49 protein-coding genes and 3 pseudogenes (1 of these 52 only partly in view) are annotated in these 56,635 nt (G+C 70.4%); 20 read left to right on the forward strand and 32 right to left on the reverse strand.

Features of this window, described 5'->3' with window-relative positions:
* Positions 1-174 precede the first annotated feature (174 nt).
* From ACIPFH_RS25955 to ACIPFH_RS25995, 9 genes are all read right to left on the reverse strand, one after another.
* Positions 175-1,083 carry a nucleotide disphospho-sugar-binding domain-containing protein gene (locus ACIPFH_RS25955; RefSeq protein ID WP_356264464.1) on the reverse strand — a complete coding sequence of 303 codons (909 nt, stop codon included), beginning with the start codon at positions 1,081-1,083 and terminating at the stop codon, positions 175-177.
* 17 nt (positions 1,084-1,100) lie between these two features.
* On the reverse strand, positions 1,101-1,913 hold the full coding sequence (locus ACIPFH_RS25960; RefSeq protein ID WP_356264467.1) for an AfsR/SARP family transcriptional regulator: 813 nt from the start codon (positions 1,911-1,913) through the stop codon (positions 1,101-1,103).
* A 275-nt stretch (positions 1,914-2,188) separates the two neighbouring features.
* Positions 2,189-2,824, reverse strand: a complete 636-nt coding sequence (locus ACIPFH_RS25965; protein ID WP_401829892.1) for a dTDP-4-dehydrorhamnose 3,5-epimerase family protein — start codon at positions 2,822-2,824, stop codon at positions 2,189-2,191.
* Positions 2,825-3,132: 308 nt separating this feature from the next.
* Positions 3,133-4,119 (reverse strand): aldo/keto reductase, encoded by a 987-nt coding sequence (locus ACIPFH_RS25970; protein ID WP_401829893.1) that lies wholly within the window; start codon positions 4,117-4,119, stop codon positions 3,133-3,135.
* Between the two features lie 46 nt (positions 4,120-4,165).
* Positions 4,166-5,170 carry an NAD-dependent epimerase/dehydratase family protein gene (locus ACIPFH_RS25975; protein WP_401829895.1) on the reverse strand — a complete coding sequence of 335 codons (1,005 nt, stop codon included), beginning with the start codon at positions 5,168-5,170 and terminating at the stop codon, positions 4,166-4,168.
* A 590-nt stretch (positions 5,171-5,760) separates the two neighbouring features.
* On the reverse strand, positions 5,761-7,149 hold the full coding sequence (locus ACIPFH_RS25980) for an NDP-hexose 2,3-dehydratase family protein (protein ID WP_401829897.1): 1,389 nt from the start codon (positions 7,147-7,149) through the stop codon (positions 5,761-5,763).
* A gap of 56 nt (positions 7,150-7,205) precedes the next feature.
* Positions 7,206-7,676 carry a hypothetical protein gene (locus ACIPFH_RS25985; RefSeq protein WP_401829868.1) on the reverse strand — a complete coding sequence of 157 codons (471 nt, stop codon included), beginning with the start codon at positions 7,674-7,676 and terminating at the stop codon, positions 7,206-7,208.
* A 271-nt stretch (positions 7,677-7,947) separates the two neighbouring features.
* Positions 7,948-9,117, reverse strand: coding sequence for a glycosyltransferase (locus ACIPFH_RS25990; protein WP_401829899.1), 1,170 nt, complete (start codon positions 9,115-9,117; stop codon positions 7,948-7,950).
* A 106-nt stretch (positions 9,118-9,223) separates the two neighbouring features.
* Positions 9,224-10,642, reverse strand: coding sequence for a DHA2 family efflux MFS transporter permease subunit (locus ACIPFH_RS25995; RefSeq protein ID WP_401830234.1), 1,419 nt, complete (start codon positions 10,640-10,642; stop codon positions 9,224-9,226).
* Between the two features lie 381 nt (positions 10,643-11,023).
* Between ACIPFH_RS25995 and rfbA the strand changes: the two genes are divergently transcribed.
* Both rfbA and ACIPFH_RS26005 read left to right on the forward strand, forming a co-directional pair.
* Positions 11,024-11,920 (forward strand): glucose-1-phosphate thymidylyltransferase RfbA, encoded by an 897-nt coding sequence (gene rfbA, locus ACIPFH_RS26000; protein WP_401829902.1) that lies wholly within the window; start codon positions 11,024-11,026, stop codon positions 11,918-11,920.
* 422 nt (positions 11,921-12,342) lie between these two features.
* On the forward strand, positions 12,343-12,627 hold the full coding sequence (locus ACIPFH_RS26005) for a hypothetical protein (protein WP_401829904.1): 285 nt from the start codon (positions 12,343-12,345) through the stop codon (positions 12,625-12,627).
* A gap of 359 nt (positions 12,628-12,986) precedes the next feature.
* Here the strand turns inward: ACIPFH_RS26005 and ACIPFH_RS26010 are convergent, their stop codons facing one another.
* From ACIPFH_RS26010 to ACIPFH_RS26040, 7 genes are all read right to left on the reverse strand, one after another.
* Positions 12,987-14,069 carry an isochorismate synthase MenF gene (locus ACIPFH_RS26010; protein ID WP_401829905.1) on the reverse strand — a complete coding sequence of 361 codons (1,083 nt, stop codon included), beginning with the start codon at positions 14,067-14,069 and terminating at the stop codon, positions 12,987-12,989.
* A 139-nt stretch (positions 14,070-14,208) separates the two neighbouring features.
* A complete protein-coding gene (locus ACIPFH_RS26015; protein WP_401829907.1) occupies positions 14,209-15,309 on the reverse strand; it encodes an alkene reductase in 1,101 nt (366 codons plus the stop codon).
* Position 15,310: 1 nt separating this feature from the next.
* The gene (locus ACIPFH_RS26020) at positions 15,311-16,489 is read right to left on the reverse strand and encodes an AMP-binding protein (protein ID WP_401829909.1); all 1,179 of its coding nucleotides are present in this window, start codon (positions 16,487-16,489) and stop codon (positions 15,311-15,313) included.
* Positions 16,490-16,499: 10 nt separating this feature from the next.
* On the reverse strand, positions 16,500-17,471 hold the full coding sequence (locus tag ACIPFH_RS26025; RefSeq protein ID WP_401829912.1) for a 1,4-dihydroxy-2-naphthoyl-CoA synthase: 972 nt from the start codon (positions 17,469-17,471) through the stop codon (positions 16,500-16,502).
* A 17-nt stretch (positions 17,472-17,488) separates the two neighbouring features.
* Complete coding sequence (gene menD / locus ACIPFH_RS26030) at positions 17,489-19,246, reverse strand: 2-succinyl-5-enolpyruvyl-6-hydroxy-3-cyclohexene-1-carboxylic-acid synthase (RefSeq protein ID WP_401829914.1); 1,758 nt, start codon at positions 19,244-19,246, stop codon at positions 17,489-17,491.
* Positions 19,236-20,798 carry an AMP-binding protein gene (locus tag ACIPFH_RS26035; protein ID WP_401829916.1) on the reverse strand — a complete coding sequence of 521 codons (1,563 nt, stop codon included), beginning with the start codon at positions 20,796-20,798 and terminating at the stop codon, positions 19,236-19,238. The genes menD and ACIPFH_RS26035 overlap by 11 nt, the downstream gene beginning before the upstream one ends.
* Positions 20,798-21,355 carry an NAD(P)H-dependent oxidoreductase gene (locus ACIPFH_RS26040; protein WP_356259597.1) on the reverse strand — a complete coding sequence of 186 codons (558 nt, stop codon included), beginning with the start codon at positions 21,353-21,355 and terminating at the stop codon, positions 20,798-20,800. Before ACIPFH_RS26040 ends, ACIPFH_RS26035 begins: the two co-directional genes overlap by 1 nt.
* A 427-nt stretch (positions 21,356-21,782) precedes the next feature.
* Between ACIPFH_RS26040 and ACIPFH_RS26045 the strand changes: the two genes are divergently transcribed.
* Both ACIPFH_RS26045 and ACIPFH_RS26050 read left to right on the forward strand, forming a co-directional pair.
* Positions 21,783-23,978: an FAD/NAD(P)-binding protein gene (locus ACIPFH_RS26045; protein ID WP_401829919.1), complete on the forward strand. Its 2,196-nt coding sequence runs from the start codon at positions 21,783-21,785 to the stop codon at positions 23,976-23,978.
* Complete coding sequence (locus tag ACIPFH_RS26050; RefSeq protein ID WP_401829921.1) at positions 23,975-25,378, forward strand: adenylosuccinate lyase family protein; 1,404 nt, start codon at positions 23,975-23,977, stop codon at positions 25,376-25,378. The genes ACIPFH_RS26045 and ACIPFH_RS26050 overlap by 4 nt, the downstream gene beginning before the upstream one ends.
* A gap of 33 nt (positions 25,379-25,411) precedes the next feature.
* Here ACIPFH_RS26050 and ACIPFH_RS26055 read toward each other — a convergent pair whose 3' ends face one another.
* The 3 genes from ACIPFH_RS26055 to ACIPFH_RS26065 form a co-directional block, all read right to left on the reverse strand.
* Positions 25,412-26,473: an o-succinylbenzoate synthase gene (locus ACIPFH_RS26055; protein ID WP_401829923.1), complete on the reverse strand. Its 1,062-nt coding sequence runs from the start codon at positions 26,471-26,473 to the stop codon at positions 25,412-25,414.
* A 16-nt stretch (positions 26,474-26,489) separates the two neighbouring features.
* Complete coding sequence (locus tag ACIPFH_RS26060; RefSeq protein WP_401829926.1) at positions 26,490-26,966, reverse strand: winged helix-turn-helix transcriptional regulator; 477 nt, start codon at positions 26,964-26,966, stop codon at positions 26,490-26,492.
* A 95-nt stretch (positions 26,967-27,061) separates the two neighbouring features.
* Positions 27,062-28,453 (reverse strand): class II 3-deoxy-7-phosphoheptulonate synthase, encoded by a 1,392-nt coding sequence (locus ACIPFH_RS26065; RefSeq protein WP_401829927.1) that lies wholly within the window; start codon positions 28,451-28,453, stop codon positions 27,062-27,064.
* Positions 28,454-28,949: 496 nt separating this feature from the next.
* On the opposite strand from ACIPFH_RS26065, the gene ACIPFH_RS26070 reads away from it, so the two are divergent.
* Complete coding sequence (locus tag ACIPFH_RS26070; protein WP_401829930.1) at positions 28,950-29,603, forward strand: TetR/AcrR family transcriptional regulator; 654 nt, start codon at positions 28,950-28,952, stop codon at positions 29,601-29,603.
* A gap of 36 nt (positions 29,604-29,639) precedes the next feature.
* On the opposite strand, the gene ACIPFH_RS26075 is transcribed toward ACIPFH_RS26070, so the two are convergent.
* Together ACIPFH_RS26075 and ACIPFH_RS26080 are read right to left on the reverse strand one after the other, a co-directional pair.
* The gene (locus tag ACIPFH_RS26075; protein ID WP_401829932.1) at positions 29,640-29,864 is read right to left on the reverse strand and encodes a hypothetical protein; all 225 of its coding nucleotides are present in this window, start codon (positions 29,862-29,864) and stop codon (positions 29,640-29,642) included.
* Positions 29,865-30,116: 252 nt separating this feature from the next.
* Entirely contained in the window at positions 30,117-30,536 is a 420-nt protein-coding gene (locus tag ACIPFH_RS26080) for an ester cyclase (protein WP_356257908.1), read from the reverse strand.
* Positions 30,537-30,786: 250 nt separating this feature from the next.
* Here ACIPFH_RS26080 and ACIPFH_RS26085 point away from each other — a divergent pair.
* The 7 genes and pseudogenes from ACIPFH_RS26085 to ACIPFH_RS26115 form a co-directional block, all read left to right on the forward strand.
* Positions 30,787-31,170 (forward strand): annotated as a pseudogene (locus ACIPFH_RS26085) (hemerythrin domain-containing protein); the annotation flags it as partial.
* A gap of 139 nt (positions 31,171-31,309) precedes the next feature.
* Positions 31,310-31,447: pseudogene (locus ACIPFH_RS26090) on the forward strand (hypothetical protein); the annotation flags it as partial.
* A gap of 312 nt (positions 31,448-31,759) precedes the next feature.
* Positions 31,760-32,770 (forward strand): dTDP-glucose 4,6-dehydratase, encoded by a 1,011-nt coding sequence (gene rfbB, locus ACIPFH_RS26095; protein ID WP_401829934.1) that lies wholly within the window; start codon positions 31,760-31,762, stop codon positions 32,768-32,770.
* A gap of 107 nt (positions 32,771-32,877) precedes the next feature.
* Complete coding sequence (locus tag ACIPFH_RS26100) at positions 32,878-33,309, forward strand: hypothetical protein (RefSeq protein WP_401829937.1); 432 nt, start codon at positions 32,878-32,880, stop codon at positions 33,307-33,309.
* Positions 33,306-35,615 carry a TOMM precursor leader peptide-binding protein gene (locus tag ACIPFH_RS26105; RefSeq protein WP_401829939.1) on the forward strand — a complete coding sequence of 770 codons (2,310 nt, stop codon included), beginning with the start codon at positions 33,306-33,308 and terminating at the stop codon, positions 35,613-35,615. Before ACIPFH_RS26100 ends, ACIPFH_RS26105 begins: the two co-directional genes overlap by 4 nt.
* A 202-nt stretch (positions 35,616-35,817) precedes the next feature.
* The gene (locus ACIPFH_RS26110; protein ID WP_401829941.1) at positions 35,818-37,008 is read left to right on the forward strand and encodes a sensor histidine kinase; all 1,191 of its coding nucleotides are present in this window, start codon (positions 35,818-35,820) and stop codon (positions 37,006-37,008) included.
* Between the two features lie 102 nt (positions 37,009-37,110).
* Positions 37,111-37,719, forward strand: a complete 609-nt coding sequence (locus ACIPFH_RS26115; RefSeq protein WP_401829943.1) for a response regulator transcription factor — start codon at positions 37,111-37,113, stop codon at positions 37,717-37,719.
* Positions 37,720-37,762: 43 nt separating this feature from the next.
* On the opposite strand, the gene ACIPFH_RS26120 is transcribed toward ACIPFH_RS26115, so the two are convergent.
* Positions 37,763-38,398 (reverse strand): NADH oxidase, encoded by a 636-nt coding sequence (locus tag ACIPFH_RS26120; RefSeq protein WP_356262574.1) that lies wholly within the window; start codon positions 38,396-38,398, stop codon positions 37,763-37,765.
* Between the two features lie 214 nt (positions 38,399-38,612).
* Positions 38,613-39,866 (reverse strand): MFS transporter, encoded by a 1,254-nt coding sequence (locus tag ACIPFH_RS26125; RefSeq protein ID WP_401829945.1) that lies wholly within the window; start codon positions 39,864-39,866, stop codon positions 38,613-38,615.
* 107 nt (positions 39,867-39,973) lie between these two features.
* On the opposite strand from ACIPFH_RS26125, the gene ACIPFH_RS26130 reads away from it, so the two are divergent.
* A complete protein-coding gene (locus ACIPFH_RS26130) occupies positions 39,974-40,426 on the forward strand; it encodes an SAM-dependent methyltransferase (protein WP_356262579.1) in 453 nt (150 codons plus the stop codon).
* 20 nt (positions 40,427-40,446) lie between these two features.
* Here ACIPFH_RS26130 and ACIPFH_RS26135 read toward each other — a convergent pair whose 3' ends face one another.
* The 5 genes from ACIPFH_RS26135 to ACIPFH_RS26155 form a co-directional block, all read right to left on the reverse strand.
* The gene (locus ACIPFH_RS26135) at positions 40,447-41,931 is read right to left on the reverse strand and encodes an FAD-dependent monooxygenase (protein ID WP_401829947.1); all 1,485 of its coding nucleotides are present in this window, start codon (positions 41,929-41,931) and stop codon (positions 40,447-40,449) included.
* The gene (locus tag ACIPFH_RS26140; protein ID WP_401829948.1) at positions 41,928-42,461 is read right to left on the reverse strand and encodes a truncated hemoglobin; all 534 of its coding nucleotides are present in this window, start codon (positions 42,459-42,461) and stop codon (positions 41,928-41,930) included. The genes ACIPFH_RS26135 and ACIPFH_RS26140 overlap by 4 nt, the downstream gene beginning before the upstream one ends.
* Before the next feature lie 12 nt (positions 42,462-42,473).
* On the reverse strand, positions 42,474-43,574 hold the full coding sequence (locus tag ACIPFH_RS26145) for a hypothetical protein (RefSeq protein WP_401829950.1): 1,101 nt from the start codon (positions 43,572-43,574) through the stop codon (positions 42,474-42,476).
* A gap of 84 nt (positions 43,575-43,658) precedes the next feature.
* Positions 43,659-43,958 carry a hypothetical protein gene (locus ACIPFH_RS26150; RefSeq protein ID WP_401829953.1) on the reverse strand — a complete coding sequence of 100 codons (300 nt, stop codon included), beginning with the start codon at positions 43,956-43,958 and terminating at the stop codon, positions 43,659-43,661.
* 178 nt (positions 43,959-44,136) lie between these two features.
* Positions 44,137-44,913, reverse strand: a complete 777-nt coding sequence (locus ACIPFH_RS26155) for a helix-turn-helix domain-containing protein (protein ID WP_401829955.1) — start codon at positions 44,911-44,913, stop codon at positions 44,137-44,139.
* Between the two features lie 251 nt (positions 44,914-45,164).
* Between ACIPFH_RS26155 and cimA the strand changes: the two genes are divergently transcribed.
* Positions 45,165-46,802, forward strand: coding sequence for a citramalate synthase (gene cimA, locus ACIPFH_RS26160; protein WP_401829957.1), 1,638 nt, complete (start codon positions 45,165-45,167; stop codon positions 46,800-46,802).
* Between the two features lie 110 nt (positions 46,803-46,912).
* Here cimA and ACIPFH_RS26165 read toward each other — a convergent pair whose 3' ends face one another.
* Together ACIPFH_RS26165 and ACIPFH_RS26170 are read right to left on the reverse strand one after the other, a co-directional pair.
* Positions 46,913-47,578, reverse strand: a complete 666-nt coding sequence (locus ACIPFH_RS26165) for an SDR family oxidoreductase (RefSeq protein ID WP_401829960.1) — start codon at positions 47,576-47,578, stop codon at positions 46,913-46,915.
* A gap of 227 nt (positions 47,579-47,805) precedes the next feature.
* Positions 47,806-48,087 (reverse strand): annotated as a pseudogene (locus ACIPFH_RS26170) (alcohol dehydrogenase catalytic domain-containing protein); the annotation flags it as partial.
* Between the two features lie 170 nt (positions 48,088-48,257).
* Between ACIPFH_RS26170 and ACIPFH_RS26175 the strand changes: the two are divergent.
* On the forward strand, positions 48,258-49,139 hold the full coding sequence (locus ACIPFH_RS26175) for a helix-turn-helix domain-containing protein (protein WP_401829961.1): 882 nt from the start codon (positions 48,258-48,260) through the stop codon (positions 49,137-49,139).
* A gap of 250 nt (positions 49,140-49,389) precedes the next feature.
* On the forward strand, positions 49,390-50,391 hold the full coding sequence (locus ACIPFH_RS26180) for an NAD-dependent epimerase/dehydratase family protein (protein WP_401829964.1): 1,002 nt from the start codon (positions 49,390-49,392) through the stop codon (positions 50,389-50,391).
* Between the two features lie 31 nt (positions 50,392-50,422).
* Here ACIPFH_RS26180 and ACIPFH_RS26185 read toward each other — a convergent pair whose 3' ends face one another.
* Both ACIPFH_RS26185 and ACIPFH_RS26190 read right to left on the reverse strand, forming a co-directional pair.
* Positions 50,423-51,535, reverse strand: coding sequence for a sensor histidine kinase (locus ACIPFH_RS26185; protein ID WP_401829966.1), 1,113 nt, complete (start codon positions 51,533-51,535; stop codon positions 50,423-50,425).
* Positions 51,536-51,538: 3 nt separating this feature from the next.
* Positions 51,539-52,300, reverse strand: a complete 762-nt coding sequence (locus ACIPFH_RS26190; protein WP_401829968.1) for a response regulator transcription factor — start codon at positions 52,298-52,300, stop codon at positions 51,539-51,541.
* Between the two features lie 126 nt (positions 52,301-52,426).
* On the opposite strand from ACIPFH_RS26190, the gene ACIPFH_RS26195 reads away from it, so the two are divergent.
* The 4 genes from ACIPFH_RS26195 to ACIPFH_RS26210 form a co-directional block, all read left to right on the forward strand.
* Positions 52,427-53,149 (forward strand): glycosyltransferase family 2 protein, encoded by a 723-nt coding sequence (locus tag ACIPFH_RS26195; protein ID WP_401830237.1) that lies wholly within the window; start codon positions 52,427-52,429, stop codon positions 53,147-53,149.
* Positions 53,150-53,380: 231 nt separating this feature from the next.
* On the forward strand, positions 53,381-54,829 hold the full coding sequence (locus ACIPFH_RS26200) for a hypothetical protein (protein ID WP_401829971.1): 1,449 nt from the start codon (positions 53,381-53,383) through the stop codon (positions 54,827-54,829).
* A gap of 894 nt (positions 54,830-55,723) precedes the next feature.
* Entirely contained in the window at positions 55,724-56,488 is a 765-nt protein-coding gene (locus tag ACIPFH_RS26205; RefSeq protein ID WP_401829974.1) for a GAF and ANTAR domain-containing protein, read from the forward strand.
* A gap of 51 nt (positions 56,489-56,539) precedes the next feature.
* Positions 56,540-56,635, forward strand: the 5' end (the start) of a protein-coding gene (locus tag ACIPFH_RS26210) for a GAF domain-containing protein (protein WP_401829975.1). It continues 642 nt past the right edge of the window; 96 of the gene's 738 nt are visible here — the first part of the coding sequence; its start codon is at positions 56,540-56,542; its stop codon lies off the right edge, out of view.

Below are 56,635 nucleotides of genomic sequence, written 5' to 3' on the forward strand. Positions count from 1 at the left end.
TCCCGCCCCCCCCCGCCCCCCCCCCCCCCCCCCCCCCCCCCCCCCCCCCCCCCCCCCGCGCCCCCGCCCCGCGCCGGCGCCCCCCCCCCCCCCCGCCGATCGCCATCGCCACGACCCTCGTGTGTCACCGCGGACCGACCGGACGCAACGGCGCCCTGCTCCTTCTCCCTGACGTCAGCGCATCAGCGCCTCGATGTCCGGGACGAGGTCCGCCGGCGGCGGCATGCGGGCGACGGTCCGGCCGAGCCGGGCGGCCGTGGGCAGCACACGACCGCCGTTGACGAGCTCGGCGATGTGGAAGCGCAGCCGCAGCATGCTGGGGTCGCCCGCCAGTTCGTCGTCGGAGAGGCAACGGCCGATGCCGGCCTGCTCCAGGCGCGCCCCGGCCCGCCGCTCCTGCTCCCCCGCCGGCAGCACCAGCTGGGAGACGCCGAACCGGGCGGCCGCGTACACGACCCCCTCGTCCCCGCCGTGCACGACGACGACGCAGCCGGGCAGCAGCAGGCTCCAGGGATGGTCGTCGCCGGTCAGCACGAGGAGTTGCAGGCCGAGGCTCTCGACGCCCTCGGCGACCCGCCGGAAGAGCCGCGCACGGCGGCGGTCCTCGGGCCGGGTCCCGGCCGGGACCCCGGCGATGCAGACGCGCGGAAGCAGCGGCAGCCCGGCGAGCCGGGGCACCGGCTTGCCGGGCAACTCGTAGGCATCGCAGCGCACACGCCAGGCACCGGGCTCCGGTCGTTCCCGCAGCGGCGGGGGGCAGGGGTCGATCCAGACGGTCGGCCGCGGCGACAACGGCGGGTGGGCGTACGGAAGATAGCCGATGGTGGGCACCCCGGACATGGCCGCCATGGCAGTCGAGTCGGGGCACAGCGGATCGTGGACCACCAGGTCGGGCCGCCAGGCCCGGCTGAACTGCTGCGGATCGGCCAGCACCGGGACGAGGCCGGCCCGGGCCACGCGGTAGCGGGCCCGGGCCGGACAGCAGAAGCGGACCTCGTTGCCGGCCGCCTGCAGCGCCCTGGCGAGCAGGACCAGTCGCAGCACGGCCGGCATGCCGAGGCCCGCCGAGAACAGCACTCGCACGGATCCTCCCTGAGCAGTCACCCGGTGAAGCGGTCGAGCACCCGCCCGGTCCCGGCGTCGACGTCCAGTGCCGGGTCGCTGCCGAGCACGGCCCGCTGCAGACGCTGCAGACGCTGTGAAGGCTCGATGCCCAGCTCCTCCACGAGGTGGCCACGCAGGTTCTGGAAAACGTCGAGCGCCGCGGAGGGTCGTCCGGCCCGGTAGAAGGCCACCATGGACTGGGCGTGCAGGCCCTCGTGCAGCGGGTGGCGGGCGGTCAGCGCGGTGAGTTCGGTGAGCAGTTCGGCATGGCGGCCGAGCCGGAGCTCGACGTCGTTGCGACGCTCCAGCATCCCGAGCCGGCTCTCCTCCAGCCGCATCGCCTCGATCTCGAGCAACGGCCCGGTGCGTACGTCGACCAGGGCCGGGCCCCGCCACAGGCCGAGGGCCTCCCGGAACCGCTCCGCGGCCTGCTGGTATTCACCCCGGTCGAAGGCGCGCTGACCGAGGGAGGACAGCCGGTCGTACTCGTGCACGTCGATACTGCCCGGCTCGGCGTGCAGGAGATATCCCCCGTGCCGGGTCAGCAGCAGCTCCTTGGAGCCGCCGGGCTCTCCTTCCAGCGCGTTCTCCATGCAGCGCCGGAGCTGCAGGATGTACGTCTGCAGCGTGGTGAGCGCGCTGCGCGGCGGGTTGTCACCCCAGATCTCCTCCATCAGCGCGGAGACCGGCAGGACCTGGTTGGCGTAGATGGCGAGCAGTGTCAGGATCTGCCGCGGCTTCGCCGCCGTGGGCAGGATCGGAATTCCTCTCAGCTCGGCGTCCAAAGACCCCAGAACGAAGATTCGCATGCGGTCCCCCTTGTCTCTGTCGTCGGACCTCGAAGTTCCCATACGGCCCACCGCCCGGACAGTGCGTCACTCCCCTTCCGCCGGGTGCCTCCGTCCTGCTCCGGGTGTGACCGATTCATGGTCCGCTCACGGTCCACCGACCGGGCAGCCGACCGGTCGACGGGTTCCGGACATGGCGGAGGCCCCGCGTGTCCGTCACGGCACGCGGGGCCTCCGGCCCGGCAATGGAGGAGAGCCGGACCCTCGGTGGTTCAGTCGGTGGTTCGGTCGGTGGTTCAGTCGGTGGTTCGGTCGGTGGCGAGTACGGGACGGCCGTACAGCGCCAGGCAGTCCTCGTAGGCCGGCAGGAGCCCTTTGGCCAGCGCCTCCTCCGCGGTGGGCGCGGCCAGGTCCTCGTCGGTCATCAGCGGCGCCTCGATGAGTCCCCATGGCAGGGCGAGAGCCGGGTCGAGTGCGCTGACCGTGTACGCGGCGCCCGCCGTGTACGGGCGGGAGCTGTGACAGGCGACGACCGTGTCGTCCTCGAGGGCGAGCCAGGCGTGGCCGAGGCCCTCGGAGACGAACACCCCGGACGCGCTGCGGTGGTCCAGCCAGACCGTCTCGTACCGGCCGTAGTCCGGGGACCCGACCCGCAGATCCACCACGACGTGGACGGCGGAGCCCCGCACACAGCCGAACAGCCTGGCACGGCTGTCCGGGCCCGTGGTGCCGTGGATGCCGCGCAACACCCGGCGCCGCCCGACCGACAGGTCGCTGTACCGGATCGCGAAGGGCCGTCCGATCGCTTCCTCCACGTAGTCCTGACGGAACGCCTCATAGCGGACCACAACGCCGTCCTCAACGGCCCGGGGCGAGACCAGGAACGCGTCCGGGAGGGCGAGTTCGCTGATTTCCAGGCTCCTGAGATCCATACCGACGACGGTAGTCGCCGCAGCTCAAGACCGGCTGGAGCACCGGAAGCCTCGCGGCAACAGGCTCGGGACAGTTCCGCCTCACGACCACTGGAGCAGAACTCCGTCGTCAGGCGCGGGCCCTCCTCGAGGGACACCTGCGGTTTCCAGCCGGTGGCGGCACGGAACGCGGAGGAGTCGATGACCGCACTCCGGAAGTCGCGGACCCCGGCGTACTCCGGCGGCGCCACGGAGACCACCGGCACCGGTTCCTTGCCCGTCCGTCCCGCGACCAGCGCGGGGACCGTGTTTGCGTTCCGTGCTCCAGGTCAGGTCAACCAGCAGTCGGGGGCGGGGCCACCTCGACCGACCGGCGGGAAAAGTACGTCCAGCTCGGCCAGCACGGACTCCGGCAGCGCACACTCCAAAGCCTCGAGTGCGCCCTCGATGTGCTGCTCCGTCCGAGGCCCGATCACCACAGCCGTCACACCGGGGCGGGACAGCGTCCAGGCCATACCGACCACCGCCGGGTCCAGGCCGCAATCGGCGCAGAGCTTCTCGTAGGCCTCGATGGTGTCGTGCTGCGCCTCCAGGGCCTCCACCGCACGGCCCTGCGCGGACTTGACGGCGGAGTTGGTCCGCAGCTTGCGGAGCACGCCGCCGAGCAGACCGCCGTGCAGCGGTGACCAGACCAGTAGACCGAGTCCGTGCGCCTGGGCCGCGGGCATCACCTCGAGCTCCGTGTACCGGGTGACCAGGTTGTAGACGCACTGCTCCGAGACCAGGCCCAGGGAGTTCCTGCGCTGCGCGGCCGCCTGCGCGGACGCGATGTCCCAGCCGGCGAAGTTGGACGAGCCGACGTAGCGCACCTTGCCCTGGGCGACCAGGAGGTCCATCGCCTGCCAGACCTCGTCCCAGCCCACGGACCGGTCGAGGTGGTGCATCTGGTACACGTCGATCCAGTCCGTGCCCAGCCGCCTGAGCGATGCCTCGCAGGCTGCGACGATGTTGCGGGCCGACAGGCCGTGGTCATTCAGGCCCTCGCCCATCGGGTCGCCCACCTTGGTGGCCAGGATGACCTGGTCGCGGCGGGCGGAGCCCTTGCCGAGCCATCGGCCGATGACCTCCTCGGTGTGGCCCTTGTGGACGCGCCAGCCGTAGGTGTTGGCGGTGTCGATCAGGTTGATGCCCCGCTCCAGGGAGTGGTCCATGAGGCGGTGCGCCTCCGGCTCCTCCACCCGGCCACCGAAGTTGACGGTGCCGAGGGCCAGCCTGCTGACACGCAGACCGGTACGGCCCAGCTGTGTGTAGATCACGCGTCCTTCTCCTCCTTCAGGGATGAATGCTTACGCGACAACAGGCTCAGGACAGTTCGGCCTCACGGCCACTGGAGCAGAACTCCGTCGTCAGGCGCAGGCCCTCCTCGAGGGACACCTGCGGTTTCCAGCCGGTGGCGGCACGGAACGCGGAGGAGTCGATGACCGCACTGCGAAAGTCGATGGCCTCGGCGTACTCCGGCGGCGCCACGGAGACCACCGGCACCGGTTCCTTGCCCGTCTGTTCGGCGACGAGCGCGGAGACCCTGTCGAACACGGGCCCGAGCGGGGCCCCTTGGCCGGTGCCGATCAGCCAGCGCTTTCCCGCGAGCACGTCCATGCAGGGGATGGCGGCCCAGAAGGCGCGGGCGACATCATCGGCGTGGAGCAGGTCCCGGCGGACCGTTCCGTCGTGCCACATGGTCAGGGGCTCGCCGGCCACGGCGCGGCGCGTCATCGTGGAGACGATGCCCTTGTCCCGGGCGGTGGACCCGGCGCTGTAGCCGTACACCGTGGTCAGGCGCAGGGAGGCACCCCGCACCGTGCCCGCCGCGTCGGCCTCCAACAGCACTCGCTCCGCCTCGAGTTTCAGCCGTTCGTAGTAACCCTTCGGCCGGTCGGGTTCGGTGCCGTCCAGGACCTCCTTGTCCGAAGGTCCGGCCGCCGTGACCGATCCCGTGAACAGGACGGTCGGGGGCGCCTGGGAATCGGCTCGGTCGCCAAGGGCGTGCAGCAGGTCTTGCATCAGGCCGACGTGGACGCGTTCGGCTCCTGTGTCGCCATCCGCTATGCGCCAGGTCGATGCCCCCGCGATGTACGCCAGGGAGTGGATCACGACATCGGCGCCGGCGACGGCGACGGCCATCTGGCCGGGCTCGGTCAGATCGGCGGAGAGCACCTCGATCTCGGCACGGGCGTCCTCGGGGACAGGGCACTTCCTGCGGGACACGGCCCGGATCCGGACCGGGTGCTGTGCCAGCTCGCGGAACACGGCGGATCCGACGAAGCCTGCGGCGCCCAGCACCACGATGAGCGGGGGGTTCACGGTCACAGCGCTGCCTCCAGCGTCCGGGCGGGGTTCAGTTCGGGGAGCAGGCCGCCGGCCAGGGTGATTCCTTTCACGCCCATACCTCCATGAGAGTTTGTGTGGTCCATGAACCGTGGTTCCTGGGTAGCCAGTTCGGCCGGCCGTTGCTCAGTGCGCCGTTCCGTCACGTGGTCGTCGGGCGTCTTCGTCGGACAAGGGAGCGATCAGGAACCGCGGTCGGTCGACCTGGACTTCCGGTGGCATCAGCCCGGCCTTCGAGGTCTCCCCGGACAGCCGGTGGGCCGTGGGCGTCGGGTACGGCTTCGTGGAGGAGCGAGCCGGCACGGCCGTTGCCGTACGCGGTCGCGTACGCGCTGTGCGGAGCCGGCCTGCGGCCCTGATGGCGACCACGGCGGTGGCGTTGAACTCGTCCAGACCCGCCGCGAGTTCCTTCGGCAGTTCCTCGGCGAGCTCCTCGGCGAGCTCCTCGGCGGCTTCCAGGAAGCCATATATGTCGAGGCGCGGCAGCTAGGGAAGGGCTGTGGCCAGGTGGGCGGTTCTTCCCGGTACGGCGTGCATTCGATGACCGGAGATGTCATGGTGGCCGCCGATTGTCAGAGAAGACATGCGGCCAGGCTCCGGGCCTCGACGTTGACGTGGTATCCGAAATGGGTCAGGCGGTTGAGCAGACCGAGGGTGATCCAGCGGTAGTTGTCCGGCGCCTCGATCTCGTGGTCCTCGGGGATTTCGACGACCAGGTGCCGCGTGTCCGCCCGGGAGAAGCGGCCGCCGTCCTCCGACTGGATGGCGTTCATCCGGATCCAGGATTCGGGTGCGTCGAGATATTCCGTCAGCGGCGGGAAGTCCTGAGGGCCGCGGTGATAACCCGGAGAGAACTGCACGGTGGGCCCGAGTTCGAGACGGTCCGTCAGGCCGGGCTGGACCGTGGCCTGGAGCAGGAACCGCAGTACCCCGGCCCGCCGCTGGCAGATCAGGGCCACGGCGTTTCCGGGACGGGGCTCGAGCATGGGCTGCCACCACGTGCCGACCTCCCGGCTTGTCGCCTGGACCGACATGCCGATGATGTCGAAGATGCGGCCGTCGCGATGGCGGATGCTCTCGTCGTCGCAGATCCATTCGTCCATGTCCCGCAGGCTGACCCGCCTGGCGTCCAGGCTGAACTTCGCTTTCTGGTCGAAGAGCCACGTCAGCGCACCGGAAAGGTCGGCCGCCGAACACGGCGTCCGATGCGACTTCAGGAGCTCGGCGTGGAATCCGTCGGGCTGCTCGGCGTATGACAGCCGGTCACCGTCGGCAGCGCCGTAGGCTATTCCGGAAAGCACGGTACGGGCATTCATGTTGACGCCGTTGCCCTGCGTGAGCTGCTGGCGCACCTGGCCCAGAGTGAGCCAGGTGAAATCGTTCTCGACCGGTACTTCCTCGTCCTCCGGCACCTCGACGATCATGTTGCGATTTCTCTTGTACAGGTACCAGAAGCCGTGCTCGGAGAGGAGTTGGTCGAACAGGACACGTCGCCGCGTGCCCTCCAGGAAGTAGTCCAGATACGGGGTGGCTCTGCCGCCGTGGACGCGCTGGTAGTTGCTTTGAGTCGCCTGGACGGTCGCCGCGTACTGGACGAACGTGGTGTTCCCCGGCTCCATCTTCGCCTGCATGAGGAAATGGAGCACGCCGTCGAACCGCTTGGCGAGGATCCCCAGGATGCCGATCTCCGGCTGGACGATGATCGGCTGGGTCCACTGCGGCACGGGTCCGAAATCCGTCCGTATGGAGAGCCCTTCCACCGTGAAGAACTTGCCGTCCGCGCGGCTGAGCCGGTCACCGAGGTGCCAATTCGGAAGAGTGGCCAGGGGCACCCGCTCGACGTCGTAAGAGGCGGACTCCTCGCGTTCCTTGAGGAAGGAGCCTGCGTCGGGGGTCAGCGGGGACTTCGACACCAGCGCCGACGCAAGGAAGTCGTCGGCACCGTTCACCTCGGGCTGCATCCTGCTGCTTCCTTTCAACTTTACGGGCCAGGACGGGTGAGCCGGCTTCGCGAGGCTCAGGCGAGCTGACGGGCGAAGGTGGCCATGTCGAAGTAGAGGGTCTCGTCGATCAGGACGTCGCCGTCGAAGTGGAAGAAGATCGCCACGGGGGTGTCGACGGTCTTGCCGCGGTTGGGTATCCCACGCCAGTCCGCCTCCTGCTTGGCACGGAACTGCGCCTCCACGATCACCGCGGTCGGCGTGTGGTGGACGTGGAACAGGCTGTGGTCGGCGACCGGGAACGCCTTCTGCAGTTCGGCGAAGTAGCCCTTCTTGATGGCCTCTTCACCGATCAGCGGGGACTCCTCGAACGGAATGACCCGGTACACGCCGCCACGCGGGAACGTCGCGATCACTCCGTCGATGTCCCAGGCGCCCTCGGCGACGGTGTGCTCGATGACGACCGCCTCGCGCCGCTTGCGCAAATCCTCGTCGGGCTGCGGCAGGTCCGCGCCGGGCAGAGTGAACTCGTGCTCCTCGGTGGCCATGGAGACTCCTTCAGACAGTGGCTGATTCGGTTCGGAAACCGACGCTAGGCCGCAGCCCTCGCCTGTCCCTCGCGCTCCGCTGGAGCGCAGGACATCTTCCGGCAGCCGGGGGGCGACCCGGCGGCGCAGGCGCAGTCCTGAACGAGCCGGGCCACCGTCCACCGGGCCTTCCGGCGGAGGCGGAGACCCGCGAACCGCGGGGCCTGACGCCTCCTACGCACCGTGCCCCGCGCTCACGGACGAGCGCGGGGCACAGGGCGCAGGGGGCCGGTCAGCCGACGAACTCGGCGAACCTCGCGACCGTGTCGGCCGGCCCGGGCAGCGCCGCGATCTCGTCGGCCATCCTGCGGGCCGCCTCCCGGTGCGCACCGTCGGTCAACAGGACGCGCATCTCGGTCTCCACCGCCTTGGCGGACACGTCCTCGCCGAGCAGCAGGCGGCCCGCTCCGGTCGCGCTCACCGCGGGCGCGTTGCCGAAGCCGTCGCTCTCCGCCGGCAGGATCAGCTGGGGCAGCCCCGCGGCCAGCGAGGCCAGCGTGGTGCCATGGCCGCCATGGTGGACGACTGCGGTGGCGTGCCGCAGCACCTCGGGCTGCGGCACCCAGGGAAGCGCGACGACTCGGTCCGGCAGCTCCCCCAGCTCGGCCGGGTCCACCAGAGCGCTCGTCGCGACGAGGACCCGTACGTCCAACGGCAGCAGGCCGTCGATCACGGTGCGCAGCCGCTCCGCGGAGCCGACCACGGTGCCGAAGCTCAGATAGACCAGAGGGCCCTCCCCCTGGGTGACACTCGCGGGCAGCTCACCCGGTTCGCTGAAGGAGGCGGGCCGCTGCGGGATCACCTGGACACCCGAGGCCAGGAACTCCTGGTTCTGCACGGCAGGAGGGCAGATGTCGATGTACGGGTTGCCCAGGGTCGGATCCTGGCCGATCTTGTCGGCCACCCCCAGGTCGCTCGCCGTGGCGAACAGCTCCTGCGGGATCAGCGGGTCGGACGAGACCCGGCCGATGCTCTGGGACACGGCGGGCACACCCGCCGCCGCGGCCGCGAAGGCGGCGCCGGGATTGAGGCTCTCGTAGACGACCAAATCCGGCCGGACGGAGTCGATGACCGGGGTGAGATCGGCGAACACACTGCGCGGCAGCACCGAGCCGAACGCCTTCACCGCCAGGGCCGCCAACACCTCGGGCGGAACATCACTGGCCTGTACGTCACCGCCGTTGGCGTCCAGGAACGCCTGGCCGCCGGCCGCCTCTATGAACGCCTCGGGGACGGTGAGCCCACTGGTGACCGGCCGCAGCCCCGCCTTCTCGACGATCGGGTGGAACTGCTCGTTGGTGGCGAACCAGACCTCGTGCCCGGCCGCGTGTGCCGCCTGAGCGAGCGGAACAAGGGGGAATACGTGTCCGTAGTTTCCGAGGCTTGCGAAGAGAACCTTCATGTCTCGCACGGCCTTTCTGCCGGTGGCGTAAAGGGAGATGACGTGCTGCCGACCTGCGGCCCGACGCGATGTCGTCGTGTCGGGCCGCAGGTCGGCTTACGAGGTGTCAGCGGGTGGCCGCCGAGGGGGCCGGTTCGACCTCGACCGCGTCCCGGGCCGGTTCGGCACCGTGCTGCTCCTGCGCACCGGCGGGCCGGGTGGAGAAGAGCATCACGACCGCGGCGATCGCCATGGCCGCCGCGCCGACCCACAGGGCGGGTACGAAGCCGTCGACGAAGTCCTGGCCCGATGCGTAGCCGCCGTTGTGGATGAAGACGGTGGTGAGGACGGTCACGCCGAGCGGCGCGCCCAGCTCACGGGCGGCCGAATTCGCGCCGGAGGCGATGCCCTGCTCGGAGGCGTCGACGGAACTCATCGTCAGGGTGAACAGCGGGGCGAAGAAGCACGCGACGCCTACGCCGCCCAGGAGGAAGCCGGGCAGTTGCTCGACGTAGGACGCGTCGGGGCTCAGCACCAGCGCCCAGTAGGCGAATCCGGCGGCAAGCATCACGAGTCCGAAGACCGCCACGGGACGTCCGCCGATCCGGTCCGACATCATGCCCGCGATGGGCGCCACCACGATCGGCATCGCCGTCCACGCCAGCATCCGCACGCCCGCCTCCGTCGGCGTCATGTGCTGGATGTTCTGCATGAACTGCGTGATGAGGAAGACCACGCCGTACATGCCGAAGGCCATCAGCAGGGCGCCGGCGTTGACGGCGCTGAAGGCCCGGTTGCGGAACATGCGCATCGGCAGCATCGGCGCGCTGCTGCGCCGCTCCCACTGGACGAAGGCGACGACCAGCAGGGCACCGGCCACCAAGGGGCCCAGGACCTGCGGGGAGCCCCAGCCGTCGTCGCTCGCCCGGATCAGGCCGTAGACGAGGCCGAGGATGCCGAGGCTGATCAAGACCGTGCCCGGCGCGTCCAGACGGTTGTTCGGGCCGCGGCTCTCGCCCAGAGAGCGCCAGGCGGCGGGGGCGAGCAGCAGGCCCACCGGCACATTGATCCAGAAGATCCAGTGCCAGGAGATGTGTTCCGTGACGATTCCGCCCACCAGCGGGCCGCCTGCGATGGACAGTCCGCTGACCGCGCTGTAGATGCCGAGGGCCGCGCCCCGCTTCGCTGCGGGAACGGCATGGGTGAGCAGGGTGAGGGAGAGCGGCATGATGATGGCGGCGCCGACACCCTGGACCACGCGGGCTGCGATCAGCTCGCCGATGCCCGGTGCCAGAGCGGCAGCGGCCGACGCGGCGGTGAACAGCAGCAGACCGGTGATGAACATCCGGCGGCGCCCGAACCTGTCGCCCAGGGCGGCACCGAACATCATCAGCACGGCGAACGACAGCGTGTAGGCGTTCACCGTCCATTCCAGGTCCTTCAGGCTGCCACCGAGCTCGTCCCTGATCGTAGGCAGCGCAATGAGGACCACCAGATTGTCGAGCCCCGCCATGAAGGCGGTCAGGCCCGTGATCAGCGTGGCCATGCCCGGGGATTTCCCGGCCCCAGCCGTATTGCCGCCGGCGGCGACCTTGTCAGTACTCATTCAGGGATTTCCTTCCGACTTCACCATGGAGGGGCAACGGTTTCGTCGCGGGGTCGGTGACAGAGCGCCGGTCCGACTACGGGCGGCGCAGAACATCACAGCCGAGGCTAGGAAGACCGACTCGAGCGCCGGTCGAGTCCTGGCCCACGGCTCCCCGGGCCCCCGGCCGCGGTCGCCTCAAGCGCTTCTCCGCTCGCGCCCGATCGGACGGCAGCAGCATCGGGCCAGCGGGATCCACGTCGGCCGAGGCCGCGGAACAGGGCCCGCTGCCGCGGTACGAGGAGAGCACCCGGCTCGAACAACTGTGAAAGGTGATCTGAGATGAAGGGCATCATCCTCGCCGGCGGCAGCGGCACGCGCCTGCGCCCGCTCACCGGAGCCTTGTCCAAGCAGATCCTGCCCGTCTATGACAAGCCGATGATCTACTATCCGCTCTCCGTGCTGATGCTGGCGGGCATCCGGGACATCCTGCTGATCTCGTCCAAGGACCACTCGGACAGCTTCCGCACGCTCCTCGGGGACGGCTCCCAGCTCGGCCTGAACATCGAGTACGCCGAGCAGGACCAGCCGCGCGGTATCGCCGAAGCGCTGATCATCGGCGCCGACTTCATCGACGGCGACCAGGTCGCACTGGTGCTCGGCGACAACATCTTCCACGGGCCGCGGTTCGGGCTGCTCCTCGACGACGCGGTGCGTCAGCTCGACGGCGCGGCGCTGTTCGGCTACCAGGTGCGCGACCCGCACCGCTATGGGATCGGGGAGATCGACGAGCAGGGCCGGCTGCTGTCGCTGGAGGAGAAGCCGCGCCACCCGCGCTCCAACCTCGCGGTGACCGGGCTGTACTTCTACGACAGTGACGTGGTCGGGATCGCCAAGAACCTCTCCCCCTCCGCACGGGGCGAGTTGGAGATCACCGATGTCAACCAGGCCTACCTGGCGCAGGGCCGGGCCCGGCTCACCCCGCTCGGCCGCGGCTTCGCCTGGCTGGACATGGGCACCCACGACTCGCTGCTGCAGGCGGCGCAGTACGTCCAGCTGGTCGAGCAGCGGCAGGGCGAGTTCATCGCCTGCGTCGAGGAACTGGCGCTCAACCGCGGCTTCATAACCCCCGAGCAGTGCCTCCGCCTCGGCGAGGAGATGCGGGGTACGGACTACGGCGCCTATGTCACCGAGGTGGCGTCCCGCCGCATCCCGCGGTCGGCCGTCCGCGCCGCCTGACAAGAGTCCCCCGTGCTCGGCCAAGGAGTCCCTGCTCCCGATACGACCGGCCCCAGCGGCGGACGCCAAAGTCCTCACCGAGCTCCGCCGCGTCATGCACGACACCGTCAACGGCCCGCATCCCAGGGACTGGATGCCGGCCTGCGGGGTGCGAGCCGGTGAGCCTGTTCGCCTCGCGGCAGAGCGCACCGCTGCACCACGAACGCGGCCACGAGCAGGGTCTGGCCGAAACCGCACGGTGGTATCGCGGCAACCGAAGCCGGTGGGAAGCCCTCAAGCGGCGACTGACGGAGCTGAGGCCTCCACTTGAGTGAGAACTTCACCCCTCACCGATGAACCGGACACTGTCCGTGAAGCCCTCACCCAAGAAGAATTCTGGCCATTGGAGCACCAGCCCACCACGTCAGTGAGGATCTTCTCCGATGAGCCACGCCAGTGCCACCCCTGTCACCCCCCACTCGGCGCGCATCACCGAGGCAGCTCCCGCACGTCCGCTCCTCGTGGTCGAGACGCTCGACCACTCCGCCGGCTCCACCATGCTGTTCACCTTCTGCGCGGACCCGGTCCCCGCGACTCCGAACGCCGCCACGTTCACGTTCTGCGCGGAGCCCCTCGCCGCGAACGTCGCCCTCACCTATACCTACGGGGCGGAGACCACGGCGCCCGTGGCCGTCGAGAGCGACGCGGTCGTGGGGTCCTGGATCTGACTTCCGGGTCGCCGCGCCCCAGGAGACCCGGACCGGCCGCCCTACACGACGGCTCAACCCTCGTGTTCTCAGGCACCACCTGCGTCCCGTGACCATCCCCGGCGAGGCGACCTAACCTGGTCTCCCGCCGGGGCATGACCACTCCGCACGGTGCCGCGCCCGCGCTGACCGCCGAGGAGACACAGGGGCGGCCCGCGCCTGCTCGGCGAGGCCGGGCTGCTCCGCTTCGGCAGCCCCACCCCGGCGGACGTCGGCCCGCCGGCCTGCACCGATCCCATCGCCGAGGCGTACTGGGAGCAGGCCGGCCTGGACGGCGTCCGCGTCGGCCGCGCCCGAGTGCGTCGCGAGGCCGAAGGGCTTCAGCTGACACGAACCGGTTCACGAGACACCACCGCCGGCGGCGAGCCGGTGCCGTACGCCCGTGACCGGGTGCTCGGAGACGGTTCCACGCCGAGCGCTCGACGCATCGTCGCGAGCTTCGCCGTGGTCTCCGCGAACTCGACGTCCAGTCGGCTGCCGGCCACCACACCGCCTCCGGCCCGCAGACTCAGGCTGCCGTGCCCCCGTGAATCGAGGTCGAGACCTCGCAACGCCATGTAGAACTCGCAGTCACCGTTGCTGTCGGCCCAGCCGACGAGGCCGCCGTAATATCCACGCGTCGATTCGTTCTTCGTGATCAGGTGGAGCGATTCGGCCTGGGGGACACCGCAGACCGCCGGTGACGGGTGCAGCGCCGACACGAGGTCGGCCACGCGGACTCCGGAGTCGACCAGACGGCCCCGGATGGGAGTTCCCAAATGCCATACGCCCGGCACCCCCAGCAGTTCGGGTTCGTCGGGGTGGTCCAGCACGCTGCAGAAGGGCCTCAGGCCCTTGAGCATGAACTCGACCAGGTGACGATGCTCGGCCAGGTACTTGTCGGTGAACAACTCGGCACGAGCCCGCTCTTCGTCCTCTGTGGCGGGGAGCAACGGGTTCCGCGGGATCGTCCCGGCCAGCGGCGTCATCGTGACGACAGCGCCGCTCTTCTTCATGAAGAGCTCCGGGCTCGCCCCCAGGGTGTGGACACCGGGTGTCTCCAGGTGCTCCACGAGGTAGCTGTGCACCCCCGGGTACAGGTCCACGATGCGCCCGTACAGGTGCATCGGGTCGAGGTACTCGGTGGGGAAGTACCGCTCGGCCCTTGCTATGACGACCTTCTCCAGGGCACTCTCCGGCGAGCGGAGCATGGGCAGTACGCGTTCGACCAGGCGTATGTAGTTGGCTGTCTCGGCGTCGTTGAATCCGACGTCCGGAAGGAAATGGCCACCGCTCCCGACGCTGCTCGCGGAGAGGACCGGTCGACCTGTACCACGCTGCCCCAGGAAGAACGACGAGGTCCCCGGGGCGTGGTCGAACGGCACCGCGCCCGCGACGAGATTCCCGCGGGTGCCCTTTCGCACCGCGTCCTCCGCCTCGGACAGGTCGGTGAAACGGGTCAGCGCGCCGGTGAGCCCGACGGAACCGCTCGGGCCGTGCAGTAGGAACCGGGGCGCAGCGGCGGTCGGGCGACCTGCCGGGCGCCCTTCCCAGAGGTGTTGGTCAGGTATGGATCGGCTGCCTGTTTGTGTCGGTCCACCTCTCATAGTCGGTGTATCCCTCACTTTCACCCTGGTAGAAGTTTTTGGGGTTCGGAACGGCTACGGGCGCGCGGTGGAGCAGACGCTCGGGCAGATCCGGATTGGAGATGAACAGGCGGCCCAGGGACACGGCGGACGGCCCCGCGCCGAGCTCGGCCTCGATCCCGCTCAGGAGTTCCGAGGAGGACAACTCCAGGTCCGCGCCCAGGTTGTGGATCCATCCGCCCGTCCGGTGGGCACGGATCCAGGCGAGCACGTCCCGGTCGCTGCTGGAGGACGTGTGGAGGTAGGCGAGACGCTGCACCGAGGGATGCGACAGCAAGGCGCTGTACACGTCCAGCCCGTCGCCCCGCACGGTGCGGTCCGCGGAGAATCCGGGAGACAGCTTGAGCCCGACCCGGCCGTGACCGACCTCCCCCGCGACGGCCTCGACGACCCGGACGGGAAACAGACACCGGTTCTCGGCCGTTCCGCCGAAGGCATCGGTACGGAGGTTCGTCCCCGAACCGAGGAACTGGTGCAGGAGATAGCTGTTGCCACCGTGGATCTCGACGCCGTCGAAGCCGGCCTCCACGGCCATGGCGGCGGCGTGCGCGAACTCCTCGACGGTGGCGTCGATCTCGCCGCCGGTCATCGCGCGGGGTACGGGACGGTCGCTGACCGGGCCGTCGGGGGCGCCCGTCTCGCGGGGACCCACCGCCGAGGGTGCCAGTGGTGTCCTGCCGCCGTTGACCGCGGGCTGGGCCGCGCCGCCGGCGTGCATCAGCTGCAGGACGATGCGCCCTCCTCGACCGTGGACGGCTTCGACCACCCGGGCCCATGCCGCCAGGTCCCTTCCGGTGATCAGGTGAGGGCTGCCGGAGTACGCCTTGCCGATGAGTGAGGGGTGGACGCTCTCCGTCACGACGAGACCGGCCGAGGCACGCTGCCGGTAGTACTCCCGCATGAGGTCGTTGGGCGTTCCGTCGGCGTCCGCCCGCCGACGCGTCATGGGACACATGACGAGCCGGTTGCCGGCGGAGATGTCGCCGAGGGCCACCGGTGAGAACACATCTTCTGGCATGTCAACCTTCCCTGACGTGTGCTTGGGCGTACGGGGTGGCGCTCAGTCGCGCCCGGACCGCGGATCGGTCGATCTTCGAATTCGGCAGCAGGGGGACGGCGTCGTGGAAGACGATCCTCTTGGGGACCGCGGCCGGACCCAGCTGCCGGCGTACCCGGTCCCTGAGGACCTCCCTGTCCGCTGGTGACGTCCCCGCCCGGGGGACGACATGGGCACAGACGAGTTCGCCCCACTCGCGATCGGGCAGACCCATGACCACGGCGCTGTCGACCCAGCCGACGCCGAGCAGCGCGTGTTCGACCTCCCCCGCGGAGATCTTGAGCCCGCCGGTGTTGATGAGGTCGTCGATCCTGCCGAGAGGGACCAGGCGGTGGCTGTCGTCCCACCGGCCGCGGTCGGAGGTCCGGTACCAGCGCAGGCCGCCGTCGGTGTAGAACCTGCTCTGCTCCTCCTCGGGGGCGCCGAGGTAGGTGCTCGCCACGGTGTCGCCGCCGACGTGCACGATCTCGTCCACGATCCGCACTCGCACCCCGTCCAGGGGCACTCCCCCGTAGACGCATCCGCCGCCGGTCTCCGTCATCCCGTACGTGGGCACGAAGTCCGTGACCTGCCGGAGCTGTGACGCGGTGGGGTGGTCCAGCGGTGCCCCGCCCACCAGGACCTGGTCGAAGCTCGACAGTGCTGCCCTGGCGTCGGCGTCCGCGAGCAGTCGCTTGACCTGGGTGGGGACCAGCGCTGTGCAGCGTCTGCCGGCTCCCATGCGGCTGGTGGCGGCCACGAAGGCCGCGGCGTCGAACCGCCCGCCGTCGAGCGTCGTCACCCGGGTCCCGCTGACGACCGCGCGGGAGACGACCTGGAATCCGGCCACGAATCCGACGGGGAGGCACAGCAGCCAGTCACCGGCTCCGCCGAGCCGGCGGATGGACGCGGAACAGGAGGCGAGGAGCGCGCTCCGCGGCAGGGCCGTCCGCTTCGGAGCGCGGGTCGACCCCGACGTCGACAGCACCACCCCGGTGCCGTCCGGAACGGTCCCGGGCAGGTCCCGTGCCGCGGCGGCGCCGGGGACCGGGGCGATCGCGTGACCGCCGTCGTACATCTGCTCGACGGCGCGCATGAGGAAGTCGACGGCCTGGGCGGGATTGTCGGGCAGTACGACAGCACGTAAGGAGACAGCCGACACAGCGACTCCGTCAGAAGAAGTAGGGGTGGTCGGACCAGTCGGGTGCGCGCTTCTCGAGGAAGGCGTTGCGTCCTTCGAAGGCCTCGTCCGTCATGTAGGCCAGGCGGGTCGCCTCTCCGGCGAAGACCTGCTGGCCGGTCATCCCGTCGTCGGGGAGGTTGAAGGCGAACTTCAGCATCCGGATCGCCTGCGGGGACTGGGCCGTGATGTCACGGCAGTACTCGATCGCCGTGCGCTCCAGGTCCGCGTGCGGGACGACCTCGTTGACCGCCCCCATCTCGCGCATGCGGTCGGCGTCGATCTCGCGTGCGAGGAAGAAGATCTCACGGGCGTACTTCTGACCCACCTGGCGAGCCAGGAGTGCGGAACCGTAGCCGGCGTCGAAGGAACCCACGGTGGCGTCCGTCTGCTTGAACTTGCCGAACTCGCGGGAGGCGACGGTGAGATCACAGACGACGTGCAGTGAATGCCCGCCCCCGGCCGCCCAGCCCGACACGGCGGCGATGACGACCTTGGGCATGGTGCGGATCAGTCGCTGCACCTCCAGGATGTGCAGCCGCCCCGCACGGGCCGGGTCGATGTCCTTCGCGGTCTCGCCGTCGGCGTAGCGGTAGCCGTCGCGTCCCCGGACGCGTTGGTCGCCTCCCGAGCAGAACGCCCAGCCGCCGTCCCGGGGGGAGGGGCCGTTGCCGGTCAGGACGACCGCACCGACATCGGAGGACATACGGGCGTGGTCCAGGGTGCGGTACAGCTCGTCGACGGTCGCGGGACGGAACGCGTTGCGCACGTGCGGACGGTCGATGGCGATCCGCACCCAGGGCAGGTCGCGCACGACGGCGCCCTCGGGGTCGCGTTCGACACCGCGGTGGTAGGTTGTGTCGCGCAGATCCTCGAAGCCCTCGACCGTCCGCCAGCACGAGGGGTCGAACGGGTTGGTGACGGGGGCGGTCGTGGTGGTGACGGCCTCGGTGGTAACAGACATCTTCGGACTTCCGCTTCTCAACTGGTCAGGGCGGACACACTGGCCGCGTCCGCCGCCGTGACAGGGCTCCCGGCCATAGAGGTGGTGGGGTTCAGCACTGCGTCGACCCGCTGTCGTGCGGCCGCGTGGACACTTCGCAGCGTCGTGCGTGTGACGGGGACTTCGAGGACGACCGGTCGCTTCGCGCGGCGGGCCGCCCGGAGCGCGGTGCCGAGTTCGCCGGTCTCCACAGTCAGGTGGGAGATCCCGAAGGCCCCGCACAGAGCTGCGAAGTCGACGTTCTGCGGAGTTCCGTAGATACGCTCGAAGGTGTTGCCGAAGGGACCCGACTTGTACACGGGGTGTCCCTGTTCCAGCAGTTCGAAAATGCCGCCGCCGGCGTCGTTCGAGACCACGACGATCAGGTTGTCCGGCATCCGCTCGAGAACGCCGGTCTGCAGGGCGGACGCGTCGTGGGCGAAGGTGAGGTCGCCCACGAGCGCGACGACCGTCCGGTCGGGGCAGGCCAACGCGGCGCCCAGCGCGGCGCTGATGTTGCCGTCGATGCCGGCCACACCGCGGTTGGACAGTGTTCGGACCCCGTCCGGCAGGGAACCGGTCAGCGACACGTCCCTGACGGGGTTCGAGGCCCCGAGCCAGAACAGGTCGGAGGGTTCGAGCGCGGCGAGCACCGCGTTCGCGACGCCAGGGCCGGTGCGCCGATGACCGTCGTCGCTCAGGACGTCCGACCACGCGCGGCGCGCGGCCCGGTCCACGTACTCGAGTTCCTCGGCCCAGGCAGGACTCACCCGGCCGCCGAACACCGGGTGTGCGGTCAGCACGTCGATGTGCGGCGCCGCGTAGATCCAGTCGTCGTCCCCGTCGCCGACGAGGACCGTGGTGACGTCGTGGCGGGCCAGCAGCACCCCGACCTGTCGGTGCAGTGTCGGACGACCGCACACCACGACCTGTTCCGGCCGTATGCGGTCCAGCACCCAGGGATGCAGGGTTCCGCGGCCGCCGGCGTCGACGGTCGGTTCCACGACGCAGGGGACGGTCTCGGGCACGGTGCTCAGGTCCGCGCCGTCACCCGCGACGAGGATCGTACGGCGGCTCAGGTCGATGCCGTGTGGTGCCGCCGCCCCGCGGTCGCGCGTGGCGGTCCGGATCCACGGCTGCCCTTCCGCACGACCGCTCGGGAACGGCACGGACCTGCTCGCCGGCGGGAGCCCGGACGGCAGGGGCACATCGATCTGCACCGGCCCGGGGCGCCCGTGGAGCCGCCCGCGTCCGATCGCCAGGGTGTGACAGATCTGCGAGCGCACCGTCGCGTTCATGTCCGCGTCCGGTTCCGCCCCGACCTGCAGGTGCTGAACGTGGCGCACCTGCGAGGTGAGCAACTGGGTCTGCTCGACGGTCTGTGACGCCCCGGCGCCGAGCTCCGCGAGCGGGCGGTTGGCCGTCACCATAACGAGCGGGATCCGCGAGTAGTTGGCCTCCGTCACGGCGGGCAGCAGGTTCGCCACCGCCGTACCCGACGTGGTGACGACCGCGGTCGGGATGCCGTTCGCCTTCGTCATGCCGAGGGCGAGAAAGGCGGCCGACCGCTCGTCCAGTCGGACATGGAGCTTGAGGTCCCCCGCGGCTTCCCGCCGGGACAGTTCGAACCCGATGGGGCCGTTCCTGGATCCGGGGCAGTAGACGAACGTGTCGATCCCGCCCCGGACGAGCTCGTCGACGACGACCGCCGCGATCACGGACGGGGCCGAGGCCCGCGCGGCGGACTCAGGCCACATGGGTGGTCTCGGTCCGCAGCAGCTCCTCCAGCCGATTGCGCTGGATCTTCATGGTGGCGGTGCGGGGGAACCTGTCGAACGGCAGGACCACTGGCGTCTCGAGCATCGGCAAGTCGGCCACACCGGTCCACCACGCGTCCCAGTCCATCTCGTGCCCGGTGACGACCGAGACCACGGGCTGCGGGTCACCGCCCGGCGTGCGGACCAGGACGACCTCGTTCAGGAACGACAGCTTGTCCAGGAGCGCGTCCTCGATGGCCAGTGTGCTCCTGACGTCATCGATCAGGTCCACCTGCCGGTCGTGCAGGGCGACTTGGCCGGCGAATCCCATCTCGCCCTGGTCCCCGCTGTTCCACCAGCCGTCACGCAGGTTCTGCTCGAAGCGCTCTTCCTCACCGTAGTAGGTGACCGCGCGACCGCGGGAGAACATCTCGATGGCGCCCTGCTGACCGCGCGGCACCGGGTTGCCCGACTCGTCGACGACCCGGACGCGGGTGAGCTTCGGCATGCCGATGCCCATCCACCGGGCGTCACTGAAGCGCAGCGTTGTTCGCGTATGCGGGCGCAGCACCATGGGACCGCATTCGCTCTGCCCGTAGACCTGCAGGTAGACAGGCATCCGGTGGGACGACGCGTTGAGGTACTTGAGCATCGTGCCCTTGTTGACGGCGTCGAAGGTCGAATGCAGGTACTTGACACTGGAGAAGACCGAGGGGTCGCGGTCCAGGACGGACGTCCACCGCACGAGGTGGTTCGGGTGCGACTCCAGGGCGATGGGGCGGTACTTGCGCAGGACGGCCTCGACGTTGGCTTCCTGCGGATCACCGATGTTCAGGAACGAGTGCCCGTAGGACATGAGGGACGAGATGCCGATGTTGAACCGGCTGTGCACCGGGGAGATGTGGAAGGCGACCAGGCCGTTCGAGTCGATGAAGGACACGACGCGGCGCTGCCAGGTGACCCGCCAGCCCATCGAGGTGGGAGAGTGCGCGATGAGCTTGGGGATGCCCGTGGTCCCCGAGGTGTGCGTCATGTAGGCGATGTCGAGCACGCCCGGTTTCCGTCCGGCGCCCGTGGGGTGTTCCACCACGGTGCCCCTGATCGCGAGGGCGTCGAGCTTTTGCGCGTCTTCGACCGAAGAGATGTCCGCGGCCTTCTCGACGGTCTCGGCGTCGTGGATCAGCCACGGCTGCTTCAGCCGGCTCGCCATCACGGTGACCGTGCGGGCGTCCAGGTGGGGCGAGATCATGACGGGTACGGCACCCGCGTAGGTGACGGCCACCGCCAGGAGGTAGCTGTCGAACAGAGCGGACTTGTAGATGACGACATGGTCACCCGGCGCGATGCCCCGCGCGATGACCTGCTCGCCGCACTGGGCGACGGCCGCGGCCGCATCGTCGTAGGTCACGTGCAGTCCGAGCTCGGGAAACGCCGGCTGCGGCGCGTCGAGGTGGATCATCGACGCAGGGTGTGCGTCCGCCGCCGCGCGGAAGTTCTCGAACAGATAGAGCGGACTGGACTTTGGCTTGAAGAGCTCCTTGAGCGGGAGCATCAGCGGATACCTCCGACAATAGACACGATGCGGTCGATGAGATAGCGCATGGCCACGCGGTTCTCCTCGGGTACGTTGTCCGGCTGACGTCCGGAGACCGATGAGATCCCGTAGGGATTCTGATTGAGCGGTGTCAGCTGTTCCGGCTTGGTCACTCCCGCCGGCACGATGACCGCACCCCAGTGGTAGAAGACGTTGTTCAACGACAGGACGGTGCTTTCCTGTCCGCCGTGGTTGGTGGCGGTGGAGACGAACGTCGTCATGAACTTGTTCGCCAACAGCCCCGCCATGTGCAGGTCCAGCGTCTGGTCGATGAAGTACTTCATCGGAGCCGACATGCTCCCGTAGCGCCCCGGCGTGCCCCACAGAACGATGTCGGCGTCGGCCAGGTCGGCGAGAGCCGCCTTGTGGATCTCCGCCGTGCGGTCCGGTTCGTCGATCTCGCACAGTCGGTGGACTGCGACGTCATGCCCGAGCGCCTCGGCGTGATCAGCACCCGCCCGGGCGAGCTGGTGCACGTTGCCGGTGAAGCTGTGGTAAATGAACAGGATCTTCATTGGTTTTGCTCCCCGAATTACAGGCGTCGTGAATCTCGATGCACAGCGCGGACCTCTTGCCGTCCCGTGCGCAGAGGGTGGTATCGGTAAAGATGATTGGCGAGCGCGAAGCGTTCGGCAAGTAGGAACTTTCAAGTACCTGCCCCTCGCTGAGCCATAGGCACTTCGAAGTGCCTACTTGTCGGCCGTCACGAATCTGCAGAGCATGAGGAAGTGACACTTTGCGTCGGCCGTTCCGGTTGCTGACCGCGCTCCCGCTCGCGCGGCTCGAAGTCGCCGGATTTCCGGGGCGAATGAAAGACCGACGGGTCACTTGTCGCCGTTGTACCGAGAAACTCCATCGATACTCGACCGCGGCCGTGCCGACGCGGCCGGCGCCGACGATCGGGGACTTCCAGGACTCGAATTCGGCTTGATATGGCCGCCCTTGCCGGGCGAGCAGTGGACCGGCGACATCACCGGAAAGCGGACCGTCGCGAGTCCGCCCGCGGTCCTGTGTCGATCACGAGCGGTGTCGTTGCGGCCCTTATCTTCTCAGTCCACCAGCAGGAGTGGTGTAACCGTGTCCATCAAGCATCTGTCGCTCTGCATCGTTGGAGTCGGACCGCGCGGACTGTCGGTACTGGAGCGGCTCTGTGCCAACGCACGCCACCTGCCGTCGAGTTCGAACGTGCGGGTGTACCTGGTCGATCCCTATCCGGCCGGCGCGGGCGCCGTATGGCGCACCGATCAGTCGCGGCTTCTGCTCATGAACACCGTAGCCTGCCAGATCACCGTGTTCACGGACGACAGCGTCTCCCTCGAAGGGCCGGTGGAACCCGGCCCCAGCCTGTACGAGTGGGCCGAGGAGCTGAGGAAATCCTCTGGGGCGGCAGTTCCCGCCGGGGGCGAACAGACCCTTGCCGAAGCCCGGAACCTGGGTCCCGACTCCTACCCGACCCGTGCCTTCTTCGGCAGCTACCTGCGCGAGATGTTCGCCCGGATATGCCTGGGAGCCCCGCCTCAGGTGGACATCGTCATGCACTACACCCGTGCCGTCGCACTGAACGGAGTTCAGGACGGAGTTCAGGACGGAGGCCAGGACGGAGGCCAGGACGGAGCGGCGACGCAGAGCGTACTGCTGGAGAACGGCCGGCTGATCGAGGGGCTCGACTCGGTGATTCTCTCGCAGGGTCATGTCGACGCCGAGCCGAGCCGCAAGGAGCGACTCCTGGCCGCACAGGCGGAGGAGCACGGTCTCACCTACGTCCCACCAGCCAGTCCGGCCGATCTGGACCTCGGCTTCATCGGGGCCGGCGAGAACGTTCTGCTGCGCGGGCTGGGGCTGTGCTTCTTCGACCACATGGCCCTGCTCACGAGTGGGCGCGGCGGCCGGTTCGTACCGCACGGCGAGAAACTGGTGTACGAGCCGTCCGGTCGTGAACCCCGGCTGTTCGCCACCTCGCGCCGAGGCGTTCCCTACCAGGCGCGGGGCGAGAACGAGAAGGGACCGCACGGACGGTACTTTCCCCGGCTGCTCACCGAGGCGTTCCTGGCGGATCTGCGCAAGCGGGCCGAGGACGGTGACCGCGTGTACTTCGGCGTCGACATCTGGCCTCTCATCGCCCGTGAAGTGGAAAGCGTCTACTACAGCACCCTCCTTGAGAGGTGGGGCCGAAGCGCGGACCGGAAGGCGTTCGTCGAGCTGTATCTGGCCGCCGCGCAGGAGGAGCACAGGGTCGAGATCCTGGATGCCTACGGTTTTCCCGGAGAGAGCCGCTGGGACTGGGAGCGGGTCTCGCGCCCCTGTTTCGGACGGAAGTTCGCCGATCGAGACGATTTCCATGCCTGGCTGATGGACTACTTGGAAGAGGACGTACGGCACGCCCTGGGCGGCAATGTGAGCAACCCGCTCAAGGCCGCGCTCGATGTGCTGCGCGATCTTCGCAACGAGGTCCGGCTCGCCGTGGACCACGGTGGGCTCGACGGCAACTCGCACCGTGACGAGCTCGACGGGTGGTACACGCCGCTCAACGCCTTCCTGTCGATCGGTCCGCCGGCCTTCCGGATCAAGCAGATGATGGCGCTGATCCAGGCCGGTGTGCTGCGCCTGAGCGGCCCGGGGGCCGGCATCCGGGTCGATTCCGCGGCGCGGGCATTCGTGTGCGATTCGCCCGAGATCACCGGGCCGCCCATCGAGGCGCGCGTTCTGGTCGAGGCCCGGCTGCCCGAGCCCGATGTGCGGCGCCCCGCCGACCCGCTCATGCGACAGCTCCTGGAGGACGGCTACATCACGCCGTTCCGGATCGAGGGGAGCTGCGCCGTCTCCTACGAAACCGGCGGTCTTGCCGTGACGCGTCGCCCCTGCCGGGTCCTTGATGCGCAGGGCCGCGTCAATGAGCGGCTGTTCGCGTACGGAGTGCCCACGGAGTCCGTGCACTGGGTCACGGCGGCCGCGGTGCGGCCCGGCGTCGACTCCGTGAGCCTCGGCGATGCCGACGCCATTGCCCGTGCCGTACTTGCCGCGCCCCCAGCCACGGCCACCGCCGTGGCCACGGCCACGGCCACGGCCACGGCCACGGCCACGGCCACGGCCACGGCCACGGCCCGAACCGAGGACAGCCACATGGAGATACGTTCATGACCACACCGTTCGACGCACAGGGCGATACGGGCCTCCTCTCGCCCGTGCGGGCCGGTACGGAGGTGGAGTCCGCGGTGAGCGATCGCGCGTGGCTCCAAGCCATGCTGGACGCGGAGGTCGCGCTCGTCCGGACCCAGGCCGCCCTCGGCACGGTGCCGCACTCGGCCGCCGCCGAGATCAGCGCGGTGGCGCGTGCGGAGCGGTTCGACATACGAGCCATCGCGGTCGAGTCCCGTGAGACGGCAAACCCCGTGGTGGGGCTCATACGTGAGCTGACTCGGCTGGTCGCGGCGGTCGACCCCGCGGCGGCCGAGTACGTGCACCGCGGCTCGACCAGCCAGGACATCTTCGACACGGGCGCGATGCTGGTCGCGGCACGGGCCCTGCGCATCATCCGGGGCGATCTGCGGCGCACGGTCGACGCCCTCGCGGTACTGGCCCGGCGGCATCGCGACACACCCATGGCCGGACGAACACTCGCGCTGCAGGCGGTGCCCACCACGTTCGGTCTGAAGGCGGCGGGCTGGCGGGAGTTGCTGTTCCAGGCCGACGTCCGTCTCGGCCGGCTGCTGGAGGACGGGTTGTGGGTCTCTCTGGGCGGGGCGGCGGGAACACTCGCAGGCTATGTGGAGTACGCGAAGGTGGACGGGGCCGACGCGGATGCCGTGCGGTCCGGGGAGTACGCGGATCGGCTCCTTGACGGATTCGCCGCGGAGACCGGCCTCGCCCGTCCACTTCTGCCGTGGCACGCGTTGCGCACTCCGATCGCCGATCTCGCGGCGGCACTCGCGTTCACTGCGGGCGCGCTCGGCAAACTGGCGGTGGACGTGCAGACTCTGGGCCGAACGGAGATCGCCGAAGTGGCGGAGCCGTCCGCTGCCGGCCGAGGTGTGTCGTCCGCCATGCCTCACAAGCGCAACCCGGTGCTGGCGACGCTGATCCGCAGTGCGGCGCTCCAGGTTCCGGTGGTCGCGACCGGTCTCACCCAGTGCCTGGTGTCCGAGGACGAGCGGTCCGGCGGGACATGGCACGCCGAGTGGCAGCTCCTCCGGGAGGCGCTGCGGCTGACCGGGGGCGCCGCGCACACGGCGGTTGAACTGGCCGAAGGGCTCGTTGTGTGTACCGGCCGGATGCGCAGCAATCTCGACATCACCGGTAGCCAGGTGATCTCCGAGCGGCTGACGGCGCTGTTGGCGCCCCGGTTCGGCAAGGAGACCGCCAGGAGAATGCTGGCAGCGGCATCCGCGGACGCCGCGCGGCACGGCACGTCGCTGGCGCAGGAACTGTTGAAGGCGCCGGAGTCGGCCGAGGTGTTCACGCCTGCGGAGCTCGACGCGCTGTGTGATCCGACGGACTACACGGGAGCCGCGGGGAATCTGGTGGATCGGGCGCTGGGCTGAGCTCGTTCCGTTCGGCAGCCGTTGCCCCGTCGGTCACGAGGACGGCGCGAGAGGCAGCCCTGGCAACGCACTCACCCGGGCCAGGCGGTCGCGCCACCACGCGATCCGTCGGGGATCGGCGGGCTGGAAGAGGTCGAGCCGCGTCGGGTCGGGCACGGGTGGCGTGCGAGGAACCGGAAGGTAGCCGTTGACGGGCCGCAACGCATGGGTTTCGGACACGCTGTCGCCGTTCAGCAGGCTCAGAGTACCCAGCCCGCAGGCGAAGTCGAGTTCCGGCAGGGCGCCGGCGAGGGCGAGCTGGGCGGCGAGTCCGACGCTTGTCTCGAGCGCGGACGACACGACGCAGGGCAGTCCGCAGGCCTCGGCCACCCGCAGGGCCCGGCGCACGCCGCCGAGCGGGGTGCATTTGATCACCGCGATGTCGGCGGCGCCGGCGACGGCCACCCTCAGCGGATCGTCGGCACGGCGGATGGACTCGTCAGCGGCGATACGCACGTTGGTCCTGCGGCGGACCGCGGCCAACTCATCGATGGTCCGGCAGGGTTGTTCGACGTACTCCAGGCCGCCCGCGGCGCGGTCGATCCGTTTGATGCGGGCGATGGCCGTGTCGACGTCCCAGCGGCCGTTGGCGTCGATGCGGATGTTGCCAGCGGGACCGAGAGCGGCACGGACGGCTTCCACCCTGGCGAGGTCCTCGGAGAGTGAATCGGGGTGGTCGGCGGTCTTGACCTTGGCCGTCCGGCACCCGGAGCGGGCGACGATCTCGAAGGCACGCTCGGGTCCGACCGCCGGCACGATGGCGTTGACCGGAACACGGTCGCGGACCGGCTCCGGCCAGCCGAGGGTGATCTGCTCGACGGCCGTGCCGAGCCAGGCCGCGGCTTCGCGATCGCCGTACTCGGGAAAGGGACAGAATTCGCCCCACCCGAGCGGGCCGCGTACCAGCACGCCTTCGCGGACGTCGATTCCCCTGAACGGGGTGGGCAGGGGGATGGCATAGACGTGTGCCGTTGCGAACGCGATGGCATCATTCATCGGGCTGCGAACGCCTCTTCTCCGGGCAGGGGGAAAGGAGCCTTCTGTCGGCTCGGCCACAGGAAGGCCGACCGGTTCAAGCGGTCCAGGCCGTCGTGGAAGCCGGAGTCCGGCCCGGAAGACGCACCTGTCCGACACCTCCGTGCAGCGTGCGGCGTGCGAGCACCTCCGCGATGTTCTCCTCGGCCCAGGCCTCCAGGGAGAAGATGATGGGTATCAGGCTCGCGCCGAGTTCGGTGATGCGGTACTCCACCCTCAGCGGCGTTTCGAGGTAGTTCTGGCGCATCACCAGGCCGTCACGTTCCAGATTTCGCAGTGTCGTCGTCAGCACCTTCTGGCTGACCCCCGGCACCGACCGGCGCAACTCACCCGAGCGCATGGGCGACTGCTCGTTCAGCAGATGGAGGACGATGGGCGTCCACTTCGTGGCCAGGATGTCCAGCAGCCATCGTGCCCGTACCGGGGTGTCGTCCCCCGGATCGTCCCCCGGCCTGCCCTCGCGCTCGGTCTCTGGTGGAAGGTCTTGTTCCCGCACAGATACGGTCATGGTCATGTGAACTCCCAGGTCGGTGCCCTGCTGTCTGACATATGGGTGCGGTGCGGGTGATCACGCGGCATGCTCCGGTCTGTCACGGGTGGCCGGACCGTTCAGGCCGCGACCGGGACGGACGACGGGCGCGGCAGGATGGAGGCGTTCCGGTCCCGGTACAGCTCAGCGGCCTGGAAGGCCAGGTCGAGCGACTGACAGCGGTTCAGACGCGGGTCGCAGGCCGTCTCGTAGCGCCGGTGCAGCTGGTCCACGAGGATCTCGTCGCCGCCGCCCAGGCATTCGGTGACGTCGTCCCCCGTCAACTCGATGTGGATGCCGCCGGGATGGGTCGCGAGCGACCTGTGCACCTCGAAGAAGCCCTTGACCTCGTCCAGGATGTCGTCGAAGCGGCGGGTCTTGTGCGTGGAGGAGGCCTCGAAGGTGTTGCCGTGCATCGGGTCGCAGATCCAGGCGACCTGAGCGCCGGCGGCCTTCACGGACTCGACAAGCCCGGGGAGCACGTCGCGGACCCGGTCGCACCCCATGCGGGCGATGAAGGACAGCCGGCCCGGCTCGTTGTTCGGATTCAACCGCTCGACCAGTGCGACAGCGTCCCGCGGTGTGGTGGAGGGACCCAGCTTGACCCCGATGGGGTTGCGCACCCGCGACGCGAACTCGATGTGGGCGCCGTTCAGTTGACGGGTGCGCTCGCCGATCCAGACCATGTGGGCCGAGGTGTCGTACAGCAGTCCCGTGCGTGAGTCGACGCGGGTGAGCGCGACCTCGTAGTCGAGCAGCAGCGCCTCGTGGCTGGTGAAGAAGTCGGTGGACCGGAACTCCGCCGGGTCCGCTCCGCAGGCCGCCAGGAAAGCGAGTGCGTTGTCGATCTCCCGGGCGATGCGCTCGTAGCGCTCGCCGACCGGGGAGCTCGCCACGAAGTCCCGGTTCCACTCGTGTACCTGGCGCAGATCGGCGTAGCCGCCCGTGGTGATGGCCCGGATCTGGTTCAGGGTCACCGTGGAAGCGTGGTACATCCGTTTCAGCCGCTCGGGATCCGGGGTGCGTGCCTCACGGGTGAAGTCGAGCCCGTTGACCGCGTCCCCTCGGTAGACGGGCAGTTCGACGCCGCCACGCACCTCGACCGGGCGGGAACGCGGCTTGGAGTACTGGCCGGCCATCCTGCCGACCTTGATCACTGGCACCGAGGTGGCGTACGCCAGTACGACAGACATCTGCAACAGGGTCTTGACCTTGTCGCGCACCTGGTCGGTGGACACGCCGCCGAACGTCTCCGCGCAGTCGCCACCCTGGAGCAGAAAGGCCTCGCCGCGGGTCACCGCGGCCAGTTGGTGGCGCAGCCGATCGCATTCACCGGCGAAGACGAGCGGGGGGTACGCGGCCAGTTCGGAGGTCACCGCACGCAACACGTCCGTGTCCGGCCAGTCGGGCTGCTGGGCAGCATGCGTCCGGCGGTCGAGGTGCAGGATCATGCCGGCCTGGGCGGTGTTCATCGTTGACTGTGCCTCATTCTGCGTCGGATGAGATCAGTGCTGATGGGGTGCGTCTGCCGCCACCGGCGATGAGCACACGACGGATGCGTCCGCTTGCCATCTTCTGTCTCCTCGGGAGGAAGGGCAGTGGTGGTTGACCGGTAGTCTCGCCGCCTCGGGTGGTGCCCCCCTTGAGTCGACCTCGAATACTCCCGGGCGGTGTGTGTCCCTCGGGCGCGGTCAGCCGCGCAGAGGGCACGAGTCTCACGGAACGCCGCGAATGGCCTGACGGCGCCGAAGCGCTCACCGGCCAATGGCTGGTCAACCGGCCCGCCGCCACTGAGCCGGCTGAACCCGCCCGCCCACGAGGAGCCGCCGCCGCATCGGCACGACGACCGCGAACGCGAGTACGGCATCGTCCCGGACCGCCTCGGGGGACCCCTCCTGGAGCGGCCGGCACGACCCGCCGTGACCGGATCGCGGTCCTGTCGTATTCCCCTCGATTTACAGTGAGTTCATGTCGAGCTTAGTGCCGCCCCGTCCGGAATCCGCGGAGAGCGTAGGCGAGCCCCAGGTGCTGATTCAGCTCGGGCCTGTCGGCGACAAGCCGTTCCTGCGCGCCGACGCGGCACGCAACCGGGCCCGGCTACTGGACGCCGCCGCCCGGCTGATCGCCGAGCACGGCGTGGACGGGGTGACGATGGAGGGGGTGGCGGCTGCGGCGCAGGTCGGCAAGGGGACGGTCTTCCGCCGCTTCGGCGACCGCAACGGTCTGCTGACGGCGCTCCTCGACGACTCCGAGCAGAGGATGCAGGCCGCGTTCCTTACCGGCCCCCCGCCGCTCGGACCCGGTGCGCCGCCGGTGGAGCGGCTGCGCGCGTTCGGCATCACCATGCTGCGGCGCTGCGTCGACGAAATGGACCTGCAACTGGCGGCCGAGCCCGGCCCGGAACGCCGGCACTCCGCGCCGGTCCGCCGTGTCCACCACGGTCACGTCGTGCTGTTGCTGCGGCAGGCCGTGCCGGCCGCGGACCACGATCTTCTCGGCCACACGCTGCTGGGCTACCTCAGCCCGGTCCTGGTCCACCATCTGACCCGGCAGCGTGGGGTGCCCCTGCCGCGGCTGGAGCACGGGTGGTGCGATCTGGTGGACCGCGTGACGGGCGACTGACGACCAATCAGAAATGTTCGCATGGCGGGCGGATGATCACGCCGGAGCATGTGTGCGGGCGGCGATGATCAGCCAGGTCCGGCGGGCCCGGCTTCGGGGGGTGCGGATCCCCGGCCCGGCCGGGCCGAACTCCGGCCCGTGCTCGGGGATCCGTCCGCCCTGCGGCAACGCGGTCGACCGGGTGGCGGGCTGCGCGTCACCCGGTCCGAACGCGGCCGCCCGAGGACCATCGACGACCGGGTCGTCGAGGAGATGGGCCATGCGTGGGGCGTGGGTAGCCGGCATCGCAGACGATGAGGACGCCGGCATCTTCCCGAGGCCGCCGGTTCTGGTCGGTCGAGTCGTCTGCCACCCCGCGCAGTTGGGCGGCGAGGACTTCGGCGGCGTCGTCGGCGTGGTCGAGGCGGACGGCGTCCAGGAGCCGGCACCAGGAGGTGCGCCCCGGCTCGAGGGCGGCGACGAGGCCGGGCGGTCCGGCCGATCACGCCGGTGCGCGGCGCTCGGACCACGAACCTAGGACTGCGCGACCGCCGCCGGGTCGACCCCCAGCTGCCGGAAGATGTCGTCCATGTTCAGCTGGTCCCAGTGCTCGGCGAGCAGCCCGTCCTCCACCCTCCAGATGTCGATGGACTGGAAGTTCACCGTGCGGCCGGTCGCCGGTATGCCGAGGAACGTGCCCTGGTGGGTCGCGGTGTACTCCAGGCGCGCGGCCACCCGGTCCCCCTCCACGATGACGTCGTGCAGCACGGCCTTCAGGTCGGGGAAGGCGGCGAACACCTGGACCCAGAAGGCCTGGTTGGCCTCGATGCCGTCGGCCACCACAGGGTTGTGGTCGATGTGTCCGGGCGCCGTGTGCTCCGGCATGGTGCTGACGTCATGATTGTTGATCATGTCTGCGAAGTGCTGGATGAGCGCGTGGTGATCGTTCGACATAGTGGCCTCTCTCGGCTGGGTTCGGAGGAGAACGGTGCGAGCATCGCCAACTGCGATCGAGCCACCCTGGAGCACGCTCATCGCCCACGGCTCGAGCGGGGCTCGAGTGCTCCCGGGCCAAGATGGGAACAATCCCGGTTCATGAGTCCGGTACCCCCACGAAAGGAACGCGCCCATGGCCTCCTCCACGTCCGGCCAGTCACCAGCTCCCCAGAGCGACTCCGGGTTCGGCGGGTTCGACGCCCAGGACATGAGGATCGTCCACCGTGTCTTCCGGCGGGAGATCCGGCTGCTCGGTGAGATGATCGCCGCGGTCGCCCCGGGGGATGTCAAGCGCGCCGCCGTCCTCGCCGAGCACCTGGCCGACGTACGTATCGGGCTGATCCATCACCACGAGGGTGAGGACGAACTGCTGTGGCCGCTGATGCTCACCCGGGTCGGGCTCGAGCGCGACGTCGTCCTGCGCATGGAGGCTGAGCACGAGAGGATCGTCGAGTCCCTCGCCGCAGTCGACACCCTGGCCACCCGGTGGGCGCCCACAGCGGACGCGGAGACCCGCGACCTCCTCGTGGCCGCGCTGGAGGAGCACCGCACCGTGCTCGTCGAGCACCTCGACGACGAGGAGGCACACCTGCTGCCCCTCGCCGAGCGTTTCCTCACCGCGAAGGAGTTCGACGCACTGGGCGATCACTTCGTGCAGAACACCCCCAAGAGCAAGCTGCTGAAGTTCTTCGGCATGGTCATGGAGGACGCCGACGAGCGCGAACGCGCACTCATGCTCGGCGGTCTGCCCGCACCCGTCCGCCTGCTATGGCGCCTGCTGGGTCCGCCGCTGTACGCCCGCACCCTGCGCCGGGTCCGCGCCACGGCCTGACATCCCGGTACGCACCACGCCCCGCGCTCGCCTTTGAGCGCGGGGCGTGGTGCGTACCGGGACCGGTCAGCGGACGCACTCGGCGAACCCCGCGACCGTCCCGGCCGGCCCGGGCATGGCCTCGATCCCGTCGGCAACCCTGCGGGCCGCCTCCCGGCACGGGTCGCCTCGCGGCCCGCGCCGCCCGGGCCACGGCCGCCTCCAGCGCTTCTCCGCCCGCACCCGATCGGAGCGCAGCACCATCGAGTGAGCGGGACCCGGGCAGCATCCGGTCCCCGCACCGCCACAGGCGCCCCGGCGTCCCGGCCGCACCGTATCCATCCGCCCGCTCTGGGAGGCACCCGCCGTCATGACGACCACGACCCGCATCCTGGTGACCGGCGGCGCCGGATTCATCGGCTCCCACTACGTCCGTACGCTGCTCGGCCCCCAGGGCCCCGGCGACGTCGCGATCACCGTCCTGGACAAGCTGACGTACGCGGGCAATCCCGCCAACCTCGACGAGGTCCGGGCGCACCCGCGCTTCTCCCTCGTGCAGGGCGACATCTGCTCCCCCGAGCTGGTGGGAAAGCTGATGGCCGAGCACGACCAGGTCGTGCACTTCGCCGCCGAGTCGCACGTCGACCGCTCGATCGACGGGGGCGCCGAGTTCGTGCGCACCAACGTGGTCGGCACGCACACGCTCGTCGACGCGGCGCACCGGGCCGGCGTCAAGGTCTTCGTGCACGTCTCCACCGACGAGGTGTACGGCTCGATCGACGAGGGTTCCTGGCCCGAGAGCCACCCACTGCGGCCCAACTCGCCGTACTCCTCGTCGAAGGCCTCGAGCGACCTGATCGCGCTGTCGTACCACCGCACCCACGGCCTGGACGTCCGGGTCACCCGCTGTTCGAACAACTACGGCCACCACCACTTCCCCGAGAAGCTCATCCCGCTCTTCGTCACCAGCCTCCTCGACGGCGGGAAGGTCCCGCTGTACGGCGACGGCGGCAACGTCCGCGACTGGCTGCACATCGACGACCACGTCCAGGGCATCGAACTGGTCCGCACCAAGGGCCGCGCGGGCGAGATCTACAACATCGGAGGCGGCACCGAGCTCTCCAACAAGGAGCTCACCGGGATGCTGCTCGAGGCATGCGGCGCCGACTGGGAGAACAGCGTCGACCACGTCGAGGACCGCAAGGGGCACGACCGCCGCTACTCCGTCGACTGCACGAAGATCCGCGAGGAGCTGGGCTACTCACCCCGCAGGAGCTTCGAGGAAGGTCTGGCCGAAACCGTGCGGTGGTATCGCGACAACCGAAACTGGTGGGAACCCCTCAAGCGGCGACTGACGGAGCTGAGGCCTCCACTTGGGTGAGAACTTCACCCCTCACCGATGAACCGAACACTGTCCGTGAAGCCCTCACCCGCAAAGAATTCTGGCCATTGGAGCACAGCCGACCCCGTCAGTGAGGATCTTCTCCGATGAGCCACGCCAGTGCCACCCCTGTCACCCCCCACTCGGCGCGCATCACCGAGGCAGCTCCCGCACGTCCGCTCCTCGCGGTCGAAACCCTCGACCACGCCGCCGGCTCCACCATGCTGTTCACCTACGGCAGGGAAGCCGCACCCATCGGCACCGCCCAGTTCACGTTTTGCGCACAGGAACCCCCGACGGACGCCGCCCAGTTCACGTTCTGCGTCCAGGCACCCCCTACCGACACCGCCCGGTTCACCTACGCATTCAAGGACGTCCCCAAGAATTCTGCCCAGTTCACCCATGTCTTCCAGGAAGTCCCTACCGACACAGCCCAGTTCACCTTCTGCGTCCAAGCCGCCCCCACCGATGCCTTCGGTGCGGAGACCGCGGCTGCCGTGACCGTCGAGGGCGACGCGGTCGTGGGGTCCTGGATATGACTTCCGGGTCGCCACACACCAGGAGACCCGGACCGGCCGCCCTACAGGACGGCTCAACCCTCGTGGGATTCAGGCACCACCTGCGTCCCACGACCATCCCCGGCGAGGCGACCTACCTGGTCTCCCGCCGGGGCATGACCACCCTGCACGGGGCCCTCGCCGATGTGCTCGTCCCCCTGCTCGACGGGACCCGCTCACTCACCGAGATCCTGCACGATGCCGCGCCCGCGCTGACGGCCGAGGAGACACAGGGCGCGCTGCGCCTGCTCAGCGAGGCCGGGCTGCTCCGCTTCGGCAGTCCCGCCCCGGCCGAGGCCGGCCCGGCGGCGTGCACCGACCCCATCGCCGAGGCGTACTGGGACCTGGCCGGCCTGGACGGCGCCCGGGCTGCGGCGGGGCTGGCCGGCTCCCGGCTCCAGGTCCTGCCGCTCGCCGGCGTCGACGCCGAACCGGTGCTCGCGGCGGGTCTCGAGTCCGGCATCAACGTGACCGACTCGGACGCGGACCTCACGCTGGTCCTGTGCGACGACTACCTCTCGCCGGAGCTCGAGCGGGTCGACGCCGAGCACCGGGCGGCGGGCAGGCCGTGGCTGCTCACCCGGCTGTGCGGCTACGAACCCTGGATCGGCCCGTTCTTCCGGCCGGACGACGGACCCTGCTGGTCCTGTCTGGCCGCCCGGCTGGAGCAGCACCGCGGGTACGAGGGATCGCTCCAGCAGGCCCTGGGCCTCGACCGCCCGCTCGGCCGGCCGATCGCCTCGCTGTCGGCGGGGCGGGTCATGGCCGCGCAGAGCGCGGTCCTGGAGGCCGCAAAGTGGCTGGCCGGCCTGCGCTACGCCGACCAGGGCTCCGTCCGCACGGTCGACACGCTCAACCTGCGGACCCGCGTCCACGCCGTGTCCCGTATCCCCCAGTGCCACTCCTGCGGCGACCCCGCGCTGACGAGCCGGCGCGTGCTCGCGCCGTTCGTCCCGGTGTCGCGGCCCAAGGCCGGGCAGGGCGGCGGCGGTCACCGGGCACTCAGCCCCGACCAGCTGCTGAAGCGCTACGGGCACCTGGTGAGCCCCATCACCGGAATCGTCCCGGTGCTCGAACCCTCTCCCGGAGCACCGGAGTTCGCCACCACCTACGTGTCGGGGCGCAACCTCGCCATGCGGGACCGCGGCCTGGCCGGGCTGCGCTCGCTCAGCGGCGGCAAGGGACTGACCGACGCCGAGGCCCGCACCAGCGCGCTGTGCGAGTCGGTGGAGCGCTACAGCGGCACACGGCACGGCGACGAACCGGTCGTGGTGGAGACCCTGCGCGCCCTCGGCGACCAGGCCCTGCATCCCAACTCCTGCCAGCTGTACGCGGACCGGCAGTTCCGCGAGCGGGACCGCTGGAACCGCTCCGGCTCGCCCTTCCACCACGTCCCCGAGCCCTTCGACGAGAACCGGCCGGTGGAGTGGACGCCCGTGTGGTCCGTGACCGAGCAGCGCCGACGGTTGCTGCCCACGTCGATGCTCTACTTCCCGTCCGGCTCCCCCGCTCCGCACGGGCCGTACGCCGACTCCAACGGCAACGCGGCGGGCAGCAGTCCGGAGGACGCCCTGCTGCAGGGTTTCCTGGAACTGGTGGAGCGGGACGCCGTCGCCCTGTGGTGGTACAACCGCACCCGGCAGCCGGCGATCGACCTGGACTCGTTCGACGAGCCGTACATCGAGCGACTGCGCGACGGATACCGGAAGCTGGGCCGGGAGTTGTGGGCGCTGGACCTCACCTCGGATCTCGGCATCCCCGCGGTCGTGGCACTGTCCCGGCGCACGGAGGGGCCCACCGAGGACATCGTCTTCGGCTTCGGCGCACACTTCGACCCCGCACTCGCGCTGCGCCGCGCGCTCACCGAGATGGGGCAGCTGCTGCCGGCCGTGGGCGCGGGCCGCCCCGGCGGCGGTTACGGCATCACGGATCCGCTGCCGGTTCGCTGGTGGCAGCAGGCGACCCTCGCCAACCAGTCATATCTGGTGCCCGATCCGGCCGCCCGGCCGCGTACTCCCGGCCACTGGACCTACGTTGCGCACACCGATCTGCTCGACGACGTGAAGGCCATGACCGAGCTCGTCAGCGCCAAGGGCCTGGAGCTTCTCGTCCTGGACCAGACCCGGCCGGACGTCGGGATGCCGGTGGTCAAGGTGCTGGTGCCGGGACTCCGGCACTTCTGGGCCCGGTACGCGCCGGGCAGGCTCTTCGACGTGCCGGTCGCGCTCGGACGCCTCTCCGGGCCCACACCGTACGAGCAGCTGAACCCGATCCCGCTCTTCGTCTGACGCGACCGCACCTGCTTCCGGACAATCACCCGAATGACCGATGGACATTACGCGCCAGTCTCCGACCGTGCTCTGTCTAGAATGACGCCGGTTGCACCTGAACCGGAGTCGAGACACGGAGGGGGGGCTCGGTCGAGGGATGGGCGGTACCGATCCGAACAGGTCTGCATCGCATTCCGGCCAATCACGGGACCACAGCAGCGTGGCCACAAGAACCGCCCGGGGCGTTCTGGTGGCCGCGCTGGTGTGCTATCTGGGCATCACCTTCCTCAACATCCTGTCCCAGCGGCTCGAGCTGTACGACCTGATCCTCGCCCTGGTCTGCCTGGTGCTGGTGTTCCTGCTGCAACTCGTGCACTCGGCACCCGGCATCTCCGAGGCACGGCTGCGCACCAAGATGCTCTCCCTGGCCGCCCAAGGCGTCCTCTCCTACCTGCCGTTGATCTGGTTCGGAGTGTCCTGGGGCGCCATGGCGGGCTTCTTCGCCGGCTCCGTGCTGCTTCTCCTGCCGGCCCGGGCAGGCTGGGCGACGTACGGACTGACGACGCTCAGCCTGCTCATCCCCGGCGTCCTGGACGACCGGGGCGTCGTCGACATCGTGTACATGTGCCAGACCACCGCGCTCACCGGTCTCGTGGTGTACGGCCTGAGCCGCTTGACCAGCCTGGTCGACCAGTTGCACCGGGCCCGCGCCGACCTGGCCCGACTGGCCGTCAGCAACGAGCAGTTGCGGTTCTCCAGGGATCTGCACGACCTGCTCGGGTACAGCCTCTCCGCCATAACCCTCAAGAACGAGCTGATCCACCGCCTCATCCCGGCCAACCCGTGCCGGGCCCGCGACGAGGTCGACGAGGTTCTCGTCATCTCCCGTCAGGCACTGGCCGATGTGCGCCGGGTCGCCCGCGGTTACCGGGAGATGTCCCTCAGCTCCGAACTCACCTCCGCCGAGTCGGTGCTGGCCGCCGCCGATGTCTCGGTCACCGTCGACACCCACGACGCCGTCGAGGCCCTGGGGCTGGGAACATCCACCGTGCTGGCCACGGTGCTGCGCGAGGGCGTCACCAACCTGCTCCGGCACTCCAAGGCCTCGTACTGCCGGATCTCCGCGCGGATCGAGGACGATCTCGTCCGCCTCACGATCGTCAACGACGGCCTGGTGCTCGGCCATCAGGTCCCGTCGCCGCACAGCGGCAGCGGCCTGGGCAACCTCGAGCGGCGGCTGGAAGACATCGGAGGCCGGCTGATCGTGCGGCGCTCTCCCGAGGGTTCCGAGATGGACGTCTTCCGGCTCACCGCCGAGGCGCCGGCCCAGGAGGCCCGGGCCGGCGACCCGCGCGCGGGCGACATCACGAACGACGAGCAGCCGTACGGCCGGGCCGACGACGTGGCGTGAGCAACCTGGCCTGATCTCTGCCCTGTTGACGAAACGCCGACAGCGGATGCGCTTGGGTAGGACCCAGAATTTCATGTTTGTGGGGGAACGGGGGCAGCGACGATGATACGGATCCTCCTGGCCGAGGACATGCACATGGTCCGCGGCGCACTGGTGGCTCTGCTCAACCTGGAGGACGACCTGAAAGTGATCGCCGAACTCGAACGCGGCGATCAGATCCTGAGCGCGGCGCGCGAACACCGGCCGGATGTGGCCATCATCGACATCGATCTGCCCGGCCTGGACGGACTCAGCGCGGCCGAACTCCTGCACGAGCGCCTCCCCGAGTGCCGGACCCTGATCCTCACCAGCCTCGGCCGCCCAGGCACGCTGCGCCGGGCGATGTCCGCGCACGTCTCCGGTTTCCTCCTCAAGGACGCCCCGCCCAGCGATCTCGCCCAGGCCGTGCGCCGGGTCGTGGCCGGCCATCGGGTGATCGACCCCCAACTGGCCCTCGCGGCCTGGGGCGGCAGCGAGAGCCCGCTGACCACCCGCGAGACCGAGGTGCTGCAGCTGGCCGCGCAGGGCACGGAACCCCAGGAGATCGCCGAGCACCTCCATCTTTCGGTGGGCACGGTACGCAACTACCTCACCACCACCGTGACCAAGCTCAACGCGCGTAACCGGGTCGACGCGATCCGCATCGCCCGCGAGTCGGGCTGGCTGTTGTGACCGGCCCGGTGGGCTCCCGTCCCCGCCCCGGACGGTGGCGCGGTCAGCCCGCGGCCACCGTCATCCCGGCACCTGCCAGGTAGCCGAGGATCGCCAGGGTCAACTCGGCGGGCAGAGGCAGCAGTTCGACCATCGCGTCCGGTGTCATGGGCCAGGCCAGCAGCGACACCACCCACATCGCCTCGGGGCGGTGGATCTCCACCCGGTGATCCAGGGTGCGGCACTGCACCAGGAACACGTCCCCTCGCACGGTGATCGTCACGGTGGGCCGCAGCCGCACCCTGCGCTGCGCCGACAGCCGGACGAGTGAGAAGCGCGCGGTTCGGCACACCGGCACCACCGACAGCACCGGCCCCTTGAGGTCTTCCAGGGACAGCGTCCTGATCACCACGTGGGAGACCTGGCGAAGCACCGACAGGACCACCGTGTAGGTGTCGTGCACGGGGGCCGCTCCGCCGTTCGGCTGCAGCAGGTTGGCGAGCAGCACGGGACCGAGTTCCATCCGGCGCAGCGCCTCGGCCACCGCAGGCGCGGGATCCTCGACCCGCTCCGTGCCCTGCGGACCGCGGAGCACCAGCGTCCGGCCTTCCTCCTCCCACCCGACCACCGTGTCCTCGCGCAGGGACCACAGGTGGTGCATGCGCAGGGGTAAGTCTTCCGTGGATGGAATCACGGTCAACCGACCTCCTCGGACTCGGAGCCGACCGGAAGTGCGGCTTCCGCAGCCGAACCGCTCGCGCCCTCCAGTATGGAACGGTCCGCGGTGTCCCCAGCAGCGAACGGATCACACCGAAGACATGAGGAAATCATGGGCCGTTCGCCGTTCGCCGCACCCGCCGGGACGCCCGCCGCGTCGCGCAGGGGAGTCGCGATGGACGAAAGCAACAGCGGGATCATGTTTTTGTGGTCATCGGGACGCCTGCCGTTCCGGTCTCCGGCACCCGGGTCCGTTCCGCCCAACGGACGGCGGGGCCGCTGGCGGCCAGCACCCCGAGGAACAGGACGGCGATCAGCAGCCAGCCGGGGCCGCCGAACCGGTCGGGCACCGTGGTCACCAGGGCCGGCCCGGCGATCAGGGCGAAGGCGTCACCGGTCGCGAAGGCCCCCAGGTACTGTCCCTGCGCGTTCGCGGGCGCCAGTTCGTACCGCAGCCCCCATCGGGCGGCCTCGCCCCAGATCTCACCGAAGGTGAAGAGCACCGCGACGGCCAGGAGCACGGTGGCGGCCGCCCATCCGGGCATCGATCCGGTCAGCGCGGTGACGGCACAGGCGACGGCGAGGACCACGGCGGTGAACCGCTGCAGTCGCGCCGCCCCCCGCACGGTGTCCGCGTCGCGCGCCATCCGCACCTGGAGGAACACCACCATCAGGGTGTTGACCAGCATGATCCATGCCGCCAGGGCCCGAGGGGCGTCGGTGTGCACCACCAGCCAGAGCGGCAGCCCCACCGCCAGTGCGGTGGGCCCGATCCTGGCGATCCCGGAAACCTGGGCGACCAGCAGATAGGGGACGTCGCGCACCACCCCGCGCGGCCGCTCGCCACGGGGCGCGCGCGGGATGCCCGGGACCTCGGGCAACCGCATGTAGAGCGCGGCCACCAGCACCATGGCGACGGCATTGCCCCAGAACAGGGAGAGGAAGGCCGTCTTCGAATCGGCCGCGATGACCAGGCCGGCCGCCAGCGAGGCCAGTGAGAAACCGCCGTTGAACACGCTGCGCATGTACGCCGAGATCCGGACCCGGCCCTCTCGGCCCATCACCCCCGCCACCAGCGTGCCCCGGGCGACGTTGCCGCTCTGCTCGGCCAGCCCGAGGGCCACGGCCATCACCAGATAGGCCGAGAAGGAGTGCACGAAGGCCGCCCCGGCCAGCGCCGCCGCCTTCCCGAGCGCGAACACCGCGGTGATTCCCCGCGGCCCGACCCGGTCGGCGAGGTGTCCGGCCGGCACTCCCAGAGCAAGCGCCAGGATGCCGGCCAGCGACATTCCGATGCCCACCTGCCCCGGTGACAGCCCCACGACATGGACGAAGTAGACGGCCCCGCCCGTGACATAGAGGCCGTTCCCGAGGCTGGCCACGGCGGTGCACAGGACCAGCACCCGGCCGGCACCGGGGTCGGGAAGCAGGCGGGACATCAGACGGGCCATGGCTGGCACCTCGCTCGGTGGGTGGCGGTTGACTCTGCGGCGGACGGGCGGACATGCTTCGCGGGTTCCGGGCGACCAGGACCCCCGGGGCAGGAAGCGGGGATGGAATGCAGCCGATCAGTCCCATCGGGGTGGTTCGCGGCGGACGCCGACAGGTCCACGAGGACGGATGGGGGGCGGTGGTCTCGCGGATCGAACTGGACCCGGCCGTGTTCGACGAGTCGGCGACCTCCGGCCTCGACGACTACTCGCACGTCGAAGTGATCTTCGCGTTCCATCTGGCGACGCGGACCTGTACCGCCACCCAGCACCCCCGGGGCAACACCGACTGGCCGCTGTCCGGCATCCTGGCCCAGCGCGCACCCAACCGGCCCAACCACCTCGGGGTGACCGTATGCGGCCTTGCGGCGGTCGACGGGCTGACGCTCACCGTGCACGGCCTCGACGCCGTCGACGGCTCCCCGGTACTCGACGTCAAACCGTATCTGCCGGAGTTCGCCCCGCGCGGTGAGGTGCGGGGTCCGGCCTGGTCCGGCGAGCTGATGCGCAACTACTTCTGAGTCCGCCGGGCCGCCACGGCTCATGGCACGGCCACCAGGTCCGTACGCGCGGCCGCGATCAGGGTGTTGGCCTCGTCCCGGGGCAACTCCTCGTCGACCAGCAGCGCGATCGGGAGCGCCGCCTCGCTGCGGATCCGCGCGGCGGGAGCGCTCCTGGTCACCCGGCCGCCCTCCGGCCGGGCCCGTACCGCGAGGAAATCGATCCCCGGCAGCGGGCGGTCCGGCGCCCGGTCCACGACCAGCCCCACAGCCCGGGCGCCGTCCGCGCCGCGCAGCACACACCGGCCGTCCCGGCGCTCCAACTCGACCAGCCGGTGGGCCAGGCGCACCGGGCCCACCGTCAGCGGCACGTCGACGGGCTCCGCGTCGGTGGGGTGGCCGGCCAGTCGCGCCACGGTGCGCGCGACGAACTCCGGATCCCGCTCCCGCAGTCGGCTGAAGGTGTTCACCGCCCGGCGGCTGCGCAGCGCGAACACCGTCTGGTGCCCCTGCAGCCGCTCACCGCGGCACACCTGCTCGAACCACGCGGTGCTCTCCGCCGCCTCCGCCTGTGTCTGCTCGGCGACCGGCCGCCGGATGCTCTCGTACTCGGCCGCCGCCTGGAGCGGATCGTCGTGTCCGGCGATACATCGGGCGAGACACAGTGCGTCCTCGATGGCCAGAACGGTGCCCGAGCCCGTCGAGAAGTGGACCGTGTGCGCGGCGTCCCCGGCCAGCACCGTCCGGCCGTCGGACCAGCGGCGGTTGACGACGGTACGGAACGGTTGCCAGCCCGCCGTCCGGGCCGTCAGGGGAGCGCCGCCCAGCTCGCTCCGGAACAGCGCGGCAAGCCGCGGCTCCGCCTCGGCCGCCGTCAGGTCGAGCAGGCCGAGGGCGGACAGGCTGTCCGGATCGGCCTCGACGATGAAGGTGCTCTCGTCGGCCGCATGCGGATAGGCGTGCACCACCAGAGGGCCCGGGCCCAGGTCCTTGAGGAGGAAGCACGGTTCGAGGACCGAGGGTGTGCTCATCCACAGGTACCGGGTGCGGCCCGGAGACACGGAGGTGCCGAACCGGTCGGCGCGCTCCCGGCGCAGCTCGCTGCCCGCACCGTCCGCCAGCACCACCAGATCCGCCTGTTCCGGCAGCCTGGCGACGTTGCGCCTGATCAGCCGCACATTGGCGTGCTGCGCGGCCAGTGCGCGGACATGCGCGTGGAAGACCTGCCGGGAGATCCCCGACATGCCGAAGGCGCCGGACGGGATTCGTTCGCCGTCGATCATCGTGACCGTCTCGTCCCACGAGGCGTACGCGGACTCCGGCAGCCGCAGCACCTCGGGGTGGACGGCCCGGATGCGCTCGGCGAACTCGTCCGTCAGCACGATGCCGGCCCCCGGCCCCCGGTCCTCGCGGTCGTAGAGCTCGATGGCCGTGTCCGGTAGCAGCCGGGCCAGCTCCAGCGCGCAGAAGGCACCGGCGGGGCCCCCGCCCACCACGGCCACGGTGCGGACAGAAGTGCCGCTCATGCCGGGGTCCCGTCCCAGTGGAACCGCTCGCCGCGGGCCAGCGCCGCTCCCCGGGACACCGCGGTCATCTCACCACTGGCTATCTTCATGATGGTGAGGAACTCGGTGAAGTGCGGTTCGGGTGCGTCCAGTCCGGCGCCCGCCTCCTTCATCAGGGCCAGCCAGCGCAGCCGTTGCTCGCGGGAGATCAGGAAGTGCGCGTGCGCCTGGTGCATCTTCGGGTCCCAGGCCGCGGTCAGGTCGTTCTCGCCGTAGATCCGGCGGAAGTGGTCGTACAGCCGTGCGGCGTGACGGCTCCAGTCGGGGACGGCGAAGAGCGGCGACAGCACCTCGTCCTCGGCGACGAGCTCGTAGAAGCGGGTGGTGAGCGCCTGGAAGAACTCGGCGCCGCCGATGCCGGTCCAGAAGTCGGAGACCTTCCGGTCGACCTGCGTGGGAGTCATCCGCTCGCCGGACTGCAGACCCTGGTCGGCGACGAGGAGTACCCTCCCGTCGTGCTGGGGGGCCGGGCCGGCTGGATTGGGCGACATGGGCGTACTCCTTCAGTCGGATCGGTCGAGCAACAGGCCCGCGGCGGACAGCGTGCTGACGGTGCAGCCACGCAGCTTCTTGGCCTGGACGGTTCCGAGCCCGTAGGCGATCGTGGTGATCCCCTGCTCGGGGGCCAGCTCGGCAGGGCGGTAGAACATCGTGGCGAAGTACGTGAACGAGGCGTCGGGATGCGTGTAGTCGGTGCCGCTCATCAGCGCGGTCCACTGGTCACCGTCCCGCACCAGCATCGTGAAGGAGAGCAGGGCGCCCCGCTGCCGGGCCTCGACGATCCAGACGTTCTCGGGACCGAAGTGGTCGCGCAGATGCCGGAACGAGTCCGCCTCGCGCTTCGCGTCGGGCACACCGCCGTACTTGGTCACCAGCTGGGCCCGCAGCGGAATGAGCTCGGGCTCCTCGTCGCCGATCGGGCGTTCGCCGATCTCGATGCCTCGGGCCGCGATCTCGCGCAGCTCGCGCCGTACCGCGAAGCGCTGGTTGCGCCGCAGCCCGGCTATGTAGCCGTCCAGGTCATCCCAGGTGACCTCCATGTCGCTGCGGTCCACCATCGGGACCACGGCGAACCCCGCCGTGCGCAACACGTCGAGGAACTCGGGATGGTCGGGGCGCAGGAACAGCGCCGAGACACTGCGCATCCCCTGGTCACGGCACCAGTCGAGCAGGGCCTCCAGATACGCCCGCAGCACCCGCGGATCGCGTGAGCCCGGACCGGCCGGCGCCGACTCGTAGTTGGGGCCCATCAGTACGCAGGACGGGAACAGTTCTTCGGCGGGGAGTCCCTGCCACGGGTGCGGTCCGTCGGCGACCACCCCGTCGGCGACCGAGCCGCCCGACAGCACCCGCATCGGATCGAACCGCACATGTCCGGTGGGGGCCTCCATCACGCCGCCCACCAGGGCCACTTGGTCCCCGTCCGGACCGGACAGCCCGAAGGTGCGGGCGCCGCCGGGGATCCTGCCCTCGGCGAGCGAGATCCAGCGTCGGCGCAGTGTGACCGGGGCTCTGCCGATCCAGCCGTCCCAGCCCTCGGGAACATCGGTGCGCACCTGCAGCCGGGCGGTGTCCAGCGCCGGTTCGGGGCGGTGTGGCGTCACGTCAATTCCTTCCGGCCGTGCGGGAAGCCCGTCCGGCCCGGCAATGCACAGGGCTGCCGGGCCGAATGGGCTGTGGGTCGGCCGTCAGGCCGCCTGCGGTTCCTGCACTCGGTCCCAGACCGGTGCCTGGTCCCAGACCGAAAGTTCGTCGCAGCTCCGGTCCCAGACCGACAGTTCGTCGCAGCTCCGGTCCCAGACCGACAGGTCCTCGGAGGCCCGGTCCCAGACCGACACGTTCTCGGAGGCCCGGTCCCAGACCGACACGTTCTCGGAGGCCCGGTCCCAGACCGACAGGTCCTCGGAGGCACGGTCCCAGACAGGAGTCATGTCCCACACGCCGAATTCGTCGGCCGACTTCGCTCGGACTACATATGCGTCGCGCATGAAGCATCCCTTCGGAAGGTTCACAGAAGGCGATCCACCGGACCGCCGAGAGGCGGCCATCGCCGCGCTCATCAAGGAGCCTCGCAGCCTGAGTCACGACCTGTCTTCTCCTTAATTGCTGACCTTCCGCGAAGTATGGCGAGCCAGTCCTTGAAATTCACTTGAAGCCACTGGAAATCTACTTGAATCCGCTTGATATCCGCTTGAACCCGGGTCGAGGCGTCGCCTCGGCCGACATCTCGAGACCAGGAGCCGCGAACAGGATGGGCGGGTGCGACCAGTTCCGCGGACACAGCACCAGTTCCACCTCGAAGCTGGCGTACGGGTCGATGCGTATGGGCCCGAGCGTGGCCGTGAGCAGCATGGTCTCCAGGGGCCGGCCCGGCTGCTCCTGCGCCGCCCGCATCGTCGCGTGCAGGTAACAGATCCCGTGCGGAACCTGCTGCAGCACAAAGGGTCCGAGGTGCTCCGTGGTGGTCCAACTGGACGGATGCCGCTGGAGTATGGGGCTGTCGAAGGAACCGATGTAGATCGAGGAGACGGGCTCCGCCGCAGCCCGGGCCACGCCGTGCAACTGGCAGCGCGTCCTGTCGCTTCGACCGTCGAGCGTCGAGGGCACGGCGTACCCGCCCTCGGCCCGGCTCAACTGACGGTATTGAGTCGGCGGAATTCCCACGGATTCGGTGAATCGACTGGTGAAGCTGCCCGTACTGCTGTACCCGACCCTGGAAGATATGGTGGCCACACCGAGATCGGAATTCTTCAGCAGGCGTTTCGCTTCACCAATGCGTACCGCACCGAGAAAACGCCCCGGGGTCACCCCGGTGACCTGACTGAACACGCGCAGCAGATGGAATTTGCTGACCAGGACCGCACCGGCGATGTCATCGAGGCTGAGTGGTTCCGAGTAACGCTCCCGGATGATCTGCACGGCCCGCTCCACAATATGCTCCATACGCATCTCCTGAACAGCCGAATGGAACACGGCGTACGCCCGGGGCAATGCTAGGGAAAACGCATGGAGGCTTGCTTGACCTGAGATCGAGCCACGGACCCGGCGCATTCACTCTCTTTCCGGTGTGGCGATGGCTGATCAGATTCCGGAGTCGAGCCACGCGAATGGCCGCCGGTGCCGACGGGTCAAGCCATGCTTGAGGGCTCTGCCGGACCGTGGCGCCCAGTGAACTACCCAGGAGGGTCACGGTGATGGCAGTGCAAGGCGTGCAGCTCTACGACACCACGCTGCGGGACGGCACCCAGCAGGAGGGCATGGTGCTGACGGTGCAGGACAAGCTCGCCGTCGCGCGCCACCTGGACGCCTTCGGCGTCGGGTTCATCGAGGGCGGGTGGCCGGGCGCGGTTCCCCGGGACACCGAGTTCTTCCACCGGGCCCGCACCGAACTCACCCTGGAAAACGCGGAGTTGGCCGCGTTCGGGGCGACGCGCCGACCCGGTGCACTGGCTGCCACGGACCCCCAGGTCCAGGCCCTGCTCGCCTCGGGCGCACCGGTGATCACCCTGGTCGCCAAGACCGATGTCCGGCACGTGGAACGGGCGCTGCGGACCTCTCTCGCCGAGAACCTGGCCATGATCTCCAGCACCGTGCGGCATCTCGTCCAGGCGGGCCGGCGGGTGTTCGTCGACGCCGAGCACTTCTTCGACGGCCACCGCGTGAACCGCGCGTACGCCCACGAATGCGTACGCGCGGCGGCGGAGGCCGGTGCGGATACCGTCGTGCTGTGCGACACCAACGGCGGCTCGCTGCCGGACCAGGTCCGCGAGGCCGTGGCCGACACGCTCGCGCAGACCGGCGCCCGGCTCGGCATCCACTGCCACGACGACACCGGCTGCGCCGTCGCCAACACCCTCGCCGCCGTGGACGCGGGCGCCGTGCAGGTACAGGGCACCGCCCACGGGTACGGCGAACGGTGCGGCAACGCCAATCTGTTCACCGTCGCCGCCGACCTCGTCCTCAAGCGGGGCATCGAGGTCCTGCCGGCCGTGCGACTGGCCGGCCTGGCCGCCACGGCCCGGGCGATCAGCGAGCTGACGGGGCACCCCGCGCGGCGGGCCGACCCCTATGTCGGTTCCTCCGCATTCACCCACAAGGGGGGCCTGCACGCCTCCGCGCTGCGGGTGGATCCCGACCTGTACCAGCACATCGACCCGGCCGTCGTGGGCAACCGGATGCGCACGCTCGTCTCCGACCTGGGGGGCCGGTCGTCCATCGAGCTCAAGGCCCGCGAGCTCGGCTACACGGTGGCGGCCGGCTCCGAGCCGGTGGCCCGGGCCTCGGCACGCGTCAAGGAACTGGAGAACAAGGGCTACAGCTTCGAGTCCGCCGACGCCTCCTTCGAACTGCTGCTGCGCGAGGTGCTGTTCGGTCAGACGGCCGAGAGTCAGCCGTTCACGGTCGACTCCTGGCGTGTCACCGTCGAGCAGCGCTCCGACGACGCCGTCACCGAGGCCTGCGTGCGGCTGCGGGTCCCCGGCAGCGAGCCGGTCGTCGCGGTGGGCGAGGGCAGCGGACCGGTCAACGCGCTGGATCGCGCGCTGCACCAGGGCCTCGACACGCTCTTTCCCGCGCTGGCGGGGCTGGAGCTGACGGACTACCAGGTACGGATCCCCACCGGCGGACGGGGCAGCGCGGCCCCGGCCCGGGTGCTGGCCACGTTCGTCGACGGCCGGCGGCGCTGGAGCACCGTCGGCGTCGACGAGAACCTGGTCACCGCCTCCTGGCAGGCGCTGCTGGACGCGTTCCGGTACACGCTGCGCGACAGCGCCGGGCCGGCTCCCGAGGCGGTGCCGCTCGCCGAGCCCGTTCTCTTCTCCCCCGGCGGCTGATCGCAGACCCGTGGCGGCCGCCCGAGGGCCGCTCGTTCCGTGGTGTCCTGCCGGTCTCCGCGATCAACAGGCCGAAGCGATCGCCCGGACAGGGGATGACGGGACAGCCCTTAGTCGGGCAGCGGCTCGGAGTAGTGGCGGAAGCCGTTCCGCTGCTGGTGGATGTCGTACAGGCGCTGTGCCAGCACGTCCGGGCTGCTGTGCCGGGCGTCGGGCCGGATGGCTCCGGGGATGATCAGCTGAGCGGCGTGGATGTTCTCCGGGGCGAGGGCGTCGTGGAGCATATGGGCGTAGGCGCTTTCGGCCGCGAAGGCGATCGAGGTGCCGGCGACCTTCGGGTTGGGTCGTACGGCGCTGGAGCCGTTGACGAACAGCAGGGTGCCGCGGCCGAGTTCGCGCATTCCGGGAAGGACGGCGCTCACGCAGGTGACGGGGCCCTTCACGGAGAAGGCGAGCGGGGCGTCGAGGTCGTCGGTGCTCGTGCCGAGGACCGGCTTCATGAAGTCGGCGCGGGGCACCGGGCTGTACTGGAGGATCTCGACGGGCCCCAGGTCGGCCGCGGCCGCGTGAAGAGCCGCGGTCAGCGACTCGATGTCGAGCACGTCGGCGGTGAAGCCGCGAGCCTGGACGTCGTCACGGGCGAGGTCGGCGCTCAGGCCGTCCAGCTTCTCCGCGTTGCGGGCGATGAGGGCGACGGTGTGGCCGGCGGCGCCGAAGCGGCGGGCGGTGGCGAGCCCGAGACCGGGGCCCGCGCCGACGAGGGCGAAGGTCGTCATGGTCAGTCCTTGGGTGTGCGGGGTGGTTCGCGCCTCCGGGGCCGTACCGCCTGGGTGAGGCCCGGAATGCGGACGCGTCTGTGGTCAGGGCTTGAGGAGGGCCTTGATGGCGCGGCGCTCGTCCATCGCCTTGCAGCCCTCGGCGGCCTGTTCCGGCGGCAGCGCGAGGTCGACGACCTTGCCCGGGTTGATCCGGCCCGTCAGGACGCGGTCGATGAGGTCGGGGAGTTCGCGCAGGTGTTGTCGGAGGTGGCGAAGGAGCCGACCACGAACTGGCCCGGCTTGACGTGGCTGACCCCGCTGCCCACCTCCTCGACGATGCCGACGTACTCGTGTCCCATCGGGTGCGGGTCGCCGATGGGTTCCGCGCCGCGGTAGGGCCACAGGTCCGAGCCGCAGACGGAGGTGGCGACCGTGCGGATCACCGCGTCGGTCGGATTGATGATCTTCGGGTCGGCGAGGTTCTCGAAGCGCACGTCGCCGGGGGCGTAGATGACTGCTCCGCGCATGGGGTGCTTCCTTCGGTACGAGGATCGGTGTGCCGCAGCCGGGGTCGGGCCTGGCTGCTCGACATCGAGCCTCACACGCGGGGAGAGGCGCGAAAAGCGGAGAAATCCATCCCGGGATGGAAACATCCTGGGAGGGAATTCTCCCCCCCTTCCCGGGTGGGATCGATGTCATGCTGGGAAGCATGACCGCCAATGTCCCCCTCAATGAGCTGGGAGAATTCCTCAAGAAGCGCCGCGCCGAGCTGAGCCCGCGCACGGTCGGGCTCCCCGAGAGCGACAGGCCCCGCAGGGTGGCGGGGCTGCGCCGCGAGGAGGTCGCCCAGCTCGCCAGTATCAGCACCGACTACTACACCCGTCTCGAGCAGGGCCGTATGCAGGCATCGGCGCCCGTGCTGGATGTCCTCGCCCGCGTACTCCATCTCGGTGACGACGAGCGGGGCTATCTCTTCCAGCTCGCGGGAAAGACCACCCCCCGCACCCGACAGCGCGGCCGGCAGAAGGTCCAGCCGCAACTGCAGCGGGTCCTGGACGACCTCACCGCCACTCCCGCCGTCGTGCAGGGCCGGCGCGGGGACATCCTGGCCTGGAACGCGCTGGCCGCCGCCCTGGTCACCGACTTCTCCCGCGTCCCGGAGAAACACCGCAACTACCCCCGGATCATTTTCACGCATCCGGGCATGCGGACCCTGTACGCCGACTGGGAGACCACGGCGCACATCTCGGTTGCGCAGTTGCGGATGGAGGCGGCGAAGTATCCCGAGGACCCCCGCCTGATCGAGCTGGTCGGTGAACTGTCCATGCGGGACGCACAGTTCGCGAAGTGGTGGGGGGATCACCGGGTCGCGGCCCGCACCGTGGGCACGAAGACCCTCAACCATCCGGTCGTCGGCGAACTCGTCCTGGACTGGGACACCTTGACCGCCAGCACCGACCCCGACCAGCACCTCACTGTCTGGACGGCCGAGCCCGGCTCCCCCACCCACGAAGGGCTGCGCATCCTGGCCTCCTGGGCCGCCGACCAGGACCTGCCGGCCTCCTCCCCCCTCGGCTGACGGCGCCGCAGGCGCACGGAGGACGCAGGCCCGTGGAGACCGACAGGTCCACGAGCTTCGCGGTCACCCTCGCTCGTGCGAGCGCCGCCACCAGGGCAGCCTGCGGCTTTCCGCCCAGACACTGACCGCCGCGTCCATGACCGCCCGGCTCTTCCCGATCCGTGCGGACGGCGGCGCGTCGTCTTACGGAGTCGTGACGTGGCGGGCGCGGCCCGGGATCACGAGGGGTGGGCCGCCCTACCGTGGGCGCATGCGTGTACTGGTCACCGGCGGTGCCGGGTTCATCGGGTCCCATGTCGTCGAGGCACTTCGGGCGCGCGGCCACGAGCCCGTCGTGTTCGACGTGCTCGATGACCCGGACGCGGACGTGCGGGACGGTGAGGCCGTCGCCCGCGCCCTGTCCGGTGTGGACGCGGTCTGCCATCAGGCGGCGAGGGTGGGGCTGGGCAACGGATTCACCGACGCGGTGGAGTACGTCTCCCGCAACGACCTCGGCACCGCCGTGTTGCTCACGGCCATGGCGGAGAAGGATGTGCGGCGGCTGGTGCTGGCGGGGTCGATGGTGGTCTACGGGGAGGGGCGGTACACCTGCGCCCGGCACGGTGTGGCGCGGCCGGGGCCTCGGGCCGTCGCCGACCTGGAGGCCGGGCGTTTCGAGCCTCGGTGCCCGGTGTGCGGCGAGGAGGTGTCACCGGGGCTGGTCGGAGAGGAGGCACCGGCGGACCCGCGCAACGTGTACGCCGCCACCAAGCTCGCCCAGGAGCACCTGGCCGCCGCGTGGGCACGGGCGACGGGCGGTTCGGCGGTCTCGTTGCGCTACCACAACGTGTACGGGCCGCGAATGCCCAGGGACACCCCGTACGCCGGGGTCGCCTCCTTCTTCCGTTCCGCTCTCGCCCGGGGTCGGGCCCCGCGCGTGTTCGAGGACGGCCGGCAGCGGCGGGACTTCGTGCACGTACGGGACGTGGCGACGGCCAACGTGGCCGCGCTGGAGGCCGATGCGGCCGTCGGTGCGCTCACCGCCTACAACACCGGCAGCGGCGAGCCGCACACGGTCGGCGAGATGGCGCGGGCGCTGGCCGCCGCGTACGGCGGGCCCGAGCCGGTGGTGACCGGCGAGTACCGGCTGGGCGACGTCCGGCACGTCACGGCGGACTCGTCCCGGCTGCGGGCGGAACTGGGCTGGAAGCCGGAGGTCGGTTTCACGGAAGGCATGCGGGAGTTCGCGTCGGCCGGGATGCGCGGCGCGTAGGACCGCACAGGACCGGTGGTGCTGCCCGTGTTCATGAAGCTGCCGCGGGCAGCACCACCTCGAAACGGCAGCCGCCGGGGATGTTGCGCACGGTGGCCCGGCCCCGGTGGGCCTCCACGATGCCGCGGACGATCGCGAGACCGAGTCCGGCCCCCGCCGGAGGCGTCCGGGCGTGGGTGCCGCGCCAGCCGGTGTCGAAGACGCGGGGCAGGTCCTGTTCGGGGATGCCGCCGCAGCTGTCCGAGACGGACAGCACCACGCCGTCCGGCGAGCGTTCGGCGGCCACCATGACGGTCCCGTCGGCGGGGGTGCGCCGGATCGCGTTGACCAGGAGGTTGCCGAGCACCCGGCTCATCTCCTTGCCGTCCACCTCCACCGGGAGGGGCTCGACCCGGTCCCCGACGAGTCGCACCCCGTGTTCGTGGGCCAGCGGATACGCCCCGGCCAGGGCATCGCCGACCAGGTCGTAGACGGACATCCGGGCGGGTGACAGGGCCAGGGCGCCGGCGTGGATGCGGGAGAGCTCGAACAGGTCGCCGACCATGCCGTTGAGGCGCTCGACCTCGGTGCGGATCTGGCGCAGGTAGCGGCCCGGGTCCGTGGCGACGCCGTCCTCCAGCGCCTCGGACATCGCGCGCAGGCCCGCGAGCGGAGTGCGCAGATCGTGCGAGATCCAGGCCACGAGTTCCCGGCGGGAGGACTCCAGGGCGCGCTCACGCTCCCGGGACTCGGTCAGCTTCGCGCTGGTGGCCGCGAGCTCCCGGCTGAGCGCGGAGAGTTCGGCGGTGGCCGGGCCGTCGGGCGCGGTGAAGTCGCCGCCGTCGCCGAAGGAGCGGGCGGCGAGCGTGAGTGCGCGGCTGCGGGCGACCACCCAGCGGCCGAGCAGCAGCGCGGTGACCAGGGAGACGACGGCCGCCATCGCGACCACCGTCGTGACCACGCTCAGGTCGTGCGCGGACAGGAACATCGCCTGCGCCACGGCCATGGTGCCCGCGAGCATCGCGGTCACGGCGACGGCCGCCACCACCGTGAGCGAGCTGGTCAGCGACCGTCGGCGCAGCAGCCACAGGGTCACCGCGCCGACCAGCCCGGCCGCGCCCGCGCCGAGGAGGGCGTACAGGGCGATGAGGAGGGTGTCGCGCACAGGTCACTCCTCGCCGGGGCCGACGGGGGCCGCCGGATCGAAGCGGTAGCCGACGCCCCACACCGTCTGGATCAGGCGGGGCCGGGCGGGATCGTCCTCGACCTTGTTGCGCAGCCGCCGGACGTGGACCGTGACGGTGGAAAGGTCGCCGAAGTCCCAGCCCCACACCTCCCGCATCAGGTCCTCGCGGCTGTAGGCCCGGCCCGGATGCCGGAGGAGGAAGGCGAGGAGGTCGAACTCGCGCAGGGTGAGGGCGAGTTCGGCGCCGTTCTTGGCGGCACGGCGGGCGGCCGGGTCGACGGTGAGCCCCCCGGCGCTGAGGGACCGCGCGCCCACCGGAGGGCGGGTGCGGCGCAGTACGGACTCGACCCTCAGCACCAGTTCCCGGGGGCTGAAGGGTTTGGTGACGTAGTCGTCCGCGCCGACCTCCAGGCCCATGATGCGGTCGTCCTCGTCGCCGCGGGCGGTGAGCATGATGACCGGGACGGGCCCGCGGCCGCGCAGCCGTCGGCACACCTCCAGGCCGTCCATGCCGGGCAGCATCAGATCGAGGACCACCAGGTCGGGCCAGTGCGCGGCGGCGCCGGCGAGGGCCGCGGGGCCGTCCCCCGCCCGGTCCACCAGGTATCCGGCGCGGTCGAGGTAGCCCGAGACGACCTCGGCGACGGTGGGGTCGTCGTCGACGACGAGGACCCTCGCCCGGGCTGCCCCGGTCCCTCGGCTCTCGGGGGCGCCCGCTGCCTGCTCGTACGGCTGCTGTTCCATACGGCCAGCCTCGCACCGCGTGCCGCCTCGCGTCGTCCTCCGGCCCCCGCCCGGCGTCGACGTCCGTGTTTCGTAAGGAACCGGAGTCCGAAATGACCGAATCGCGCTCGTAGGGTGTACGTCGTGATGACCCCTCCCCCGCACGAGGACGTCGACGTCGTCCTCCCCTGTCTCGACGAGGCCGAGGCGCTCCCCTGGGTTCTCGCCCGCATTCCGTCCGGTTGGCGTGCGCTCGTCGTCGACAACGGCTCCACCGACGGCTCGGCGGACATCGCCCGGGAACTCGGCGCCACCGTCGTCCACGAACCCCGCCGCGGCTTCGGCGCCGCCTGCCACGCCGGGCTGAGCGCCGCGACCGCCGGCATCGTGTGCTTCTGCGACTGCGACGCCTCGCTCGACCCGTCCCTGCTCATGCCGTTCGTACGCGAAGTACAGGGTGGCGGAGCCGACTTGGTGCTCGGACGGCGACGTCCGCAGGGCCGGGGCGCCTGGCCCGCGCACGCCCGGGCCGGCAACCTCGCGCTTGCCCTGATGCTGCGCCGACGCACCGGCCTGCGGCTGCACGACCTCGGTCCCCTGCGGGCGGCGCGCCGTGAGGCCCTGCTCGGCCTGGACCTGACCGACCGGCGCAGCGGATACCCCCTGCAGATGGTCGTACGGGCCGCCGACGCGGGCTGGTGCGTCGCCGAGCACGACGTCCCCTACCTGCCGCGCTCAGGCGTGTCGAAGGTGACCGGGACCTGGCGCGGCACCTGGCAGGCGGTGCGGGACATGAGTCGCGTGCTGGCCGAACCGCCCCTCGCACCCGCGGCGGCCGACCTGCGGACGCAAGAAGGAACCCGTCGGTGACCCCCCTGCGGACGCGAGAAGGAACGGGTCCGTGACCCCCCTGCTCGTCATCGCAACCGTGGCGTCGGATGTCCGCGGCGACGGGCCCGCATGCGCCGACCACAGACGCCGGCGCAGCCGCAGCCGCAGCCGCAGCCGCAGCCGCGCAATGGGGCCCTCGACACATGACGAAACGCTGACGTCCGGGCGCGCGACGGCCCCGGCGCGTTCCTGGCGGCCTAGCGTTTCGCCGTGACCCGTGATCTTCTCCGAGACCTGTACGCGACCGCGGCCGCCGCTCTGCTCGTCGCGGCGGCCGCGCTGGTCGGCACCGCGATCGAGCGGGAGTACGGCACCCTGCACGTGAACTGGCCGCCCCTGTACGCCCGTTGGGGACCCCACGTCGGCCCCGGCACCCCGGCGGCCCTCGTCGTCGCGGTCGGCGTCGTGGCCTACGGCCCGCGAGTGGCCGCCCGGCTGCCGTGGCGGGCGCTGCTGGGCGTCGCCTGGGGTACGGCCATGGCGTGGACGTGGTCACTGGCGCTGATCGACGGCTGGCAGCGCGGGATCGCGGTCCGGCTCACGACCCGCTACGAGTACCTGCGGGTCATCGACCGTTTCCAGGACATCCCCGCGACCCTGCGGGACTTCACCCACCACATCCTGCTCCACTCTCCCGACAACTGGCCCGCGCATGTCGCGGGCCACCCTCCGGCGGCGACGGTCACGTTCGTCCTGCTCGACCGGGTCGGACTCGGCGGCGGGGGCTGGGCCGGAGTCTGGTGCGTCACCGTCGGGGCGTCGGCGTGCGTGGCGGTGCTGGTCGCCGTGCGGGTGCTCGCGGACGAGGCGCTCGCGCGCCGGGCGGCGCCGTTCCTGGTGATGGCACCGGCCGCGGTGTGGATGGGGACGTCCGCGGACGGATACTTCGCGGCGGTCGCCGCCTGGACGATCGCGTTCCTCGCCCTCGCGGCCACCGGGCGCCGACCGCGGCTCACCGGTTTCGCCGCCGGGCTCCTGTTCGGCCTCATCTGCTATCTCTCCTACGGGCTCACCCTCTTCGCCGTGATCGCCGGCGCCGTCCTCCTGCTCGGCGGCCCGCGACGAAGGCGCCCCCTGCCCTACACCCTCGCCGGAGTCACCGTCGTCCCGGTCGTGTTCACCCTCGCGGGCTTCAACTGGTGGGAGGCGTACCACCTCCTGGTCCAGCGCTACTACCAGGGAGCAGGCGGCATCCGGCCCTACGGCTACTGGGTGTGGGCCAACCTCGCCTGCACGGTCCTGATCGTGGGCCCGGCGACAGTGGCGGGCCTGCGGCGCACCGGCGCCACGCTCCTTGGGACCACGGCACGGTTCAGGGCACGTGCTTTCGCCGACGCCTCTCCGCGCGTCCGGACACCCGACCGGCACGGCGCTTCCCTCCGTACCGTCCCTGCCCTGCGCCGGCGGGCCGTTCGCCGGGCGGACGGACCCGGCGCCTCCCCTGACCTCCGCCTCGCCCTGCTCCTCGCCGCGGCCTTCGCCGCGCTGCTCATCGCCGACCTGTCCGGGATGAGCAAAGCGGAGACCGAGCGCATCTGGCTGCCCTTCGCCATGTGGCTGCTGGCCTCCTGTGCGTTCCTGACTCGACCCCGTGCCTGGCTCGCCGCGCAGGCCGTGACCGCCCTCCTCCTCAATCACCTGCTGCTGACCGGCTGGTGACCGACGGCGCCGGGCCCCGAGGTCGCCCGTCTCACGTCACGGACGCCGCGCCCCACCAGCTGGAACAGGGTGCCGGAAGCGGTGCCCCGGGGAGGAGTCGGCACTGGCCGCCGCACGGTCCTCACTGGCCGCCGGTGGCGTCTCCCGAACACAGCACAGCTCTGCCGTCCGGTCGCGATCGAGACCGGACGGCGGAGTGGCGGACGAACTGAATGCCGGCTCACTGCCGAACCCGCACGCGACGCGACCTCCGCCCATCCGACTCCCCGAACGCGTTCAGCCGAAACGTCCCCCATCAGGGCCGGCAGCCGCCCCACGGCTGCCGGCCCAGCCGTTCCCGCGCGAGCCGGGTGTCGGGCTTGGCCGGACCGCGTCCCTGCCCCTGCCCCTGCCCCTGCCCCTGCCCCAGCACCGGGCGCCGATCGGTGCCGACCGGTGCCGATCGCGCTGACCCCGAACGGCGTTTCCGGTGGTGCCGAACGGACACCCGGTGACGAGGGCCGGCCGGGCAGCCAAGGAACAACCCGGGTCCCGACGCCGGACAGGAAAGTGAGTCGCCATGACGGTGCGGGACGGGAGGCCGATGGCCGTCCGCCGTCCCGAAGTCCGCCGCCCCGGGACGGGCCGGGCGCGAGCGCGCCGCCTGCGCGCGCAGCCGCCCTCACCCGCGTGCGGGCGAGGGCCGGAGGCGAAGCGGGGCGGCCGCGGCGAGCGGACGGCGGGAACGTCGTACGGGGAGAGGACCGACCGCGATCCCACCGGTCGCGGCGGCCGTCGCCGCTCGCCTGCCGCGCCCACGGGTCACCCGAGAAGGGGTGCGCGACCACGCGTGACCTCTTGTGCCAGGATCGTTCGAGGTCGTTCGTGCGGAGCGACTGCCGGGAGGTGACGGCCATGTCCGGCGACGATCTGCTGGGCAGCGGAGACGCCGGGGAAGACACGGACATCGAGCGTGCCCGTATCGCCCACCGGCTCATCGCCGGTGTGCGCGGACTCCCTCCGCAGGAGGTGCCGGACGCGTTGTGCCGTGCCTGTGTCGGGCTGCTCCCGATGGTCGTGGGGCTCTCGGTGTCGGTGCTCGGGGACAGCTCGGACACCGGTGTCGTGCTGTGCGCCAGCGACGGCGTCGCCGCACAGTTGGCGGAGCTCCAGTACACCCTCGGTGAGGGACCGTGCCGGGAGGCGGCCCGGCTGCGTGCGCCCGTGTTCGCGACGGACCTGGCCCGCGCTCCGGACACGCGCCGCTGGCCGCTGTTCTCCGTCCAGGCGGTCAGGGCCGGGGCGCGGGCGGTCTACTCGGCGCCCCTGGCGGGTGCCGGAAGCGCGCTCGGCACGCTCGACCTGTACCGGGACACTCCGGGTTCGCTGAGCGGCGATCATGTGCGGACCGCCCTGCTGGTCGCGGACGCGGTCACCCTGGCCGTCATCGCCCTTGATCACGCTTCCCCCGCCTCCGAAGGAGTCGTAACGTGGCTGTCAGGAGCGGAATCGGATCGGGAGGAGGTGCACCAGGCCACCGGGATGATCATGATGCAGCTTGGCGTGAGCGCCGAGGAGGCGCTGCTACGCCTGCGTGCGCGGGCCTTCGCCCAGGGTCGTACCTCCACGGGAGTGGCCCGGGCGATCATCAACCGCACCATGGACCTCCGCGATGACTGAGCGGCCGGCACCTGTGCCGGTACCCGTAACGACAGCGCCGGGGAGGCGACCATGAACCGCGAGCGACGGCTGGCGCAGGCTTTCCTCACCCTGTCGGACACCTATGCCGCGGAGTTCGACCCACTGCATCTCTTCCATCGCCTGGTC

The organism is Streptomyces sp. NPDC088157 (genome assembly GCF_044741545.1).
Classification (GTDB): Bacteria; Actinomycetota; Actinomycetes; order Streptomycetales; family Streptomycetaceae; genus Streptomyces.

What these genes read in the sequence shown, in the direction of transcription:
- ACIPFH_RS26190 (WP_401829968.1), bottom strand. Translation starts at nt 52,300, where the DNA reads ATGGAACAGCAGCCGTACGAGCAGGCAGCGGGCGCCCCCGAGAGCCGA.
- ACIPFH_RS26025 (WP_401829912.1), bottom strand. Translation starts at nt 17,471, where the DNA reads ATGTCTGTTACCACCGAGGCCGTCACCACCACGACCGCCCCCGTCACC.
- ACIPFH_RS26075 (WP_401829932.1), bottom strand. Translation starts at nt 29,864, where the DNA reads ATGGCCCATCTCCTCGACGACCCGGTCGTCGATGGTCCTCGGGCGGCC.
- ACIPFH_RS26080 (WP_356257908.1), bottom strand. Translation starts at nt 30,536, where the DNA reads ATGTCGAACGATCACCACGCGCTCATCCAGCACTTCGCAGACATGATC.
- menD (WP_401829914.1), bottom strand. Translation starts at nt 19,246, where the DNA reads ATGTGGCCTGAGTCCGCCGCGCGGGCCTCGGCCCCGTCCGTGATCGCG.
- ACIPFH_RS26175 (WP_401829961.1), top strand. Translation starts at nt 48,258, where the DNA reads ATGCTGGGAAGCATGACCGCCAATGTCCCCCTCAATGAGCTGGGAGAA.
- ACIPFH_RS26130 (WP_356262579.1), top strand. Translation starts at nt 39,974, where the DNA reads ATGCAGCCGATCAGTCCCATCGGGGTGGTTCGCGGCGGACGCCGACAG.
- ACIPFH_RS26140 (WP_401829948.1), bottom strand. Translation starts at nt 42,461, where the DNA reads ATGTCGCCCAATCCAGCCGGCCCGGCCCCCCAGCACGACGGGAGGGTA.
- cimA (WP_401829957.1), top strand. Translation starts at nt 45,165, where the DNA reads ATGGCAGTGCAAGGCGTGCAGCTCTACGACACCACGCTGCGGGACGGC.
- ACIPFH_RS25980 (WP_401829897.1), bottom strand. Translation starts at nt 7,149, where the DNA reads ATGCAGCCCGAGGTGAACGGTGCCGACGACTTCCTTGCGTCGGCGCTG.
- ACIPFH_RS26150 (WP_401829953.1), bottom strand. Translation starts at nt 43,958, where the DNA reads ATGCGCGACGCATATGTAGTCCGAGCGAAGTCGGCCGACGAATTCGGC.
- ACIPFH_RS26100 (WP_401829937.1), top strand. Translation starts at nt 32,878, where the DNA reads ATGAGCCACGCCAGTGCCACCCCTGTCACCCCCCACTCGGCGCGCATC.
- ACIPFH_RS26135 (WP_401829947.1), bottom strand. Translation starts at nt 41,931, where the DNA reads ATGAGCGGCACTTCTGTCCGCACCGTGGCCGTGGTGGGCGGGGGCCCC.
- rfbB (WP_401829934.1), top strand. Translation starts at nt 31,760, where the DNA reads ATGACGACCACGACCCGCATCCTGGTGACCGGCGGCGCCGGATTCATC.
- ACIPFH_RS26165 (WP_401829960.1), bottom strand. Translation starts at nt 47,578, where the DNA reads ATGACGACCTTCGCCCTCGTCGGCGCGGGCCCCGGTCTCGGGCTCGCC.
- ACIPFH_RS26115 (WP_401829943.1), top strand. Translation starts at nt 37,111, where the DNA reads ATGATACGGATCCTCCTGGCCGAGGACATGCACATGGTCCGCGGCGCA.
- ACIPFH_RS25965 (WP_401829892.1), bottom strand. Translation starts at nt 2,824, where the DNA reads ATGGATCTCAGGAGCCTGGAAATCAGCGAACTCGCCCTCCCGGACGCG.
- ACIPFH_RS25985 (WP_401829868.1), bottom strand. Translation starts at nt 7,676, where the DNA reads ATGGCCACCGAGGAGCACGAGTTCACTCTGCCCGGCGCGGACCTGCCG.
- ACIPFH_RS26015 (WP_401829907.1), bottom strand. Translation starts at nt 15,309, where the DNA reads ATGCCAGAAGATGTGTTCTCACCGGTGGCCCTCGGCGACATCTCCGCC.
- ACIPFH_RS26035 (WP_401829916.1), bottom strand. Translation starts at nt 20,798, where the DNA reads ATGCTCCCGCTCAAGGAGCTCTTCAAGCCAAAGTCCAGTCCGCTCTAT.
- ACIPFH_RS25995 (WP_401830234.1), bottom strand. Translation starts at nt 10,642, where the DNA reads ATGGCCACGCTGATCACGGGCCTGACCGCCTTCATGGCGGGGCTCGAC.
- ACIPFH_RS26205 (WP_401829974.1), top strand. Translation starts at nt 55,724, where the DNA reads ATGTCCGGCGACGATCTGCTGGGCAGCGGAGACGCCGGGGAAGACACG.
- ACIPFH_RS26180 (WP_401829964.1), top strand. Translation starts at nt 49,390, where the DNA reads ATGCGTGTACTGGTCACCGGCGGTGCCGGGTTCATCGGGTCCCATGTC.
- ACIPFH_RS26050 (WP_401829921.1), top strand. Translation starts at nt 23,975, where the DNA reads ATGACCACACCGTTCGACGCACAGGGCGATACGGGCCTCCTCTCGCCC.
- ACIPFH_RS26040 (WP_356259597.1), bottom strand. Translation starts at nt 21,355, where the DNA reads ATGAAGATCCTGTTCATTTACCACAGCTTCACCGGCAACGTGCACCAG.
- ACIPFH_RS25960 (WP_356264467.1), bottom strand. Translation starts at nt 1,913, where the DNA reads ATGCGAATCTTCGTTCTGGGGTCTTTGGACGCCGAGCTGAGAGGAATT.
- ACIPFH_RS26105 (WP_401829939.1), top strand. Translation starts at nt 33,306, where the DNA reads ATGACTTCCGGGTCGCCACACACCAGGAGACCCGGACCGGCCGCCCTA.
- ACIPFH_RS26060 (WP_401829926.1), bottom strand. Translation starts at nt 26,966, where the DNA reads ATGACCATGACCGTATCTGTGCGGGAACAAGACCTTCCACCAGAGACC.
- ACIPFH_RS26065 (WP_401829927.1), bottom strand. Translation starts at nt 28,453, where the DNA reads ATGAACACCGCCCAGGCCGGCATGATCCTGCACCTCGACCGCCGGACG.
- ACIPFH_RS26155 (WP_401829955.1), bottom strand. Translation starts at nt 44,913, where the DNA reads ATGGAGCATATTGTGGAGCGGGCCGTGCAGATCATCCGGGAGCGTTAC.
- ACIPFH_RS26070 (WP_401829930.1), top strand. Translation starts at nt 28,950, where the DNA reads ATGTCGAGCTTAGTGCCGCCCCGTCCGGAATCCGCGGAGAGCGTAGGC.
- ACIPFH_RS26005 (WP_401829904.1), top strand. Translation starts at nt 12,343, where the DNA reads ATGAGCCACGCCAGTGCCACCCCTGTCACCCCCCACTCGGCGCGCATC.
- ACIPFH_RS25990 (WP_401829899.1), bottom strand. Translation starts at nt 9,117, where the DNA reads ATGAAGGTTCTCTTCGCAAGCCTCGGAAACTACGGACACGTATTCCCC.
- rfbA (WP_401829902.1), top strand. Translation starts at nt 11,024, where the DNA reads ATGAAGGGCATCATCCTCGCCGGCGGCAGCGGCACGCGCCTGCGCCCG.
- ACIPFH_RS26195 (WP_401830237.1), top strand. Translation starts at nt 52,427, where the DNA reads ATGACCCCTCCCCCGCACGAGGACGTCGACGTCGTCCTCCCCTGTCTC.
- ACIPFH_RS26125 (WP_401829945.1), bottom strand. Translation starts at nt 39,866, where the DNA reads ATGGCCCGTCTGATGTCCCGCCTGCTTCCCGACCCCGGTGCCGGCCGG.